The sequence below is a fragment of the Streptomyces galbus genome (assembly GCF_005280195.1).
Classification (GTDB): Bacteria; Actinomycetota; Actinomycetes; order Streptomycetales; family Streptomycetaceae; genus Streptomyces; species Streptomyces galbus.
Map to the genome: position 1 here is coordinate 378872 of NZ_SZPR01000011.1, position 57120 is coordinate 435991.

At 73.1% G+C, this 57120-nt stretch carries 52 protein-coding genes and 1 pseudogene (2 of these 53 only partly in view); 29 read left to right on the forward strand and 24 right to left on the reverse strand.

The annotated features are described in order from the left end of the window. From E4U92_RS12745 to E4U92_RS12755, 3 genes are all read left to right on the forward strand, one after another. Window positions 1–459 carry the end of a PAC2 family protein gene (locus E4U92_RS12745; RefSeq protein ID WP_137300445.1) on the forward strand. Its footprint begins 480 nt before the window's first position, so only the last 459 of its 939 coding nucleotides appear in the window; the start codon falls outside the window, past its left edge; its stop codon occupies window positions 457–459. 100 nt (window positions 460–559) lie between these two features. Then, window positions 560–1207, forward strand: a complete 648-nt coding sequence (coaE, locus tag E4U92_RS12750) for a dephospho-CoA kinase (RefSeq protein ID WP_137300446.1) — start codon at window positions 560–562, stop codon at window positions 1205–1207. Window positions 1208–1257: 50 nt separating this feature from the next. After that, entirely contained in the window at window positions 1258–1638 is a 381-nt protein-coding gene (locus tag E4U92_RS12755; RefSeq protein ID WP_137300447.1) for a tetratricopeptide repeat protein, read from the forward strand. 80 nt (window positions 1639–1718) lie between these two features. Here E4U92_RS12755 and E4U92_RS12760 read toward each other — a convergent pair whose 3' ends face one another. Next, window positions 1719–1985, reverse strand: a complete 267-nt coding sequence (locus tag E4U92_RS12760) for a DUF6343 family protein (protein ID WP_137300448.1) — start codon at window positions 1983–1985, stop codon at window positions 1719–1721. A 52-nt stretch (window positions 1986–2037) separates the two neighbouring features. On the opposite strand from E4U92_RS12760, the gene E4U92_RS12765 reads away from it, so the two are divergent. The 3 genes from E4U92_RS12765 (at window position 2038) to E4U92_RS12775 (ending at window position 4212) form a co-directional block, all read left to right on the forward strand. Next, entirely contained in the window at window positions 2038–2964 is a 927-nt protein-coding gene (locus tag E4U92_RS12765; protein ID WP_137300449.1) for an acyltransferase domain-containing protein, read from the forward strand. Between the two features lie 61 nt (window positions 2965–3025). Next, complete coding sequence (locus tag E4U92_RS12770; RefSeq protein ID WP_137300527.1) at window positions 3026–3736, forward strand: class I SAM-dependent methyltransferase; 711 nt, start codon at window positions 3026–3028, stop codon at window positions 3734–3736. A 32-nt stretch (window positions 3737–3768) separates the two neighbouring features. Further along, window positions 3769–4212, forward strand: coding sequence for a DoxX family protein (locus E4U92_RS12775; protein ID WP_137300450.1), 444 nt, complete (start codon window positions 3769–3771; stop codon window positions 4210–4212). Between the two features lie 201 nt (window positions 4213–4413). Here E4U92_RS12775 and E4U92_RS12780 read toward each other — a convergent pair whose 3' ends face one another. Beyond that, the gene (locus E4U92_RS12780; protein WP_137300451.1) at window positions 4414–4992 is read right to left on the reverse strand and encodes an RNA-binding S4 domain-containing protein; all 579 of its coding nucleotides are present in this window, start codon (window positions 4990–4992) and stop codon (window positions 4414–4416) included. A gap of 68 nt (window positions 4993–5060) precedes the next feature. On the opposite strand from E4U92_RS12780, the gene E4U92_RS12785 reads away from it, so the two are divergent. Next, on the forward strand, window positions 5061–5795 hold the full coding sequence (locus E4U92_RS12785) for a uracil-DNA glycosylase (protein ID WP_137300452.1): 735 nt from the start codon (window positions 5061–5063) through the stop codon (window positions 5793–5795). A 42-nt stretch (window positions 5796–5837) separates the two neighbouring features. On the opposite strand, the gene E4U92_RS12790 is transcribed toward E4U92_RS12785, so the two are convergent. Both E4U92_RS12790 and E4U92_RS12795 read right to left on the reverse strand, forming a co-directional pair. Then, a complete protein-coding gene (locus E4U92_RS12790) occupies window positions 5838–6356 on the reverse strand; it encodes a GNAT family N-acetyltransferase (protein WP_137300453.1) in 519 nt (172 codons plus the stop codon). Further along, window positions 6353–6775: a RidA family protein gene (locus E4U92_RS12795; RefSeq protein WP_137300454.1), complete on the reverse strand. Its 423-nt coding sequence runs from the start codon at window positions 6773–6775 to the stop codon at window positions 6353–6355. Before E4U92_RS12795 ends, E4U92_RS12790 begins: the two co-directional genes overlap by 4 nt. A gap of 300 nt (window positions 6776–7075) precedes the next feature. Here E4U92_RS12795 and E4U92_RS12800 point away from each other — a divergent pair, with 300 nt between their 5' ends. Then, complete coding sequence (locus tag E4U92_RS12800; RefSeq protein WP_137300455.1) at window positions 7076–9187, forward strand: FUSC family protein; 2112 nt, start codon at window positions 7076–7078, stop codon at window positions 9185–9187. Here the strand turns inward: E4U92_RS12800 and E4U92_RS12805 are convergent. Next, entirely contained in the window at window positions 9157–10110 is a 954-nt protein-coding gene (locus E4U92_RS12805; RefSeq protein WP_137300456.1) for an endonuclease/exonuclease/phosphatase family protein, read from the reverse strand. The two genes, E4U92_RS12800 and E4U92_RS12805, sit on opposite strands and share 31 nt — an antisense overlap. Window positions 10111–10287: 177 nt before the next feature. On the opposite strand from E4U92_RS12805, the gene E4U92_RS12810 reads away from it, so the two are divergent. Continuing rightward, the gene (locus E4U92_RS12810) at window positions 10288–10977 is read left to right on the forward strand and encodes a DUF899 domain-containing protein (RefSeq protein ID WP_137300457.1); all 690 of its coding nucleotides are present in this window, start codon (window positions 10288–10290) and stop codon (window positions 10975–10977) included. Between the two features lie 173 nt (window positions 10978–11150). Continuing rightward, window positions 11151–11309: a hypothetical protein gene (locus E4U92_RS35875; protein WP_168374213.1), complete on the forward strand. Its 159-nt coding sequence runs from the start codon at window positions 11151–11153 to the stop codon at window positions 11307–11309. Window positions 11310–11360: 51 nt separating this feature from the next. Here E4U92_RS35875 and E4U92_RS12815 read toward each other — a convergent pair whose 3' ends face one another. The 3 genes and pseudogenes from E4U92_RS12815 to E4U92_RS12825 all read right to left on the reverse strand — a co-directional run. Next, window positions 11361–13223, reverse strand: coding sequence for an ABC transporter ATP-binding protein (locus E4U92_RS12815; RefSeq protein ID WP_229862308.1), 1863 nt, complete (start codon window positions 13221–13223; stop codon window positions 11361–11363). A 393-nt stretch (window positions 13224–13616) separates the two neighbouring features. After that, a complete protein-coding gene (locus E4U92_RS12820; protein ID WP_137300459.1) occupies window positions 13617–14069 on the reverse strand; it encodes a hypothetical protein in 453 nt (150 codons plus the stop codon). Window positions 14070–14395: 326 nt separating this feature from the next. After that, window positions 14396–15100 (reverse strand): annotated as a pseudogene (locus E4U92_RS12825) (ATP-binding protein); the annotation flags it as partial. 247 nt (window positions 15101–15347) lie between these two features. On the opposite strand from E4U92_RS12825, the gene E4U92_RS12830 reads away from it, so the two are divergent. Together E4U92_RS12830 and E4U92_RS12835 are read left to right on the forward strand one after the other, a co-directional pair. Continuing rightward, window positions 15348–16208, forward strand: a complete 861-nt coding sequence (locus E4U92_RS12830) for a helix-turn-helix domain-containing protein (protein WP_137300460.1) — start codon at window positions 15348–15350, stop codon at window positions 16206–16208. Beyond that, window positions 16209–16481, forward strand: a complete 273-nt coding sequence (locus E4U92_RS12835; RefSeq protein ID WP_067232045.1) for a DUF397 domain-containing protein — start codon at window positions 16209–16211, stop codon at window positions 16479–16481. 225 nt (window positions 16482–16706) lie between these two features. Here E4U92_RS12835 and E4U92_RS12840 read toward each other — a convergent pair whose 3' ends face one another. Next, a complete protein-coding gene (locus E4U92_RS12840; RefSeq protein WP_137300461.1) occupies window positions 16707–18194 on the reverse strand; it encodes a glutamate synthase subunit beta in 1488 nt (495 codons plus the stop codon). A gap of 135 nt (window positions 18195–18329) precedes the next feature. Beyond that, window positions 18330–19091: a DUF2293 domain-containing protein gene (locus E4U92_RS12845; RefSeq protein ID WP_137300462.1), complete on the reverse strand. Its 762-nt coding sequence runs from the start codon at window positions 19089–19091 to the stop codon at window positions 18330–18332. 176 nt (window positions 19092–19267) lie between these two features. Between E4U92_RS12845 and E4U92_RS12850 the strand changes: the two genes are divergently transcribed. After that, window positions 19268–19918, forward strand: coding sequence for a nucleoside/nucleotide kinase family protein (locus E4U92_RS12850; protein ID WP_174863832.1), 651 nt, complete (start codon window positions 19268–19270; stop codon window positions 19916–19918). Between the two features lie 29 nt (window positions 19919–19947). Here E4U92_RS12850 and E4U92_RS12855 read toward each other — a convergent pair whose 3' ends face one another. Beyond that, window positions 19948–21075 carry a magnesium and cobalt transport protein CorA gene (locus tag E4U92_RS12855; RefSeq protein ID WP_137300464.1) on the reverse strand — a complete coding sequence of 376 codons (1128 nt, stop codon included), beginning with the start codon at window positions 21073–21075 and terminating at the stop codon, window positions 19948–19950. A gap of 292 nt (window positions 21076–21367) precedes the next feature. Between E4U92_RS12855 and E4U92_RS12860 the strand changes: the two genes are divergently transcribed. Continuing rightward, window positions 21368–22162 carry a methyltransferase domain-containing protein gene (locus E4U92_RS12860; protein ID WP_137300465.1) on the forward strand — a complete coding sequence of 265 codons (795 nt, stop codon included), beginning with the start codon at window positions 21368–21370 and terminating at the stop codon, window positions 22160–22162. 46 nt (window positions 22163–22208) lie between these two features. Here E4U92_RS12860 and E4U92_RS12865 read toward each other — a convergent pair whose 3' ends face one another. The 4 genes from E4U92_RS12865 to E4U92_RS12880 all read right to left on the reverse strand — a co-directional run bounded on the left by E4U92_RS12865 (window position 22209) and on the right by E4U92_RS12880 (window position 25643). Further along, on the reverse strand, window positions 22209–23138 hold the full coding sequence (locus E4U92_RS12865) for a carbohydrate kinase family protein (protein WP_137300466.1): 930 nt from the start codon (window positions 23136–23138) through the stop codon (window positions 22209–22211). Then, window positions 23135–24043 (reverse strand): pseudouridine-5'-phosphate glycosidase, encoded by a 909-nt coding sequence (locus E4U92_RS12870; protein ID WP_137300467.1) that lies wholly within the window; start codon window positions 24041–24043, stop codon window positions 23135–23137. Before E4U92_RS12870 ends, E4U92_RS12865 begins: the two co-directional genes overlap by 4 nt. A gap of 84 nt (window positions 24044–24127) precedes the next feature. Beyond that, on the reverse strand, window positions 24128–24682 hold the full coding sequence (locus E4U92_RS12875) for a methylated-DNA--[protein]-cysteine S-methyltransferase (protein ID WP_137300468.1): 555 nt from the start codon (window positions 24680–24682) through the stop codon (window positions 24128–24130). A gap of 70 nt (window positions 24683–24752) precedes the next feature. Continuing rightward, window positions 24753–25643 (reverse strand): glycerophosphodiester phosphodiesterase, encoded by an 891-nt coding sequence (locus E4U92_RS12880; RefSeq protein WP_137300469.1) that lies wholly within the window; start codon window positions 25641–25643, stop codon window positions 24753–24755. A 284-nt stretch (window positions 25644–25927) separates the two neighbouring features. On the opposite strand from E4U92_RS12880, the gene E4U92_RS12885 reads away from it, so the two are divergent. The 6 genes from E4U92_RS12885 to E4U92_RS12910 all read left to right on the forward strand — a co-directional run bounded on the left by E4U92_RS12885 (window position 25928) and on the right by E4U92_RS12910 (window position 34311). Then, entirely contained in the window at window positions 25928–26794 is an 867-nt protein-coding gene (locus E4U92_RS12885; protein ID WP_137300470.1) for an MHYT domain-containing protein, read from the forward strand. Between the two features lie 40 nt (window positions 26795–26834). Beyond that, window positions 26835–28991: an excinuclease ABC subunit UvrB gene (gene uvrB, locus E4U92_RS12890; protein ID WP_137300471.1), complete on the forward strand. Its 2157-nt coding sequence runs from the start codon at window positions 26835–26837 to the stop codon at window positions 28989–28991. A gap of 193 nt (window positions 28992–29184) precedes the next feature. Beyond that, complete coding sequence (locus E4U92_RS12895; RefSeq protein ID WP_137300472.1) at window positions 29185–29763, forward strand: TerD family protein; 579 nt, start codon at window positions 29185–29187, stop codon at window positions 29761–29763. 50 nt (window positions 29764–29813) lie between these two features. Then, the gene (locus E4U92_RS12900) at window positions 29814–31862 is read left to right on the forward strand and encodes a TerD family protein (RefSeq protein ID WP_137300473.1); all 2049 of its coding nucleotides are present in this window, start codon (window positions 29814–29816) and stop codon (window positions 31860–31862) included. 222 nt (window positions 31863–32084) lie between these two features. Continuing rightward, on the forward strand, window positions 32085–33062 hold the full coding sequence (locus tag E4U92_RS12905; protein ID WP_137300474.1) for a TerC family protein: 978 nt from the start codon (window positions 32085–32087) through the stop codon (window positions 33060–33062). A gap of 148 nt (window positions 33063–33210) precedes the next feature. Then, on the forward strand, window positions 33211–34311 hold the full coding sequence (locus E4U92_RS12910) for a calcium:cation antiporter (protein WP_137300475.1): 1101 nt from the start codon (window positions 33211–33213) through the stop codon (window positions 34309–34311). 33 nt (window positions 34312–34344) lie between these two features. Here E4U92_RS12910 and E4U92_RS12915 read toward each other — a convergent pair whose 3' ends face one another. Continuing rightward, on the reverse strand, window positions 34345–35391 hold the full coding sequence (locus E4U92_RS12915; protein WP_137300476.1) for a S66 family peptidase: 1047 nt from the start codon (window positions 35389–35391) through the stop codon (window positions 34345–34347). Between the two features lie 106 nt (window positions 35392–35497). Here E4U92_RS12915 and aroQ point away from each other — a divergent pair, with 106 nt between their 5' ends. After that, the gene (aroQ, locus tag E4U92_RS12920) at window positions 35498–35971 is read left to right on the forward strand and encodes a type II 3-dehydroquinate dehydratase (protein ID WP_137300477.1); all 474 of its coding nucleotides are present in this window, start codon (window positions 35498–35500) and stop codon (window positions 35969–35971) included. 86 nt (window positions 35972–36057) lie between these two features. Here aroQ and E4U92_RS12925 read toward each other — a convergent pair whose 3' ends face one another. The 5 genes from E4U92_RS12925 to E4U92_RS12945 form a co-directional block, all read right to left on the reverse strand. After that, window positions 36058–36786 carry an amino acid ABC transporter ATP-binding protein gene (locus tag E4U92_RS12925; RefSeq protein WP_137300528.1) on the reverse strand — a complete coding sequence of 243 codons (729 nt, stop codon included), beginning with the start codon at window positions 36784–36786 and terminating at the stop codon, window positions 36058–36060. Between the two features lie 20 nt (window positions 36787–36806). Continuing rightward, complete coding sequence (locus E4U92_RS12930; RefSeq protein WP_229862174.1) at window positions 36807–37688, reverse strand: amino acid ABC transporter permease; 882 nt, start codon at window positions 37686–37688, stop codon at window positions 36807–36809. Further along, complete coding sequence (locus E4U92_RS12935; protein WP_137300478.1) at window positions 37685–38572, reverse strand: ABC transporter substrate-binding protein; 888 nt, start codon at window positions 38570–38572, stop codon at window positions 37685–37687. Before E4U92_RS12935 ends, E4U92_RS12930 begins: the two co-directional genes overlap by 4 nt. A 358-nt stretch (window positions 38573–38930) precedes the next feature. Next, entirely contained in the window at window positions 38931–39587 is a 657-nt protein-coding gene (locus E4U92_RS12940) for an MBL fold metallo-hydrolase (RefSeq protein ID WP_137300479.1), read from the reverse strand. Between the two features lie 9 nt (window positions 39588–39596). Beyond that, entirely contained in the window at window positions 39597–40283 is a 687-nt protein-coding gene (locus E4U92_RS12945; protein ID WP_137300480.1) for a maleylpyruvate isomerase family mycothiol-dependent enzyme, read from the reverse strand. Window positions 40284–40517: 234 nt separating this feature from the next. Between E4U92_RS12945 and uvrA the strand changes: the two genes are divergently transcribed. Then, complete coding sequence (uvrA, locus tag E4U92_RS12950; protein WP_137300481.1) at window positions 40518–43553, forward strand: excinuclease ABC subunit UvrA; 3036 nt, start codon at window positions 40518–40520, stop codon at window positions 43551–43553. A gap of 181 nt (window positions 43554–43734) precedes the next feature. Here the strand turns inward: uvrA and E4U92_RS12955 are convergent, their stop codons facing one another. Next, window positions 43735–44646 (reverse strand): carbohydrate kinase family protein, encoded by a 912-nt coding sequence (locus E4U92_RS12955; protein WP_137300482.1) that lies wholly within the window; start codon window positions 44644–44646, stop codon window positions 43735–43737. Further along, window positions 44643–45704, reverse strand: a complete 1062-nt coding sequence (locus E4U92_RS12960; protein ID WP_137300483.1) for a LacI family DNA-binding transcriptional regulator — start codon at window positions 45702–45704, stop codon at window positions 44643–44645. Before E4U92_RS12960 ends, E4U92_RS12955 begins: the two co-directional genes overlap by 4 nt. A gap of 211 nt (window positions 45705–45915) precedes the next feature. Here E4U92_RS12960 and E4U92_RS12965 point away from each other — a divergent pair, with 211 nt between their 5' ends. Then, on the forward strand, window positions 45916–46341 hold the full coding sequence (locus tag E4U92_RS12965) for a Rieske (2Fe-2S) protein (RefSeq protein WP_137300484.1): 426 nt from the start codon (window positions 45916–45918) through the stop codon (window positions 46339–46341). Between the two features lie 127 nt (window positions 46342–46468). Here the strand turns inward: E4U92_RS12965 and E4U92_RS12970 are convergent, their stop codons facing one another. Next, a complete protein-coding gene (locus E4U92_RS12970) occupies window positions 46469–47428 on the reverse strand; it encodes a hypothetical protein (RefSeq protein ID WP_137300485.1) in 960 nt (319 codons plus the stop codon). Between the two features lie 264 nt (window positions 47429–47692). Here E4U92_RS12970 and uvrC point away from each other — a divergent pair, with 264 nt between their 5' ends. The 6 genes from uvrC to gap all read left to right on the forward strand — a co-directional run. Further along, entirely contained in the window at window positions 47693–49759 is a 2067-nt protein-coding gene (gene uvrC / locus E4U92_RS12975) for an excinuclease ABC subunit UvrC (protein WP_137300486.1), read from the forward strand. After that, complete coding sequence (gene rapZ / locus E4U92_RS12980) at window positions 49756–50760, forward strand: RNase adapter RapZ (RefSeq protein WP_137300487.1); 1005 nt, start codon at window positions 49756–49758, stop codon at window positions 50758–50760. The genes uvrC and rapZ overlap by 4 nt, the downstream gene beginning before the upstream one ends. Beyond that, complete coding sequence (locus E4U92_RS12985; protein ID WP_137300488.1) at window positions 50757–51824, forward strand: gluconeogenesis factor YvcK family protein; 1068 nt, start codon at window positions 50757–50759, stop codon at window positions 51822–51824. Before rapZ ends, E4U92_RS12985 begins: the two co-directional genes overlap by 4 nt. Further along, window positions 51815–52804 (forward strand): DNA-binding protein WhiA, encoded by a 990-nt coding sequence (gene whiA / locus E4U92_RS12990; RefSeq protein WP_137300489.1) that lies wholly within the window; start codon window positions 51815–51817, stop codon window positions 52802–52804. Before E4U92_RS12985 ends, whiA begins: the two co-directional genes overlap by 10 nt. A gap of 189 nt (window positions 52805–52993) precedes the next feature. Beyond that, window positions 52994–55951, forward strand: a complete 2958-nt coding sequence (locus E4U92_RS12995; RefSeq protein WP_137300490.1) for a M14 family metallopeptidase — start codon at window positions 52994–52996, stop codon at window positions 55949–55951. 227 nt (window positions 55952–56178) lie between these two features. Further along, on the forward strand, window positions 56179–57120 hold the 5' portion of the coding sequence (gene gap, locus E4U92_RS13000) for a type I glyceraldehyde-3-phosphate dehydrogenase (protein WP_137300491.1). Its footprint extends 66 nt past the window's final position; the window shows 942 of its 1008 coding nt (coding positions 1–942); its start codon is at window positions 56179–56181; the stop codon falls past the right edge of the window.

The window sequence follows — 57120 nt, forward strand, 5'->3', positions numbered from 1 at the left end:
AACCGCACCGACCTGATCCCCGGCCACCGCAGCCCCTTCGACGAGGCCCAGGTGCCCGGCAGCGCCGAGGCGCTCGTCGAGTACCGCCTCATGGAGTCCGGCCACGACGTCCTGGGCGTCGCCGCGCACGTGCCGCACTACATCGCGCGCTCCGCGTACCCGGACGCCGCCCTGACCGTCCTGGAGGCCATCACGGCCGCCACCGGACTGGTGCTGCCGGGCGTCGCCCACGCGCTGCGCACCGACGCGCACCGCACCCAGACCGAGATCGACCGCCAGATCCGCGAGGGCGACGAGGAGCTCACCGCCCTCGTCGAGGGCCTGGAGCACCAGTACGACGCCGTCGCGGGCGCCGAGACCCGGGGCAACATGCTCGCCGAGCCGGTGGACATCCCGTCGGCGGACGAGATCGGGCAGGAGTTCGAGCGCTTCCTGGCGGAGCGTGAAGGGGACGGGTGAACGGGCGGTCCGGACGAACGGGGGAGCGGGCCGGCCCGACGCGTGAGGCGCGGACGCCCTCCCGTACGGCACCTGCGGCCGAGCGTCTAGGCTTCCCCTCATGCTGAAGGTGGGCCTGACCGGCGGGATCGGCGCCGGCAAGAGCGAGGTGTCGCGGCTGCTGGTCGAGTGCGGTGCCGTGCTCGTCGACGCGGACCGCATCGCGCGCGAGGTCGTCGAGCCCGGCACGCCCGGCCTCGCGGCCGTCGTCGAGGCGTTCGGCGAGGACGTGCTGACCGCGGAGGGCCGCCTGGACCGCCCCAAGCTGGGCTCCCTCGTCTTCACCGACCCGCAGAAGCTGGCCCTGCTCAACTCGATCGTCCACCCCCTGGTCGGCGCCCGCTCCCGTGCGCTGGAGGAGGCCGCCCCCGAGGACGCCGTCGTCGTCCACGACGTCCCGCTCCTCACGGAGAACGGCCTGGCGCCCCTCTACGACGTCGTGGTCGTCGTCGACGCGCGCCCCGAGACGCAGCTCGACCGGCTGGTGCGGCTGCGCGGCATGAGCGAGCAGGACGCCCGCGCGCGGATGGCCGCGCAGGCGACCCGCGAGCAGCGCCGCGCGATCGCGGACATCGTGGTCGACAACGACGTACCGCTCCCGGAGCTGCACCGGCGCGTGCACGAGGTGTGGGCGGAGCTGACCCGCCGGGCCCGGGCCACGCGGGAGACGGCCGGGGACGCCGGGCAGGCCGGTCAGGCCGGGGAATAGGGGTACTCGGACCGGGCGTTGAACCCTCTCAGCGAGGGAAGGAATTCGCCGTGCCCGAAACCAGCGGTTCGACCGGACGCAGTCCGGAGACGCACGTCATCGACTTCCGCGCCGCCGAGCAACTGCTCGCCGCGCGGGACCCGCGGGGCGCGGTGAAGCTGCTCGACGGCGTCATCGCCGCCCACCCCGAGAACACCGCCGCCCGGTTGCTGCGCGCGCGTGCCTTCTTCGCCGCCGCGCAACTGCGACCCGCCGAGCTGGAGTTCACGGTCGTCCTGGAGCGCGAACCGGACAACGCCTACGCCCACTACGCCCTCGGCCGCACCTACGAGCGCCAGGGCCGCGACGACCAGGCCAAGCGCCACTTCCGGCTGGCCGCCGCGCTGGACCCCAACCCGCGCCACCTGAAGGCCGCCCGCTTCGACACGTGAGGCGAGGGCGGCGCCCGTACGGCGGTGGTTCCGCCCGGACGGCGACCCCGCAGGACCCGGGCGCCCCGCGGACCCAGCCGTCAGCGCCCGCGCTGCTCCGGCGGGCGGTACGGCGGGACGTCCGGGCCGGGCTGGTAGTGCGGGCCCTGCCGGATGTGCCGCAGGACGCTCGCCAGGTCCACCGTGACCACCAGCCACAGCACCCCGCACGCGGCCGCCCAGCCCGGACGCCCGGCGAGCGCGAACGCCGCCGTGCCGAAGACCGACCAGGCGAGCCCCCACAGACACAGCCAGAGCCGGGCCCGCAGCGCGCTGCGCGCCGTCCTCGGTTCACTGCCCGTACGCATCCGTGCTCCACTCCTCACTGAGACAGGTACCCACCGGTGAAAGGGGCCGCACGTGCTGCCGGAGCCCGACGAACTGGCCGGGGCGCTGCTCGACCTCGCGGTGCCGCACGAGGACATCGACACGGCGGCCCGCCTCAGCCGCCGCGTGGCGGACGACCCGGAGGCGCTGGCCTGCCTGGAGCGCTCCGTCGCGCTGCTCGTGGCGGACATGGGCACCGTCCGCGCACCGGTCGAGCTGCCGGCGTACGCCGGCAGGTGCGGGGCCACGGCGCGCTATTTCCCGCTGTACGTCTTCGCCGCGGCCCTGCCGTACGTGCGCGCGTACCACCGTGACCTGGGCGTCCCCGAGGAGATCAGTCGCCGTACCCTCGCCGACGTGGGCCGGGGCGTGGCCCTGCACCGCCGCCGGCACGGCACCGGCGGCCTGCTGAAACCGCGGTGGCTGTACCTGCACTTCCACGGCGAGCTCTACCACCTGGGCCGGCTCCAGTTCCAGCGCACCCGGATCGGGAGCTGGACCGGCGACGCCGCCGCGGCGGCGGGACTGCCGGTCGGCCTCGGCGACCCGGCGCTCGGCGTGCACGTACCGGACTTCCTGGGCCCGCTGACCCCCGCGGCCTGCGACCGGTCCGTCGCGCTGGCCCGCGCCTTCTTCGCGCGCCACTTCCCGCGCGAGCCGTACGCGGTGGCGACCTGCGGCTCCTGGCTGCTCGACCCGCAGCTCAAGCGGTACCTGCCTGCGGACTCGCACATCGTCCGTTTCCAGGACCGCTTCCGGCTGAGTCACCTGCCCGACGAACCGCAGGACCTCACCCCGGTGCGCTACGTCTTCGGCACCACGGACGTCCCCCTGGACCGGCTGCCACGCCGGACGCGGTTGGAACGGGCGGTGGTGGACCATCTGCGGGGCGGAGGGCACTGGTACGTGGGGCACGGCTGGTTCGGGTGGGAGGAGACTCGAACGGACTCGAACGGGTGAACCGGCGTGACGGAGGAACGGCCGGGCGGGGACCGGCCGTTGGACGGGCATGACGACGGAACTGCGAGACGGACACGACGGCACCGGACCCGGCGCGATCACCCCCGACGGCTGCGCGGTCGAGCTCTACTCACGGCTGCCCGTGGGGGACGAGCCGGACATCATCGCGGCCGCGGTGCCCGCGGGCGCGCACATCCTGGAACTGGGCAGCGGAGTGGGCCGGGTGACCCACGCCCTGCTGGAGCGCGGGTTCACGGTCACGGCGGTGGACGAGTCGCCGCAGATGCTGGAGCGCGTCCGGGGGGCGCGCACGATATGCAGCCCGATCGAGACCCTCGACCTGGGCGGTGAGACCTTCGACGTGGTGATGCTCGGGTCGTTCCTCGTCCACGCGGGCGACGAGACCGTCCGCCGGGGCCTGCTGCGCACCTGCGTCCGGCACGTCGCGCCGGGCGGCTGCGTCCTCATCCAGCGCGAGGGGGAGGACTACCACAGCGACCTGCCGCGTGAACGCGTCGATCCCAGCGGCTTCACGGTGCGGATCCTGTCGGCCGACCCGGTCGGCGACGGGGTGCACTCCGTGCACGCCGAGTACGTGTTCCCGGACGCGGTCTGGACCCAGACGTTCCTCTCCCGCCCCCTGACCCGGGAGCAGTTCGAGGACGCCTTGGCGGAGGCGGGGTTGCGGGTCGACCGCTATCTGACCGAGGACCGGATATGGGTGCGGGCGGTACCGATGAGTCAGGGGCGGGGGCGGGGTCTGTCCTGGTGACAGCACGATGACCGCTTCCCCGAGGAGACCCCATGTCCGAGACCACCGCTTCCGTCGCCGTCGCCGACCAGCCGGTCACCATGACCGCCGGGCGCCGCCGCGCCCGGACCGCCCTGCGCGGGCTCCAGGTGCTGCTCGCCCTGTTCTACGCGCTCGCGAGCGCGCTGCCGAAGCTGATCGCCTACCCGGCAGCCGTCGAGTCCTTCGACAGGCTCGGCTGGGGGACGGCGGGGATGTACGTCATCGGCGCACTCGAACTGGCCGGTGCGGTCGCGCTGTTGGTGCCGGTGCTGCAGTCGGTCGCGGCGATCGCCCTCAGCGCGCTGATGGCGGGCGCGTTCGTCGTCCAGCTCACGGCCTTCGACGGGGAGAACGCTGCCACGCCCCTCGTCCTGATCGTCCCCCTCGCGCTGATCGCCTGGGCCCGGCGCGACCGCAACAGCGAGCTGCTGCGGCTGGTCCGCGGCGGGAAGTGAGCGGCGAGGGGGCGGGGCCGGGGACGGGGGTCCGGGCGGTCGGGCTCGGGCCTCCGGGCGGCCGGACTGGGGCGACCTGGGGCCCCGGGCGGCCCGGCTCGGGCGACCTCGGGACTCCGGCCGGCCGGTCGGGTCAGCGGGGACCCGGGCCACCGGTGGGTCAGCGTGAGTCCGGGCGTGCGGGGCCGGGCCACCGGTGGGTCAGCGTGAGCCCGGGCGTGCGGGGCCGGGGCCGGAGCCCGGGATGCTCCCCGGGGTGCCGCTGAGGCCGCGCAGTGCCCGCAGTCGTTCCATCTCGCGGCGGTCGCGCTTGGTCGGGCGGCCCGCGCCGCGGTCGCGGATGCCGGCCGGGGCGATCGCCTCGCGGGGCGGGGGCGGCGGGCTGTTGTCGACGTAGCACTGGACGGCGACCGGCGCACCCACCCGCTTGCGGATGAGGCGGGTGACGATCACGACCCGCTCCCGGTACTCCTGGCGGACCCGCACCTCGTCGCCGACGCGGACGGAGTAGGCGGGCTTCACCCGCTCCCCGTTCACCCGGACATGTCCGCCCCGGCAGGCGGCGGCCCCCTGGGAACGGGTCTTGACCAGCCGGACCGACCAGATCCAACTGTCGATGCGCACGGACTCGCCCGCGGCCGGTCCGGCCGCCTCGGCGGCGGCCACCGCAGCAGCGATCTTCGGGTCCGGTGCCGGGCTCCCCGCAGCGGCGGGCGGCTGCTCGGCGGACGTCCCGCCGGCCGTGCCCGTCGTCTCCTGCTCCGCGCCTTCAGCAACCATGCACCCGACGATAACCGCTGGCCCCACGCGATCCCGAACGGTTTCCGCTGCGGGCCTACCGTGGGGGCATGAACACCCACGGCCCCGCCGGTCTCGCCGACCTCGACCACCGCATCGCCGGTTGCCGCGCGTGCCCCCGGCTGGTCGCGTGGCGGGAGGAGGTCGCCCGGGTCAAGCGGGCCGCCTTCGCGGACTGGACGTACTGGGGGCGCCCGGTGCCGGGCTTCGGACCGGACGACGCCCGGCTGCTGATCCTCGGGCTGGCCCCGGCCGCGCACGGCGGCAACCGCACGGGCCGCATGTTCACCGGCGACCGCTCGGGCGACGTGCTGTACCGGGCGCTGTACGAGGTGGGGCTCGCCTCCCAGCCGGAGGCGGTCGCCATGGACGACGGGCTGGAGCTGTACGGCGTGCGGATCACCTCACCGGTGCACTGCGCACCGCCCGAGAACAAGCCGACCCCCACCGAACGGGACACCTGCCGCGCCTGGCTGGTGCAGGAGCTGCGGCTGCTGCGGCCCAGCGTGCGGGCGGTCGTCGTGCTGGGGGCGTTCGGCTGGCAGGCCGCCCTGCCGGCGTTCGCCGAGGCCGGGTGGACCGTGCCGAGGCCCCGCCCGGCCTTCGCCCACGGCGTCCGCGTCACGCTGGCCCCGGCGGGGGCACCGGCCGACGCGCCCGCCCCGCTCGACCTCTTCGGCTGTTTCCACGTCAGCCAGCGCAACACGTTCACCGGCCGCCTCACCCCCGAGATGCTCCGCGAGGTCCTGCGGACGGCGGCGACCACGGCGGGGCTGCTGCCGTGACGCCGAGGGGCCGCAGGGTGGGGGTGCGGACGCGCCGTCCGCTCAGGGGCGCCACACGTACCGCACGTCCGGCTCCTGTTCCTCGTTGCCGCTGCCGTCCGTGAACTCGACGGCGGTGAAGCCGTGACGTTCGTAGAAGCGGTGCGCGGGCTTGTTGACCTGGAAGGTCCACAGGCTCAGCCCGTGCGGGCTGCGCTGCCGGGCGAGGGAGACGAAGCGGTCGCCGATGCCGCGCCCCCGCCACTCGGGGGCGAGGTAGAGCTGCGACAGCGACTCGCCGTCGAGCACCATGAGCCCCACGACCTCCCCGCTGCCGCTGCCGCTGCCGTCGTCGGCGTGGCCGCTGCCGCCCGTGCCGCCGCGGTCGCCGGTGTGCACGGCGACCCAGGTGTCACGGTGGGGGACGACGATGTCCCGTATGTAGGCGCGCACCTCGGCGTCGGTGCGGGGCCGCACGACGGTGGGCAGGGCGGCGCCGAAGGACCGCAGGTAGACGTCGGCGAGGGCGAGGGCGTCGGCCGCGGTGGCGCGGCGGATGACGACGGGGGAGTCGGTCCTCACGTGGCCGCACCGCCCTTTGCCGCCAGAACCACGGCGGTGGCCGTGATCTCGACGAGCTGCCCGGGATAGCCGAGGCAGGCCACGCCGAGGAGCGTCGACGCGTGCGGGCCGGCGCTCAGTCCGGAGTCCACGACCACCTCCCACACGGCGGACAGCACGGAGGTCTCGCTGCTCACCACGTACACCTCGGTGACGAGCACGTGCTCCAGGTCGCTGCCCACGGCCCGCAGTTGTTCGCGCAGGTTGGCGATGACCTGCTCGGCCTGCCGTACGGGATCCCCGGCGCCGACCAGGTTCCCGTCGGCGTCGAGCGGGACGGACCCGGCCAGGAAGGCCAGCGCGGTCCCGGCCTCGACGACGGAGGCGTGCGCGTAGCGGGGCGGTGGGAAGAGACCCGGGACGGTGACGCGCTGGATCAAGGGGGCTCACTCCTGTGTCGGGGTCGGGCCGGGCCGGGATCGGCGCGGAGGGCAGTGCCGGGCCCGGGCAAGGACGACTGGTCGGACGAACGGCCGTCACCTCACCGATCATTGGACCTCCCGGCCCTGGCCGCACCCGATTTTCGCCGCCGCCCGTCCGAGGCCCCTCCCGCTGCCCCCGTCACCTCCCTGAAACCCCGCCGTCCCACGGTTTCCAAGATCTCCCCGTACCGTGGAGGGAGCGCCCGGCCGCTGTTGTCCGACGGTGTTGTTCGCCCGCCCCGTTCGGACAGGAGCCCTGTGTCACGTTCCGTGTTGTCGTTGCCGCCCTGGATCACGCACGCGTTGCGGGCCCAGCGCGGGCCCGTGCCGTGGGCCGCGGTCGGGCGGGGGGCGTTGGCCGCCGGGCCCGTGCTGGTCGCGGGGATGGCGGTGGGGCGTACCGCGCTCGGGGTGCTCGCCGCCATCGGGGCCATGCTCGCCGGGATCAACGACCGGCCCGGCAGCCGACGGGCCTCCGTCAAGCGGCTCGGCGTGCCCGCGCTCGCGGGGGCGGTCGGGCTGGTCGTCGGGACGGCCGCGGGGGAGCGGGTCCCGCCCCTCGCGCTGACCCTGCTGTTCACCGGGCTCGGACTGGTAGCGGGGTGTGTCAGCGCCGTCGGGCCGGTCGCCTCCGCCGCCGGTACGCAGGTGCTCGTCGCCGCCGCCCTCGGCGCGGGGATGCCCGTGCCCGAGCCGGGCTGGGCGCGCGCCCTCGCCTTCCTGGCCGGCGCCGCCTGGCTGCTGGCGCTGCGGCTGGCCCTGCCCACGCCCGGCGCGCTCGCCGGTGACTTCCGGTTCGACGGGGAGCGGACGGCCGTCGCCGACGTGTACGACGCGATCGCCCGGCTCCTCGACGCCGCCGGCACCGCCGACGCCCGCGCCCGCCGCTTCGCCCTCACCGCGGCCCTCGACCACGCCCAGGACGCCCTCACCGGGCCCCGCCTCCGGCGCTGGGCCTCCTCAGCCGCCGAACGGCGCCTGCACGCGCAGTACGCCGCCGCCCTGCCGCTCGCCGAGGCCGCCACCGCCCTCGCTTGGGCCGGGGACCCCGTGCCCGCGCGGGCCGCTGAGGGACCCCGGCGCCTCGCGGCCGCCGTCCGCGCGCACACGCCCAGCGGACCGCTGCCCGCGCCCTCCCGTGACGCGCCCGGGCTGCGCGCCCTCGACGACGCCCTGCTGCACGCGGCCCAGACCTTCGACCGCGGCGGGGAGCGCCGGGACCTGCACACCCGCCGCCGTACCGTCCGCAGTCTGCTCCGCACCGCCTTCGGTGCCGGCGGGCGCGAGTACGGCCTGCGGGTCGCCCTGTCCTTCGGCGCCGGCGCCGGGACCGCCCAGGCGCTGCACCACTCCCACTGGTACGGGCAGCACGCGCACTGGTACTGGATGCCCGCCACCGCCGTCTTCCTCGTCAAGCCCGACCTCGGGCCGCTCGTCTCGCGCGTGCTGTGCCGGGCCGCCGGCACCGTGCTCGGCGCACTGCTGTTCGCCGCTTTCGCCGCCGTCCTGCCACGGCCCGGGGGGCTCGTCGCCCTCGTCGCCGTGTGCGGTGCCCTCGTGCCCGTCGCCACCCGGCACTTCGCCGCGCAGACCGCCGTGGTCACCGTGCTCGTGCTCGCCCTGGTGATGATCGGCGGCGAGCCCCAGGCCTCCGTCAGCCGCATCGCCGAGACGCTCCTGGCCTGCGGCATCGTCCTGGTGGCCGGTCACCTGCCGCTGCCGGGCCGGCGCGGCGGCCAGGTCCGGGCCCGGCTCACGGCCGCCGGGGACGCGGCGGGCGCCTACCTCCGCTATGTCCTCGACGGCGTGGACGACCTCGGCGGCTCCGCAGGTCGCGAGGGCTCGGCCGGTCGTGGAGGCGCCGCCGGTCGTGAGGGCTCCGCCGGCCGCGGAGACCTTGCCGGTCCCCACCGTCCTGACGACCACGACCACGATCCCGGCCGCGACCGCGAGCGCGACCGCGCCACCCGCTGGACCCTGCGCCGTGAGGCCTACCGGGCGCTCGCCGAGGCCCGTACCGCCATTGCCCTCGCCGCCGCCGAACTGCCCGCCCTCGCCCGGCACTCCGCGGGCACCGACGAGGTCGCCGCCCTCCTCGAACGGCTCGTCGACACCACCACCGCGTGCGCCGTCCACCTCGACGACACCGGCCGGCTCACCCCGCACCTCACCGGCCGGCTCGCCGAGGACCTCGACGAACTCGCCGCCCGTGGCGAGCGCCTGGGCGACCGGGTCCCGCGCACGCACCCCGCCCTCCCTCGCCCCCCGGCACCCCCCGGCGCACCGTCACCCTCACCGTCGACGCAGTCCCGCTCCACGCAGTCTCACCCCACGCCGTCTCACTCCACCCGGATCCACACCGGCGCGTGATCCGACCCGGGTTCGCCCCTGCGCGCCCCCGGGTCCGCGCCCACCGACGGCAGCCGCAGGGCGCCGTCGCCGGGCAGGCCGGTCCCCGCCGCCGTCACCCTCCGCACCAGCCGGTGGCTCACCAGGACGTGGTCGATCAGCTCCCGCCTGCCAGCGTTGATGCGGGAGTACCGCCGGTCCGCGGGGATCAGCGGGGCCACGTCCCACAGCCGGGCGGCGTCGCCCTTGTCGGGGTGGTCGTAGCCGGGGGTGCCGATCTCGGAGCCGGGCGGGCCGAGCACGATCTGCGTGGTCGCGGCCTGCACCTCGTCGTTGAGGTCGCCCACCACCGCCACGTCCCGCTCCCGGCCGTCCCCGGCCAGCAGTTCGTCGGCGAGCGCGCGCAGCGACGCCGCCTCGGCGGACCGGCGGCAGAGGGCGTAGGCGCCGTAGCGGGCGCGTTCGCCCTCGTCGTGCGGGAAGAAGCGGTCACCCGGATAGGTGAGGAGTTTCGACTTGAGGTGGGCGACCGCCAGCCACAGCACCTCCCGCTGCGGTCCCTCCGTCCGTACCGCGAGGAAACCCCGGCCCGGCTCCGCCGTCGTCGTGCCCGCGTCGTCCACCTGGACGGGGCGCACCGCGGGCGGGAAGGCGTGCGCGTCCGCCACCACCTCCAGCGGGGTCCGGCTGATCACACCCACGCGGATGCCCCGGCCGTCGGGGTGCGCCGACAGGGCGACGTGCCAGTCGCCGCCCACCGTGCGCAGCAGGTCGTCCAGCGCCTCCGGCTCCCCGACCTCCTGGACGCCGAGGACGTCCGGGGCCAGCTCGGTGAGGACGGCGGCCAGCGCGGCCAGCTTCGCCTCGTAGGCGGCCTCGTCCGGCGGGCCGAACTCCCCGCCGGGCCGGTACAGGTTCTCGAGGTTCCAGGTGCCGAGGAGCATGCGGGGTCCCTTCCCGAGTCCGGAGTCCCGCCCCACAGGCACGTCCGCTGTCCCGTCCCCGAGGGCGTCCTACGACCAGCGTGCCCGGGCGCCGCCCCGAAATCCCGCGCCGCTGCGATGAGTTCCGGCGCCGGCACCGGTCACCCCTGGGGAACGCACCGTCGCACAGGAGGAACCATGTCGCTCCCCGAGGTCGTCTCGCGCGCGCAGTGGCGCGCGGCGCGCGAGGAACTGCTGCTCAAGGAGAAGGCGGCCACCCGCGCGCGTGACGCGCTGAACGCGCAACGGCGGCGGCTGCCGATGGTGGAGGTCGACGAGGAGTACGTCTTCGAGGGCGGCGACGGCAAGGTCACGCTGCCCGACCTGTTCGAGGGGCACCGCCAGCTCGTCGTGTACCACTTCATGTTCGCCCCGGAGTGGGAGGCGGGCTGCCGCAGCTGCTCCGCCTTCCTCGACCAGATCGGCCACCTCGCCCACCTCAGGGCCCGCGGCACCGCCTTCGCGGCCGTCTCCCGGGCGCCGTACACGAGGCTCCTGCCTTTCAAGGCGCGGATGGGCTGGACGGTGCCCTGGTACTCGTCGTACGCCTCGGACTTCAACCGGCACTTCGAGGCGACCCTGGAGCGGGACGGGGAACTGGTGGAGCGGCCCGGGGTCAGTTGCTTCCTGCGGGACGGCGGCCGGGTCTTCCACACCTACTCGACGTACGAGCGGGGCCTGGACGGGCTCGGCTCGACCACGAGCTTCCTGGACCTGACCGCGCTCGGCCGGCAGGAGGAGTGGGAGCAGCCGCGGGGACGCGCGTCGGCGTTCGGGGCGCCCGCGGGCAGCGCGCGGATCCGCTATCACGACGAGTACGACTTCTGACGCGTTCGGTGACGGGCTCGTTCGTTTCGTGATCGAGTGCTCACGTTCCGTGGTGAACGGGTGTCAACTATGTCTCAGTAGCGTCACTGGCCGAGGCCAACGACCTCTTGAAGGCGTTAACTCTCACAAGCACAACGCTTTCTGGAGGTTGCGAGATGGTGAACGGGCGAACAGTGCTCGAACGCTTTCCCGCCGGCAGCCCGCGGGGCTCCTGGCCCGCGGAGGAGTTCGCGCAGGCGCGACGCCTGGAAGGACTGCCGGCCGAGGTCATCATGGACCTCGCCACGGACACGTTCCTCGTGATCGTCCGCAGGGCGGACGCCGTCGAGTGACGTCCCCCCGCCGCGGCGCGGCAGCCCCCTCAGGGGATGTCCGCCCCGTCCTCAGCCCGCCCCCGGAGCGGATACCCGCGCCGTGAACTGATCCGCCTGGAGCGCGTACAGCTCCGCGTACACCCCGCCCGAGGCCAGCAGCTCGTCCGGCGTGCCCGACTCCACCAGCCGACCCTGGTCCAGGACGTGCACCAGGTCGGCGTGGCGCACCGACGCGAGCCGGTGCGTGATCAGCACCACCGTCTGGCCGCTGTCGGCGAGCGCCCGGATCTTCTCGAAGACCTCCAGCTCGGCCCGCGCGTCCAGCGCCGCCGTCGGCTCGTCCACGATCAGGATGCGCCCCCGCCGGTAGGCCGCCCGCGCGATCCCGAGCCGCTGCCACTGGCCACCCGACAGCTCGTGGCCCCCGCTGAAGTGGCGGGCGAGCAGGGTGTCCAGGCCGCGCGGGAGGTCCTCCACCACGTCCCCGGCGCCCGCCTCGGCGACCGCCCCGGCCAGCCGCTCCTCGGTCAGCGGCGCGGCGGAACGGCCGATCGCCACATTGACCCGTGCCGTGAACGGCCAGCGCTTGAAGTCCTGGGCCACCATCGCGACCCGCTCGGCCAGCAGGTGCCGGTCGGCCTCGGCCGCGTCGACGCCGTCCCACAGGATGCGGCCCGCGTCGGGGCGGTAGAGCCCGGCCAGCAGTTTCACCAGCGTCGTCTTGCCGGAGCCGTTCTCGCCGACCAGCGCGACGATCCGGCCCAGCGGCAGGGTGAGCGTGACGTCGTCCAGGGCGGGACGGGTGGAGTCGCCCGGGTAGCGGAACGTGACGTTCTCGAACCGGATCTCCCGCGGGTCGTCCGGCAGGGCCAGCCCGCCGACCGGGATCGCCCGCTCGGCCGCCTCCACGTAGAGGCGCTCCAGGTCACCCACGAACAGGGCCTCCTCGTGGAGCGAGTTCACCTCCAGGACGAGCGTGTTCAGACTCGCCGAGCCGGTGCGGATCGCGATCACGGCCGTCCCGGCGACGGCCAGCGCCATCGCCCCGCCCAGCAGCAGCCCGCCGAGCGTGGCGTACGTCGCGACCGTCGCGAGCCCCGTCCAGGCGGCCGCGATCAGCCCGGTACGGGCCGCGAGCCGGGCCAGGCGGGCCTGCTCCGCCTCCGCGGTCTCCGACATCGCCCGGTAGTGCCGCAGCAGGAACGGCCCCACCCCGTGCACCCGGATCTCCGGCGCCGCCTCGGGCTCCGTGAGCAGCCCGGCGATCAGGTGTCCGGCGCGCGCGTGCTGCACCCAGGTGTGGAACGACTCGTACCGGCGCCGCGCGTTCGTCAGCGCGCTCCACGCGCTCGGCAGCGTCATCGTCACCAGCAATGGCAGCAGCAGCGGGTGCAGCACGGTGAGCACCCCGGCCGCGGCGACCAGCGAGATCATCGCGTTGATCACGCGCGTGCCGTACATGATCATGCGACGTGCGGAGGAGGCGCCGTACTGGGCCGTGTCCAGCAGCTTGTGGAATGCGTGGTCCTCGATCGCGGCCAGCTCCACCGCGGCCGCCCGCTCCAGGTACAGCTCGGTCGCCACCCGCTCGACCTTGGGCTCCAGGCGTCCGGCGCCGTACGTCGACACCGCCCGCAGCACCGCGCCCACCAGCAGCACGGCGGCCATGGCGGCCAGCGCGGGCACGGCACCGCGCAGCCGGTCCTCGATCGGGCCACCCCCGATGAGCCCTCCCAGCACGCTGTTGACCGCGAGCAGGCCCACCGCCTGGGCCACGCCCCGGCCCACCTCCGCGGCCAGCACCAGTCCGGTGGCGCGCGGATCGGCCCGCCGGGCCAGGCGCAGGCTCACGGCGAGCAGGGAGGGGAGCCGGGCGAGCAGGGCGCGGAAACCCAGCTCCAGGAAGGCTTCCCGGTGCTGGTTCCAGCCCATGTCGTAGCGGAGCGGGCCGCCGAAGAGGAGCCGCTCCGACTCCGACACGTCGCGTTCTCCCGGTTGTCGCTGCTCACGCCGCCTGCGCACCGTCCCCGCCTCCCCCGATCGGCTCCCGATGGCCGTACGGACCGGCTCCCGATGGCCGTACGGACGGCCACTATCGCCGGAGCGGGGGCGCGGAGGCAGGGCGCGGCGAGGGGGAGTGGGTGCGCGCGGGGCGTGCGCGGGGGACGGACGGGTGTACGGGTGTCCGTGCGCGGCGGTGAGTCCCCACACGCGTGGCCACGCGCGGGAGGTGACTCACCACGGGGAAGGCCGTGCGCCCACAGGTGACGGCCACGGCGGTGGGCCGCCGGGGGGGCGTCGGGCGTCCCCCGCCGGCGTCGGTCCTTACGCGCTCACCGGCCGCGACCACGTCGGCGTCGTGCCCGTGATGCGGCACAGGGCCAGGTAGAGCGGAATCGGCGGGGTGTACGGGAGCTCGCCCTGTGGCCGGTGGATGAGGCCGGGGGCGCGCGGGAGGTCGGGAAGGAGCGCGCCGGTCGTGTAGCGCGCCGGGGCGGGCCACTCCACCGCGTAGTCCGAGTCGGACGGCACCAGCCACCACCACCGCGTCTCGTCGGCGTACACGCAACCCACACGCGGCAGACGGGGCAGGATCAGCGGCCCGAACCGGGCCGGTACGGTCACGGCGTCGCAGCCCAGCGGAGCGGCCATGCCCTCGGGCAGGACCAGCCGGCGGGAGGCGTCGGCGGCCGGGATGCGCGGGGCGGTCAGCTCGCGCCGGACCCGCACCAGCGTGTCCAAGCTGAGCACCGGCCCACGGCCGGACGTTCCCGTCATCCTCGACCCCGCTCTCGGCCGTGCGCGAGGGGAGGGAAACCCAGGGAGCGTCCCACGGGGTGGGCGCGCCAGGCGGTGGCGTCGCCGTCGGCGGCGGGCCCGTGCGCCGTGCGGTGCGGCTGCCGGCCCACCCTCGGCAGGACGCCGGCCGTGCGGGGTTCGGTGGCGGGCGTCTCGGTGCGGTCGTGGCCGGTACCGTGCGCGAGGTCGTGCAGGTGCGCGGAGTCGTGCCGGTCGTTGCCGTACGGGGTGTCGTGCAGATCGCCGCCGTGCGTGCGCTCGTGCACATCGGCGCCGCGCGTCTCGTACGGGTCGCCACTGGTCGCCGGCAGCCGCTGCTCGGCCTCGCCGTCGGCGTCGTGCGTTCCGGGTGCGTCCTCGTCGCCGGAACCGCCCGATCCGCCGGGCTTGGGGCGGGCGCCCCAGCCGAGGTCGCAGCGGGGATCGGCCGGTGCTACGGGGGCCTCGGGCTCCCAGTCGACCGCGTTGCGCGGCTCGGACGGGTCGCGGGGCGTCTCCGCCTTGCGCGGCAGCTCCGCCCAGACCAGCAGGCCGGGGCCGTGCTCCTGGGCGCCCCAGGCGTGACAGAGCGCGTCGACGAGGAACAGTCCCCGGCCGTGCTCCTCCTCGCCCCGCTGCGGGGACGGCTGCGGCTGGCCGGGGGCACAGCCCTGGTCGCGCACGGCTATGCGCACCAGTTCCTCACCGTCGTGCAACTCGCACACGACGACGTCGGTCGCGGTGTGCACGATGGCGTTGGTGACCAGCTCGGAGACGATGAGAGCGGCCGAGTCGCAGGTGTCCTCGCACACCGACCAACCGGTCAGCCGGGCCCTGGTCAGGCGCCTGGCCTGCGCGGGCGAGCCCGGGTGCGCGGCCAGTTCGAAACGGAACCGGCGCTCGGCAGCGGCCTGGTCAGGGCCTGCTCCCACGGCACCGAGGGCCGGCGGGCGGCCTGCGGTGGCGTCTGCTCCTAAGGGCGGGGACGGAATCACGCTTGCCACTATCGCCCCGGCGTGGACACTTGGCAAGTGTCACTCTGAAAAATGCAGAGTGCTGTGTGACGCGGTGAAGGGCCGTGGCACACTGCTTCGCAACAGCACCTCGAACGGCGCCAATTGAGATCCCCGCGGATCCGTACGCACGCGTACCGATCTTCGAACAGGTCTTCGAATGGCGCCGTCAGGCTGTCAGGATTCTTTTGCCGTCCCCCGGCCCCCGGCGACCGGGGCGCCGTCTCAGGCCCTCGCGGGCCCGGGCTCTTCGTGGAGGTGGAGCGTGAGCGAACCGCGGTCCGCGCCGACCGTGGGCCAGGTGGTCCTCGGCCGGCGCCTGCTGGACCTGCGGGAACGCGCCGGGCTCAAGCGCGAGGAGGCTGCCCGCATCCTGCGCGTCGCGCCCGCCACCGTCCGCCGGATGGAGATGGCCGAGGTCGCCCTCAAGATCCCGTACCTCCAGCTCCTGCTGAAGGCCTACGGCGTCACCGAGGAGGAGGCCGAGGGCTTCGTCCAGCTCGCCGAGGACGCCAACCGGCCCGGCTGGTGGCAGCGCTTCCATGACGTCCTGCCCGGCTGGTTCTCGATGCACGTCAGCCTCGAGGGCGCCGCCGCGCTGATCCGCCAGTACGAGCCCCACTTCGTCCCCGGTCTGCTGCAGACCGAGGACTACGCCCGCGGGGTGCTGAGGTCCGGAGCCGTCGGCCAGACCCGGCCGGAGGACATCGAACGCCTCGTCGCCCTGCGCATGCAACGCCAGCCACTGCTCACGCGTGAGGACGCCCCGCGGCTGTGGGTCGTCATGGACGAGACGGCCCTGCGCCGCCCGGTGGGCGGCCCGGAGGTGATGCGCGCGCAGATCGACAGACTGCTCGAGGCGACGGAGCTGCCCAACGTGACCCTCCAGATCGCCCCGTTCGCCAACGGGCCGCATCCGGGCACCTACGGGCCCTTCGTGCTCTTCCGATTCGCCATGCCGGAGCTTCCGGACATGGTCTACAGCGAGTACCTGACCGGCGCGGTCTACCTCGACGCGCGCTCCGAGGTGGCCACCCACCTCGAGGTCATGGACCGCATGGCGGCACAGGCCGCTACGGCACATCGCACGAAGGAGATCCTCCGGGATCTCCGCAAGGAGCTGTGAATGGATCGCATCACGTCCCAGCCGAAGCGGGTCCGCACCGAGCGGATCTACAACGGCATGCCCGCGCGCGAGCTGGGCAGCGAGGGCTGGCACAAGCCGTGGAGCGGCGGCAACGGCGGCAACTGCCTGGAGGCCATGAAGCTCGCCGACGGCCGGATCGCGGTCCGGCAGTCCACCGACCCGGACGGGCCCGCCCTCATCTACACCTCCGCCGAGATGACGGCGTTCATCGAGGGTGCCAAGGCCGGAGAGGCGGACTTCCTGCTGTCCTGAACCTGCTGCTTCCTTGCTCAGCTCCCCCCTCACCCCTGGCTCGGCTCCCTTAAATGTGACCCCTTGGTCCTCCTGACTCCCTCGACCCCTCGGATCCCTCACCACCCTTTCGATCCCTTCCGCTCGATCCCTTTCGGTCCCAGTCGTCCCCGCACGTCTCCCCTCGGTTCCATCCCTCGCGGCCCCTCGGACCGCACCTGAGCGCCCACCGGCGCGAGCGGCCCGTCAGACGGTCATCGGCCGGTCGTACGGCGAGATCGGCGCCGGCAGCCGGGAGCTGCCCATGAGCCGGCGGTCGACGGCCGCGGCCACCGCCCGCCCCTCCGCGAGGGCCCACACGATCAGCGACTGCCCGCGTGCGGCGTCCCCGGCGGCGAACACCCCGGGGACGTTCGTCGCGAACTCCCGGTCCCGGACGATCGTCCCGCGCGGGTCCATCGCCAGCCCCAGCTGGTCGACGAGCCCGTCCCCCCGGTCCGGCCCGGTGAACCCGAGCGCCAGCAGGACCAGGTCGGCGGGCAGCGCCCGCGCGGTACCGGCCACCGGTGTGCGCCGTGCGTCCACCTCGACCAGGTGCAGCGACCGCACGCGCCCCTCGTCGTCCCCGGTGAAGCGCAGCGTCGACGCCGCGAACAGCCGTGCGTCGGCGTCCGCCACCGGTGCCATTTCCAGGTCGCGTGCCTCCTCGTGCGCGGCCGACAGCCGGTACAGCTTCGGGTACGTCGGCCAGGGCTCGGCGTCGTCGTCGCGCTCGGTGCCGGGCTGGGCGTAGATGTCGAGCTGGGTCACCGAGGCGGCCCCCTCGCGCACCGCCGTGCCCAGACAGTCCGCGCCGGTGTCGCCGCCGCCCACGATGACGACGTGCCGGCCCGCCGCGGACAGCGGCGAGACTTCCAGGTCGCCCTCGCAGACCCGGTTGGCCAGCGGCAGGTACTCCATCGCCTGGTGGATCCCGGCCAACTCCCGGCCCGGCACGGCCAGCTCCCGCCACGCCGTCGCCCCGGTCGCGATCACCACGGCGTCGTGACGCGCCCGCAGCTCGGCCGCCGAGACGTCCCGCCCGACCGCCGTCGACGTGCGGAACTTCGTGCCCTCGGCCCGCATCTGCTCGATCCGCCGCTCCAGATGGTGCTTCTCCATCTTGAACGCGGGGATGCCGTACCGCATGAGCCCGCCGAGCCGGTCGTCCTTCTCGTACACGACGACCGTGTGACCCGCGCGCGTCAGCTGTTGCGCGGCCGCCAGCCCCGTGGGCCCCGAACCGATCACCGCCACCGTCCGCCCCGACAGCCGGTCCGGTGGCCTGGGCGGCACGAACCCCTCCGCCCAGGCCCGGTCGGCGACGGCGCACTCGACGTTCTTGATGGTGACGGCCGGCTGGTTGACGGCCAGCACACACCCCGCCTCGCACGGCGCGGGACACAACCGCCCGGTGAACTCGGGGAAGTTGTTCGTCGCGTGCAGCCGGTCGCTCGCCGCCCGCCAGTCCTCGCGCGCGACCAGGTCGTTCCACTCCGGGATGAGGTTCCCGAGCGGACAGGCCTCGTGGCAGAACGGCACCCCGCAGTCCATGCAGCGGTCGGCCTGCTCGCTGATGACGGGGAGCAGCGCCCCGGGGACGTAGACCTCGTCCCAGTCCCGCACCCGCTCCTCGACCGGCCGACGGGGCCAGTCCTGGCGGGGCGTGGTCATGAATCCCTTGGGATCGGCCATGGGCGTCTTCCTCGCCTACGCGTGCGACAGGCCGAGCGTCATCGGGCGGCACTCTTCCGGCCACGATACGTGTCACCGGCCGCCCACGCAGAGGGGGACGACAGCGCTTTCCCGCGGCCGGGCCGCGCGCACGGCTCACCGGTCCACGGCGGCCTCAGCCACGCGCAGGCCCGGGTCGGGGTCCGGGGCGCGCTCGGCGACCGGGGTGGTGCCCGCCGTCGGGTCGCGCCACTGCCGCAGCACCGCATCCACGCCCGCCGCGATCCGCCGTCGCGCCTCCCGCCGCGGCACGCCCGTCATCAGCAGCCGGTCGTACACCGTGTCCACGTGGCGCACGGACGCCACGACCGCCGAGATCACCGCCCCTTCCGACAGCGCGCGGCCCGCCGCGCTGCGGCCCACCCGTCCGCTGCCGCGCATTGACGCGTGCGCCGCGATCTCCCGGGCCCGCTCCGCCGGGCACCCCGGGAAGAGACGGCGGATCTCGGCCGCGAACGCCGCCGCGAACCGTACGTCCCAGTCCGCCCGGCGCCGCGCGTCGCGCACCCTGCGCCGCCGCCGTGCCTCCGCGTCCGCGAGGCACCGCACCTCCGCCCGGGCGAGTGCCGCCTCGTCCACGAGGACGCCCTGCCGCTCGTACCGCGCCTTGCGGCGGTTGAACCGCACCACCACCGCCGACAGCGTGCTCTCCTCCCGGGACCTGCGCGTGAGCGCGGTGTCGCCGCGCGGCAGGAACACCAGGTGGTCCAGGTCGGCACAGCCGAGGCACCGCGGCGCCGCGTCCTCCAGGACGAGCATCGACAACGGGCCACGCCGGCACGCCACGCAGTACCGGCGCTTGAGCGGCTGGATGACCAACAGCCCCTTGCGCTCCTGGGGCGTTGCGGACGGTGCCATGCGACGTTCCTCCCCTCTGCCGGCGCCTACCGACGCGTGTGCGGTCCGTTCCGCTCCCTCGGCGCCTGCGCATGTCGCTGTCCTCCCTGACGTTCCCCGCACGGGCCTGTTGCTGCACGCTCCGTCCCTCCCTCCCGGCCCGGCCGCTTGCGGCCGCCGGTGCCGGTCGGCGCATCATGGGCCGTGTGCGATTCGAAGCGATCACCTGGGACCGGCTCGGCGACCTCCTGGCCGACCGGCTGCTCGACCTGAAGCCGGCCGACGGCAGCCCCTGGCCGCGCGTGGCGATCGACGGCGCACCGACCGCCCGCCCGGGCGACCTCGCCGACCGTGTGGCCGAGGCGCTGCGCATCCGGGGCCGGGCCTCCCGCGTGGTCGACGCCCACGGCTTCCTGCGCCCCGCGTCCGTCCGCCTGGAGTACGGCCACCACGACCTGGACGCCTACTACGACGGCTGGCTCGACACCGGCGCCCTCTGGCGCGAGGTGTTCGGCCCCCTCGAACCGGACGGCGACGGCCGCATCCTGCCCGACCTCTGGGACCCGGTGGCCGACCGCGCCACCCGCAGCCCCTACGTCCACCTACCGCCCGGCGGCGTCCTGTTGCTGCACGGCCCCCTCCTGATGCGCCACTGGTTCCCGTTCGACCTCACCGTCCACGTCCTCCTGTCCGCCTCCGCCCTGCGCCGCCGGACCCCCGAGGCCGACCGGTGGACGCTGCCCGCCTTCGAGCGCTACGAGCGGGAGACCGACCCCACGGGCACGGCGGACATCGTCGTCCGGGCCGACGATCCACGCCACCCCGCCTGGAATCAGGGGGCCGCTTAGTCCGGCCCGGCACTGCCGCAAGCCCCCGGTCAGAGCCAGCCGTTGCGCCGGAACCCCCGGTACAGCACCAGACAGGCCGCGGATATCACCCCGATGACCGACAGGTAGCCGAACCTCCAGTGCAGCTCCGGCATGTGGTCGAAATTCATGCCGTACACCCCGCACACCATCGTGGGCACCGCGATCACCGCGGCCCACGCGGTGATCTTCCGCATGTCCTCGTTCTGCGCGACCGTGACCTGCGCGAGGTGGGCCTGCAGGATGGAGTTCAGCAGTTCGTCGAAGGCGGCGATCTGCTCGGTGGCCCGCAGCAAATGGTCAGACACGTCGCGGAAGTACGCCTGTATCTCCGGCTCCACCACCCGCATCGGCCGGTCGGCCAGCTCCAGCAGCGGACGCCCCAGCGGCACCACCGCCCGCTTCAGCTCCAGCAGTTCCCGCTTGAGCTGGTAGATGCGGCCCGGGTCGGCCCGCGCGCCGTTCTCCGCGAAAACGTCCGTCTCGACCTGGTCGATGTCCGCCTGCATCAGGTCGGTGACGGTGAGAAAGTCGTCCACCACGTGGTCCGCGACCGCGTGCAGCACCGCCGAGGGCCCCTTGGCCAACTGCGCGGGATCGGCCTCCAGCTCCTCGCGCAGCGGGCCCAGCGAGCCGTGCCGGCCGTGCCGCACCGTGACCACGAAGTCCTGGCCGACGAACACCATGATCTCGCCCGTGTCGACGACCTCACTGGTGGCCGTCAACGTCTCGTGCTCCACGTAGCAGACCGTCTTGAACACCGCGAACAGCGTCTCGCCGTACCGCTCCACCTTGGGACGCTGGTGCGCCTCGACCGCGTCCTCGACGGCCAGCGGGTGCAGGTCGAACAGCTCCGCGATGTCCGCGAACTCCTCCGCCGTCGGCTCGTGCAGCCCGAGCCAGACGAAACCCTCCCCGTGCTTGCGCACGCGCCGGACCGTGTCGAGCAGGTCCTCGCCCACCGGTGCGCGCCGCCCGTCCTGATAGGTCACGCAGTTCACCACGGAGGAGCCCAGCGGCGACCGTGCGGGATGGCTCAGGTCGACGCGCGGGCGCCGACGGGCCAGCCGCGCCACCGTGCGGAGCCCACCGACCCTGCCGAGGCCGGTGACCTTCCGCAGATTGCCTGCCATGGTCATCTGGATCTCCCTGCTGCCTCTCCCGCGTCCGGTGCGCGGAGCGTCCCTTCGTCTTCCTGTCGGGTCGCGTTCCCGCGTCCTGGCTCGTCAGTGTGTCAGTCCCGCGCAGACGCCGAGCAAGCCTGTGGAAAAGGTCGGTTCCGCTGTGTTCCCGCCTGCGTTTCCCGCCTGTGGACAGGGCGACTTCGAGTGACGTGACGTGCGACGCGTCGGCCGTGCGGGGCCCTCGGTCGGCGGTACGCTCGCCGCCTCGACCCCTTCCGACCTCCGAAGCGACCGGGGTGATCACGGCATGGCGCGACCCGACGGGTACCTCCTCGACAACCGGCAGAGCGAGGCCGGCGAGCGCTTCGACGCCTTCGCCTCCCTCTTCGACCCCACGACGTTCCGCCATCTCGAAGGCCTCGGCGTCGGACCCGGCTGGCGCTGCTGGGAGGTGGGCGCCGGCGGCACCTCGGTGGTGTCGTGGCTGGCCAAGAAGGTCGGCCCCACGGGCCAGGTCGTGGCGACGGACATCGACACCTCACGGCTCGGGCCCGTGGCCCGCCCGCCGGTCGAGGTCCGCGTCCACGACGTGGGCGCCGAGGAGCCGCCGGGGGAGGACTTCGACCTCGTGCACGCCCGGCTGGTCCTCGTCCACGTACCCGACCGGGACCGGGCGCTGCGGTCGATGATCCGGTCCCTGCGCCCCGGCGGCCGTCTCCTCGTGGAAGACGCCGACCCGGCGCTGCAGCCCCTGGCCTGCCCCGACGAACACGGCCCCGAGCAGCAGCTCGCGAACCGGCTCCGCACCGGCTTCCGCAGGCTCCTGGCCGAACGCGGCGCCGACCTCTCCTACGGCCGGCGCCTTCCTCGCCTCCTGCGCGAGGCCGGCCTGCAACGCGTCGAGGCCGACGGCTTCTTCCCCCTCACGTCCCCCGCGGGCGCGGCCCTGGAATCCGCCACGATCCGTCAGGTCCGCGCCGAGCTGGTGCGGACGGGCCGTGCCACGGACGACGACATCGACCGCCACCTCGCCCACATCGAGGCCGGCGGCATGGACCTCGCCACGGCCCCGATGATCTCGGCGTGGGGGAGGAAGGGGTAAGGGCGCCGGGCGACACGGGTCTTCGCCCACCCGGTCGGCACCCGGGTCACCCCCGCTCCGGCGGCCTGCCCCCCACCCGCTCCACCGCCCGCGCGCCCGCCCGGCACCCCCGCGCCGCCGCGGCCTCCAGCCCCGTGCCCGCCAGCAGCGCCGCGAGGAACGCCCCCGTGAAGGCGTCCCCGGCGCCCGTGGTGTCCCGGGGCTCCGCCGGTGCGGCGGCGACGCGGGCGACGACGCCGCCGGCCCGGGCCACGACCGCACCCTTCGAGCCGCACTTGGCCACCACCAACGGCACATGGCGGCTCAGCTCGGCCGCCGCGCCCTCCGCGTCCGGCAGCCCCGTCAGCAGACAGGCCTCGTCCCGGCTCGGCAGCAGCACGTCCACCCCCTCGACCAGGTCGAGGAAGCGGCCGGCACCCAGCTCGCGGAGGAACCCCGCCGACGCCGGATCCAGACTCGTCGGCACACCCCGCGCGCGGGCCGACGCCGACGCCACGCGCACGAGCGCCCGCCCGGACGACGAGAACAGCAGGTAACCCGACAGGTGCAGCCGCGCGACCCCGTCGAGCAGGTCCTGCGACCAGTCCGCGGGCTCCAGCCGCAGTGACGCCCCGCTGTCGGTGAGGAACGTCCGCTCCGCCGCCGCACCCGAGTCCACCAGGCAGATCACCGTCCCGGTCGGTGCCTCGGGATCGACGACGAGCACCGGACGCACCCCGGCCGCGCGCAACGCCCGCTCGTGCCACGCCGCCGCGTCCGCGCCCACCCGCCCCAGCAGCCGCACGTCCGCGCACCCCGTGTACGCCGCCCAGCACGCCACGTTGGCGCCGGCGCCGCCCGGCAGGGTGCGGATCTCGGCGGCCGTGTCCGTCCCCGCGGCGAGCGGCCCCCGGTGCCGGGCCACGACATCGGTCACCACGTCCCCGACGACCAGCAGGGCCCCGCCACCGGGACCGCCCGTCGCCTCCCTCGTCACGCCCCGGCCCAGGCCGCGGCGATGCGGGCCGCCAGCCGCACGTTGCCGCGCACCGCCGCCAGGTTGGCCTCCAGGGAGGCGCCGTCGGTGTGGCGGACGAGGTGGTCCAGCAGGAAGGGAGTGACGGCCTGGCCGGTGACGCCCTCCGCCTCGCACGCGCGCAGGGCCTCGGCGAGCACCCGCGCGTGCAGCTCCGGGTCCAACTGCTCCCGCTCGGGGACGGGGTGGGCGACGATCAGCGCCGAATCCGGCCCTCCGACCGCGTCCTGAGCCCGCATCACCTCGGCCACCTGCTGCGGCGTCTCCAGCGTCCAGTCGACCGGGTGCCCCGAGTCGGACAGGTAGAAGCCGGGGAAGCGGTCCGTGCCGTAGCCGGCCACCGCAACGCCCAGCGTCTCCAGCCGCTGCAGCGTCGCCGGCACGTCCAGGATCGACTTCACCCCGGCGCACACCACCGTGATCCTGGTACGCGCCAGCAGCCCCAGGTCGGCCGACTCGTCCTGGGTCAGCGTCCATTCCCGATGCACCCCGCCGAGCCCGCCGGTCGCGAACACCCGTATCCCCGAGCGCGCCGCCAGCAGCGCCGTCGCCGACACCGTCGTCGCCCCGCTGGCGCCCGCGGCCACCGCGAGCGGCAGGTCGCGGTGGCCCAGCTTGCGGATCCCGTCCTCGTTCGCGACCCGCTCGACCTGCTTCTCGTCCAGACCGATGTGCGGCCGTCCGTTCAGCACGGCGATCGTCGCCGGTACGGCGCCCTCCGCGCGGACCGCCGCCTCCAGTTCGAGCGCCACCCGGAGGTTGCGCGGGCGTGGCAGCCCGTGGGCGATGATCGTGGACTCCAGCGCCACCACCGGGCGACGCGCGTCCACCGCTTCCCGTACCTCTTCCGACACCACCGACGTCACGCGCCTGCCTCCTGTCCCTCGCCCTCCCCTCATCCCTGGCGGGTGCCACCCCCCGTCAAACCCCCGCCCGGGCTCGGCATGGCCTCAGAACAGCGGCTCGGGCAGCACGCCCTCCAGCGCGAGCAGCTTGCGCTTGGTCTCCAGGCCGCCCCCGAACCCACCGATCCCGCCGCCGCTCTCCACGACCCGGTGGCAGGGCACCAAGACCGGCAGGGGATTGGCGCCCATCGCCGTGCCCACCGCCTGAGCGGCCCCCGGCTGCCCCACCCGCCGCGCCAGATCGCCGTACCCGACCACCGCGCCGAACGGCACGCCCTCGGCCAGCGCGCGCAGCACCTGGCGGTTGAAGCCGGAGATCAGCGACCAGTCCAGCGGCAGCGCGAAGCTGTGCAGCTCGCCCGCGAAGTAGGCGTCCACCTGGCGTATCGCCTCGGCCAGCAGCGGCGAGTCCGGCGCCTCGACGGGCGTCGTGCCGAGCCGCTCCGCGAGCCGGGCGAGCGCCTTCTCCCGGACCGGGTCCGTCGCGTGGAACACGACGTTGACCAGACCCTCGCGGGTCGCGGCCAGCAGCAGGGGGCCGATCGCGGTCCCCACGACGGCCCACACCACCTGCTGCTCGTTCTGCCCCTGGCTGTCCATGCCCCCACCGTACGGCCGCCCACTGACAACGCCCGGGGAGCGCGGGCCGGCCTCGACGCCGTCCGTCCGGTCAGTGCCCGGAGACCGCCCCCCGCACCACGTCCGGCTTGTTGCTGATCAGCCCGTCGGCGCCGTACCCGACGACGGTGCGCGCGGTGTCCGCGTCGTCCACCGTCCAGGCGAACAACCGCAACGGCACACCGTGCGGCCCCGTCTGCGCGTGCACCGCGGAGACGTAGGCGGCGGACAGCGACGTGTGCGAGGGGTTGACCAGGTCGACGAACCGCGCGTACGCGGGCAGGTCCGCCGTCTTCGGTGTACCGAGGAGGCCGGTGCGCACCGCCGGCTCGAGCGCGTGCACGGTGCGCAGGCTGTCGGCGCTGAAGCTCTGCACGATCAGCCGGCCGGCGAGGTGCCGCTGGTCCAGCCAGCTCTCGTTGCCGAGCTCCTTGAGGATCTGCTGCTCGATCCCCGGGTACAGCTCCGGGTTCTTGATCTCCAGGAGCAGGCTCTGGCGGTGGGAGTCGACCGTGCGCAGATACTGCTCCAGCGTCGGCACGCGCGTGCCCGCGTACGCGGGGGAGAACCAGCCGCCCGCGTCGAGCCGGGCGATCTCGGCGGCGGTGAAGTCCTTCACCTTCCACGGCGCGCGGTCCGGGAAGACCTGCTCCACGTCCGTGGTCCGGCCCAGTCCGTCGTCGTGGATCACCACGAGTGCGCCGTCCTTGGTGCGCTGGACGTCGTTCTCCACCCAGCGGGCGCCCCGGGCGGCGGCCTCGTCGACGGCGGCCAGGGTGTTCTCGGGTGCGTAGGCGGAGGCCCCCCGGTGCGCGACGACGGTCGGCGCCACGGCCCGCGCCGCACCGGTGCCGGTCAGTCCCGCCCGGGCGTCGGACGCGGGGAGCAGAAGGGCCACCAGGCCCAGGAGCGCGGTGGTCAGGGCGGCAACGCGCGGGTGCATGCGTACTCCTCGTGTCGAGCGGACTCCGGACCGTCACGTACGGCTCAACTGTGACAGCACGGAGTCAACGACGGTGGGGTACGGCACGGCCGTACGATGAACGCCTTTGCCCGGGGCCGTTCACTCCCGCCGCAGATGTGGCAAGGTCGTGTTTCTTTGCCGGAGAGTCGTTCGACCGTTCCGGCGCCCGTCATACTCTCTGCGTCGACCACGACCGCCCGCGCGGTCGTGGGAGGGGGGCGCTTTCGGGCACATCGAGCACCACGGCGGAAGGGCAGCCGCGCATGCAGGGCACGGTCGACGGATTCAGCTACGGACTCGTCACCCCGCTGGTGGCCTACCTGATGGCCTGCCTCGGCGGTGCGCTCGGCCTGCGCTGCACGACAAGAGCCATGCGCGTCGCGCAGTCCTGGCGCCCCGGCTGGCTCGCCCTCGGATCGGCGGCCATCGGCTCCGGCATATGGACCATGCACTTCGTCGCGATGATGGGCTTCACGGTCCACGGCGCGCCGATCCACTACGACAAGCCCCTCACGTACGCCAGCCTGGGCGTCGCGATCGTCATGGTGGGGGTCGGGATCTTCATCGTCGGCTACAAGGGCGCCTCCGGAACGGCGCTGTTCACCGGCGGCACCCTCACCGGCCTCGGCATCGCCTCCATGCACTACCTGGGCATGGCCAGTCTGGAGCTGAACGGGCAGCTGGAGTACAACACCCTGACCGTCGGCTTCTCCGTGGTCATCGCGATGGCCGCCGCCACCGCCGCCCTGTGGGCGGCCGGACAGGTGCGGGGACTCCTGTGGAGCGTCGGCGCCAGCCTCGTCATGGGACTCGCCGTCACGGGCATGCACTACACGGGCATGGCCGCGATGAGCGTCCACCTGCACGACACCGGTGCACCCGGCACGGGGGACTCGCCCGCCGCGCTCCTCGCGCCGATGCTGATCGGCCCGCTCGCCTTCCTCTGCCTCGCCGGGGTCGTCGTCCTGTTCGACCCGCTGATGGTGACGGGCAGGCCCGACTGGACGCCCACCGAGCACAAGCCCGGCGTACCGGCCCACGCGAGCGCCCCGCGGACCGGGCGGCGGCCCGCCGTGCGCCCCGGCCGCAGGAGCCTCCGGCTGGAGCACCGCGCACCCCAGAACCGCTGACCGGAGCCCGTTGTCAGTGGGGGGTCGTACGGTTGATGGCATGCGGCCCGTTTCACAGATCGAACGCACGGTGGCGCCCTTCGAGGTCGTCAGCCCCTACCAGCCCAGCGGCGACCAGCCGGCGGCCATCGCCGAGCTGGCCCGACGCATCCAGGCGGGTGAGAAGGACGTCGTCCTGCTGGGCGCGACCGGCACCGGCAAGTCCGCCACCACCGCGTGGATGATCGAGCAGCTCCAGCGGCCCACCCTGGTGATGGCGCCGAACAAGACGCTGGCCGCCCAGCTGGCCAACGAGTTCCGCGAGCTCCTGCCGAACAACGCGGTCGAGTACTTCGTCTCGTACTACGACTACTACCAGCCCGAGGCGTACGTCCCGCAGTCGGACACCTACATCGAGAAGGACTCCTCGATCAACGAGGAGGTCGAGCGCCTGCGCCACTCGGCGACGAACTCGCTGCTCACCCGCCGTGACGTGGTCGTGGTGGCCTCGGTGTCCTGCATCTACGGCCTGGGCACCCCGCAGGAGTACGTGGACCGCATGGTGCCGCTCAGGGTCGGCGACGAGATCGACCGTGACCTGCTGCTGCGCCGCTTCGTCGACATCCAGTACACGCGCAATGACATGGCGTTCACCCGCGGCACCTTCCGCGTGCGCGGCGACACCATCGAGATCTTCCCGGTGTACGAGGAGCTCGCCGTCCGCATCGAGATGTTCGGCGACGAGATCGAGGCGCTCACCACGCTGCACCCGCTCACCGGCGAGATCATCAGCGACGAGCAGCAGCTGTACGTCTTCCCCGCCTCCCACTACGTCGCCGGACCCGAGCGCATGGAGCGGGCCGTCAACGACATCGAGAAGGAGCTGGGGGACCGGCTGGCCGAGCTGGAGAAGCAGGGCAAGCTCCTGGAGGCGCAGCGCCTGCGCATGCGCACCACGTACGACATCGAGATGCTCCGTCAGATCGGCACCTGCTCCGGCGTGGAGAACTACTCGATGCACTTCGACGGCCGCCTGCCCGGTTCCCCGCCCAACACGCTGCTCGACTACTTCCCGGAGGACTTCCTCCTGGTCATCGACGAGTCGCACGTGACCGTGCCGCAGATCGGCGCCATGTACGAGGGCGACGCCTCCCGCAAGCGCACCCTCGTCGACCACGGCTTCCGGCTGCCCTCGGCCCTGGACAACCGCCCGCTGAAGTGGGAGGAGTTCCAGGAGCGCATCGGCCAGACCGTCTACCTGTCGGCGACCCCGGGCACCTACGAGCTGTCCCGCGGGGACGGCGTCGTCGAGCAGATCATCCGCCCCACCGGCCTCGTCGACCCGCAGGTCGTCGTCAAGCCCACCGAGGGCCAGATCGACGACCTCGTGCACGAGATCCGCAAGCGCACCGAGAAGGACGAGCGCGTCCTGGTCACCACCCTCACCAAGAAGATGGCCGAGGACCTCACGGACTACTTCCTGGAGCTGGGCATCCAGGTGCGTTACCTGCACAGCGACGTCGACACCCTGCGCCGGGTCGAGCTGCTGCGGGAGCTGCGCAGCGGCGAGTACGACGTCCTGGTCGGCATCAACCTGCTGCGCGAGGGCCTGGACCTGCCCGAGGTGTCCCTGGTGGCCATCCTGGACGCCGACAAGGAGGGCTTCCTGCGCTCCGGCACCTCGCTGATCCAGACCATCGGCCGTGCCGCGCGCAACGTCTCCGGCGAGGTCCACATGTACGCCGACAAGATCACCCCCGCGATGGAGCGGGCGATCGACGAGACCAACCGCCGCCGGGAGAAGCAGGTCGCCTACAACAAGGCGAACGGCATCGACCCCCAGCCGCTGCGCAAGAAGATCAACGACATCGTCGCCCAGATCGGGCGCGAGGAGATCGACACCGAGCAGCTGCTCGGCACCGGCTACCGCGCGAAGAAGGACGGCCGGCCCACCAAGGCCCCGGTGCCCTCGCTCGGCGACAAGTCGCTCAAGGGCGCCAAGGGCTCCAAGACCGTCAAGCCCGCCCACGGCAAGGCCCGCGAGACCGTTCCGACCGACAGCCCCGCGGCCGACCTCGCCGCGCAGATCGAGGAGATGACCGAGCGCATGCGGGCCGCCGCCGCGGACCTGCAGTTCGAGATCGCGGCCCGGCTGCGCGACGAGGTCTCGGAGATGAAGAAGGAACTGCGCCAGATGAAGGAGGCCGGACTGGCCTGACGGACGGCCGGTCCGACCCGGACCCGGCCGTTGCGGGAGCCCCCCGCCGACGTGCCGTACCCGGGCACGCCCTGTGTTGCAAGACCGACACAAAGTGCGCTCCTGGGTACGGCACTGTCAGTGGCCTTGCGTAGGGTTCAGGTCAACCGCGCAGACCGCGGCAACAGGGGACGTTCGAGAGGGGAATCAGCGCGTGACCGTCAACATGACCAAGGGTCAGGCCATCAGTCTGCAGAAGAACGACGGGGGCAGCCTGACCGCGGTGCGCATGGGTCTCGGCTGGCAGGCGGCCCCCCGGCGTGGCCTGTTCGGCTCCCGCACGCGGGAGATCGACCTCGACGCCTCGGCCGTCCTCTTCGCCGACAAGCAGCCCGTCGACGTCGTCTTCTTCCGCCACCTGGTGAGCGACGACGGCTCCGTGCGCCACACCGGTGACAACCTCGTCGGCGGTGTCGGCCAGGGCGGCGACGACGAGGCCATCCTGGTGGACCTCGCGCGCGTGCCCGTCCACATCGACCAGATCGTCTTCACCGTGAACTCCTTCACGGGCCAGACGTTCCAGGAGGTGCAGAACGCCTTCTGCCGCCTGGTCGACGAGACCAACGGCCAGGAGCTGGCCCGCTACACCCTCGCGGGCGGCGGTGCCTACACGGCGCAGGTCATGGCGAAGGTCCACCGCGCGGGCCCGGGCTGGACGATGACCGCCCTGGGCACCCCGGCCAACGGCCGCACCTTCCAGGACCTGATGCCGGCCATCCTGCCGCTGCTGTAGTACGGCGGCGACCGCACCCACAACACAAGACGCGACACAGGGGGAAGGCGATGACGGCCGAGCTGGTGCGGGGGCAGAACCACCCGCTCTCCCAGGCCCACCTCGAGATCAGGGTCTCGGCCGGCACGCCCGTCGTGGCCGCCGCGACGCTCGGCGACGAGGGCGGCACCGTGCGGGGCGTCGAGTGGGTGGCCCACCCCGGCACGCCCACCCTGCCCGGCCTGGAGGTCTCCCGGCAGGCGGCCGCCGATCACCGTCTGGCGGTCGACCTGGACGCGATGCCGGAGGCCGTGCACCGGGTGCACGTCCTGCTCTCCCTTCCGCAGGCGGGCGGCGGTCCGGTCCGCTTCGGCGCCGTCGCCGCCCCCTTCGTCGCCGTCACCGGCCTCGACGGCAGCGGGGTCGCCAGCTACACCATCACCGGCCTGGACAGCGAGTCGGCCGTCGTCGCCCTGGAGCTGTACCGGCGCCAGGGCGCCTGGAAGGTGCGGGCGGTCGGCCAGGGGTACGCGGGCGGACTCGCCGAGCTCCTGACCGACCAGGGCCTGCCGCAGGCCCGGCAGCTCGCCTCCGGCATCCACGAGGCCGTGGCCCAGGGGCTCGCCCGCTCGGTCCAGGCCCCGCCGCCGCGCACGGCCGACGGCGACCGGTCCCGGCAGACGGCCGCGTCCGCCCCCGGCCCGGATACGAGCGCCCCCACGCCGCACGGCACCCAGGGCCACCACAACGCCGTCGGGCCGTACACCACGCACGGCGCCCCCGGCTCCCCGTCCGTCCCGCCGGTCGCGGGCCCCGGGGCGGGCGACCCGTCCGGCCCGGCACCGACGGACCCGTCCACCTCCGGTCCCACCCCGCCGTCCGCCGGTCCCGCCACCGGCGGCCCGATCGACTACAGCCATCCGCGGCGCGGGACCTCGGCTCCGCCTCCGCCCCCGCCGACCGCGCCCCCGGCCGCTCCCGGGCAGCCCGCCCAGCCCGTCGCGGGCGACGCGACCGGCTGGTCCATGGAGGAGCGCCTCTACAACCAGATCTGGGGCATGTTCGAGGACCTGGCCCGCACGACGGCCGCCTACCGCAGCGCCGTCGACTTCGCCGAGTCGCGCCTGGAGAAGGAGATCGACCAGGTCCTGTCCGATCCGCGCAGCCGGATCGGCGGCCAGGGCGACGCGGCCCGCGAGGCGGCCCTCGCCCGCCAGACGCAGCTCGTCGACCAGGCCCGTCAGGCGCTCGACCGCGACCTGGCCCAGCTCGTCGCCGAGTCGGACGTCGTCGAGCCCGCGCTGCCGCCGGCCTTCGCCGGCTGGGACAACCCCGTGTGGCACTCCTACCGGGTGCCGATGGAGATCCCCATGGCCCTGCGCCTCGGCGACCTCGGACTGCCCGAGAGCGACCGGCTGCGCATCCCGCTGCTGGTCCGGCTGCCGTTGGAGCGCGGCCTGTGGATCGACAGCGGGCGCACGGCGATGGCCGACGACGCCTTCGTCGACACCCACGAGCGGCGCCGCCTGGCCGTGGAGTCGGCGGTGGCGCACACGGCGCGGCTGCTCGCGGTGTACCCCGCGGACGAGTTCACCGTCCACGTCATCGACCCGGCGGGCTCGGGTGCCCAGGCGCTCGGACCGCTGGTGCACACCGGGGTGCTCGCGGGTCCTCCGGCGCGCGGCGCGGCCGGGGTCGCGGACGTCCTGGGCCGGCTGACGCAGCGCGTCGACCTGGTGCAGATGGCATTGCGCGGGGGCGTGGCGGACTCCCTGCCGCCCGACTTCGACACCGCCCAGCAGTTGCTCGTCGTCAACGACTTCCCGCACGGCTTCGACGACCGTGCCGTGACCCAGCTGCGCTACCTCGCGGACGAGGGCCCGGCCGTCGGTGTGCACCTGATGATGGTGGCCGACCGGGAGGACGCCGCCGGTTACGGTCCGTTGCTGGATCCGCTGTGGCGTTCGCTGCTGCGCCTGACTCCCGTGCCCGACGACCATCTGGCCGATCCCTGGGTCGGCCACGCCTGGACGTACGAGCCGGCGCTCGTACCGCCCGGCAGCGCTGTGCTCGAGACGGTCCTGCGGCAGGTCGCAGCCGCCCGCACCAAGCGATCGTAAAGGGTTACTGAGCTGGGGTTTTGATCTTTCTTTTGCCAAGCACTTTACTCTTTCTTGGTCATTGGGGTACTGTTGTCCGCACGGAGGGGAGTACTCCCTGACTGCGGCGCTCTCGTCAGTACGGATCACTGGGATCCCGGGACGCCGGCCCTAGCGGGTGGAAGAGACCTCCGGCAGCGCAACGACGCTGACTACCTGCCGTTACGTCCTGCCGGAGGCGCAGTGGATGTTTCCATGACCCTGTGGGTCCTGACGATCGTGGGCCTCGCCGCCCTGATCGCGGTCGACTTCTTCATCGGCCGCAAACCGCACGACGTGTCCCTCAAAGAGGCGGGCATCTGGACGGGCGTCTGGATCGCCCTCGCCGGACTCTTCGGAGTCGGCCTGCTGCTCTTCGGCGGCGGCCAGCCCGCCGGCGAGTTCTTCGCGGGCTTCATCACCGAGAAGTCGCTGAGCGTCGACAACCTCTTCGTGTTCGTCCTGATCATGGCGAAGTTCGCCGTGCCCTCGCAGTACCAGCAGCGCGTCCTGCTCATCGGCGTGCTCATAGCGCTGGTCCTGCGGGCCGTGTTCATCGCCGCGGGCGCCGCCATCCTCGCCAGCTTCTCGTGGGTGTTCTACCTGTTCGGCGCGTTCCTCATCTGGACCGCCTGGAAGCTCATCCAGGAGGCGCGGGCCGACCAGGAGGACGAGGAGTTCGAGGAGAACAAGCTCCTGAAGGCCGTCGAGCGCAAGTTCGGCGTCGCCGACCGCTACCACGGCACCAAGCTGTGGATCCAGCAGAACGGCAAGCGGGTCATGACCCCGATGCTCGTCGTGATGCTCGCGATCGGCACCACGGACGTGCTGTTCGCGCTGGACTCGATCCCCGCGATCTTCGGTCTCACGCAGGACCCGTACATCGTGTTCACGGCCAACGCCTTCGCGCTGATGGGCCTCAGGCAGCTGTACTTCCTCATCGGCGGCCTGCTGAAGAAGCTGGTCCACCTCAGCTACGGCCTGTCGGTGATCCTCGGCTTCATCGGGGTGAAGCTCGTCCTGCACGCCCTGCACGAGTCCGGCGTCCACGTCCCCGAGATCAGCATCCCCGTCTCCCTCGGCGTGATCTGCTCCGTCCTGATCATCACCACGATCACCAGCCTGCGGGCCACGAAGAAGCAGGCGGCCGAGACCGCGCCCAAGGACCGCATCGACGTCTGAGGAGTTCATGGCCCAGCAGCAGGAACGCCAGGAGCGGCGCTCGGCGCCGGCCGATCGCCGCTCCGCGAGCACCGGCCACCCCTCGTCCACCGAACCCGCCACGAGCAGCCGGAGTGCGACCTCCGGGCCCCTCTGGGACGATCGCAGCATGATCGCTCGGCTCAGGTCGCTCACACAGCGGTGGACGTTCCTCGTGCCGGTGCTCGCGGTGGTCCTGCTGGTCCTCACCTGGGGACGCGACCTGCCCGGTGCGGTCGTCGCCGTCGTGACGCTCGTCCTGGCCGGGGCGGTCCTGGCCGCCGTCCACCACGCCGAGGTGGTCGCCCACCGCGTGGGTGAGCCCTTCGGCTCCCTGGTGCTCGCCATCGCCGTCACGATCATCGAGGTCGCACTGATCGTGACCCTGATGGCGGACGGCGGGGACAAGAGCTCCACCCTCGCCCGGGACACCGTCTTCGCCGCCGTGATGATCACCTGCAACGGTGTCGTCGGGCTCTCCCTCATCGCCGCGTCGCTGCGCCACGGCACGGCGGTCTTCAACCCCGAGGGCACCGGCGCGGCCCTCGCCACGGTCGCCACCCTGGCCACGCTCAGCCTGGTGCTCCCGACGTTCACCACCAGCAAGCCGGGGCCGGAGTTCTCCACCGTCCAGCTCACCTTCGCGGCCCTGTCGTCGCTGATTCTCTACGGCCTGTTCGTGGCGACCCAGACCGTCCGGCACCGGGACTACTTCCTGCCCGTCACCCGGCAGGGCGAGGTCATCACGGGCGACGACCACGCCGGCGCGCCGTCCTCCCGGACCGCCCTGATCAGCCTCGTCCTGCTGGGGCTGGCGCTGATCGGCGTGGTGGGCCTCGCCAAGGGCGTCTCGCCCACCATCGAGTCGGGCGTGGAGGCGGCGGGACTGCACCAAGCGGTCGTCGGTGTGATCATCGCGCTGCTCGTGCTGCTGCCCGAGACCATCGCCGCCCTGCGCTCGGCCCGCCGCGACCGCGTGCAGACCAGCCTCAACCTCGCCCTCGGCTCCGCCATGGCCAGCATCGGCCTGACCATCCCGGCGGTCGCCCTGGCCTCCGTGTGGCTGTCCGGCCCGCTCGTGCTCGGCCTGGGCCCCACCCACATGGTGCTGCTCGCCCTGACGGTGGTGGTCAGCTCCCTGACCGTGGTCCCCGGCCGCGCCACACCCCTGCAGGGGGGCGTCCACCTCGTGCTGTTCGCGGCCTACCTGGAGCTGGCGATCAACCCGTAGCCGAGCCACGGCGGGCCTGCGGCCCGGCTGACCTCAGTAGGTGACGGTGATCCGCCGGGACGGACCGTCGACGCGGATCGTGCCGCCGTAGGGGAGGACGAGCTGCGGGTCGGTGTGGCCGAAGTCCACGTCGAAGACGACCATCGTGTCCGGGGCGTACGCCCGCAGCGCGCGCAGGACCGCCTCGCGCTGGGCGGCGGCGTACCGGGCCCCCTCGTCGGGGCCGAGGGGCCGCTGGAAGGACCAGGTCTTGGGCCGGCCGACCAACAGGGCCGGGAAGCGCTGGAGCAGGCCGCGCTCACCCATGTTGCGCAGGGTGCGGAACACCTCCGTGTCGCTCGGCATCTCCTCCGAGGTCTCCAGCAGGAGCACGCCGCCGTCGTACACGGACAGGTCGTGGGACACCTCGCGGTCGGCCATCAGCAGCATCGCCAGGATCTCCAGGCAACCGCCCCAGCTGCGGCCCTCCACCACCCGGTCGGCGTTCACCCAGCCCCAGCCGGTGCCGGGCCGCGTCTCCGGCTCGGCCGCGAAGGTCGCCGGGTCGGCCCAGTCGCCGTCCACATCACGCCAGCGGTCGGCGGGCCGCAGCTCGAAGACGCCCGGGGTGAACAGCGCGGCCCGCAGCGATTCCTCGGTCTGCGGATGCAGGGCACCGGGGCGTCCCAGGGCCGCCATCACGGTGGCGCCGTGGAAGCCGACGATGCCCGTGGCGTACAGGTAGGCCAGCAGGTTGGTGTTGTCGCTCATCCCGAAGAACGGCTTAGGACGGCTCCGGATCAGCTCCCGGTCCAGATACGGCAGCACCGTGATCTGGTCGTCGCCGCCGATCGACGCCATCACCGCCGTCACGTCCGGGTCGGCGAAAGCGGCGTGGATGTCCTCGGCGCGCTCGCGGGGCGTCGCCCCCATCGTGCGGGTGGCGGGGTATTCGACCGGCTCCAGCCCGTACACCGTGCGCAGCCGCTCCAGGCCCAGCTCGTAGGGGCGCGGGAAGAGCCCCGGCAGCCCGGCGGAGGGGGAGATGACGGCGATGCGGTCGCCGGGAGCGGGCTTGGGCGGGTGCTGGGGCGTCGTCATGCCGGGAGGCTACGGGCCCGCGCCCCCGCGGCGCACCGTGATAAACCGGGGTCCGAGCAGCGGTCCGGTACGGCCGACCGCACCCATCCGACGGACCGGAGGAACCGTGCCCCGCACCCTGGCCAGCGCCCCGATCATGATCCTCAACGGCCCCAACCTGAACCTGCTCGGGCAGCGCCAGCCGGAGATCTACGGCAAGGAGACGCTCGTGGACGTCGAGGCGCTGTGCGCCAGGACGGCGACCGCGCACGGCGGCACCGTGGACTTCCGCCAGTCCAACCACGAGGGCGAACTGGTCGACTGGATCCACGAGGCACGCCTGAACCACTGCGGCATCGTCATCAACCCGGGCGCCTACTCGCACACCTCGGTGGCGATCCTGGACGCGCTCAACGCCTGCGACGGCCTGCCGGTGATCGAGGTCCACATCTCCAACATCCACCGGCGCGAGTCGTTCCGGCACCACTCCTACGTCTCCCTGCGCGCCGACGGGGTCATCGCGGGGTGCGGGGTGCAGGGGTACGCGTTCGGCGTGGAGCGGGTGGCCGCGCTGGCGGGACCGGCGCTGGCCGAGGCGTGAGCAGCTCCGCGGGCGCTCACCGCCTCCCGGGCGACGGGTGAGCACCTGAGCAGCCACCCCCCGGGCCCCCGCGACCCGACCGCCCCTTACAGCCGGCCGGCCTCCATGATCCGCCGCAGGAAGCGTCGCGTGCGCTCCTGCTGCGGGTCGCCGAACACCTGCTCGGCCGACCCGCGCTCCAGCACCACCCCGCCGTCCAGGAAGCACACCTGGTCGGCGACCTCCCGCGCGAAGCCCATCTCGTGCGTGGCCAGCACCATCGTCATGCCGTCGGCCTTGAGGTCGCGGACGACGCCCAGCACCTCGCCGACCAGCTCGGGATCGAGGGCCGCGGTGATCTCGTCGAGCAGCAGCAGCCGCGGCCGGACCGCGAGGGCCCGCACGATCGCCACCCGCTGCTGCTGGCCGCCGCTCAGCCGGTCCGGGTACTCGTCCGCCTTCCCGGCGAGCCCCAGCCGCTCCAGCAGCTCACGCGCGTGTGCCTCGGCCTTCGCGCGCGGGACGCCGTGCACGCGGCGCGGGGCGAGCGTGATGTTCTCCAGCACGGTCATGTGCGGGAAGAGGTTGTACGCCTGGAACACCACGCCGATGCGGCGCCGTACCGCGTCCTGGTCGACGCGCGGGTCGGTGATCTCCTCGCCGTCCAGCCAGATCGCGCCGTCGTCGATGTCCTCCAGCAGGTTGGCGCAGCGCAGCAGCGTGGACTTGCCGGAGCCGGAGGCGCCGATCAGGGCCGTCACCGTGTGCGGCGCGACCTCCAGGTCGACGTCCCGCAGGACGACCGAGCCGCCGAAGGTCTTGCGGACCGACTCCATCCGCAGCACGGGCGCGTCGCTCACAGTGCTCCTCCCTGGGCCTGCCGGCGGTCCATCCGGGCCGTCACCCAGTCCGTGAACCGCGTCATCGGGATGGTCAGCGCCACGAAGACCAGGCCCGCGACGATGTACGGCGTGTAGTTCAGGCTGCGGCCCACGATGATGTCCGCGGCCCGTACGGCGTCGATCGCGCCGCCGATGGACACGAGACCGGTGTCCTTCTGCAGGGACACCAGGTCGTTCAGCAGGGGCGGCACCTGGCGGCGCACCGCCTGCGGCAGCACGACGTGCCGCAGCGCCTGCCGGTTGGTCAGGCCCAGCGAGCGGGCCGCGGCGCGCTGCGAGGGGTGGACCGACTCGATGCCGGCGCGGAACACCTCGGCGACGTACGCCGAGTACGTCAGCGTCAGCGCCGTACCGCCGAGCAGCACCGGGTCGACGGTCACGCCCTGGAGGCGCAGCGCCGGGACCCCGAGGACGACGATCATCAGGTTGATGATGAGCGGCAGTCCGCGGAAGAAGTCCGTGTAGGCCGCGGCGAGGGCGCGCAGCGGGAAGAACACCGGGCCGCGCAGGGTGCGCGCGATGGCGATGAGCATGCCGAGGACCAGCACGGCGGCGCCGCACACCAGCAGCAGCCGGACGTTCAGCCAGAGGCCCTCCAGGACCTTCGGGAACGCCTCGCGCGCGTAGTGGGCGTCGAAGAACGTCTCCCGGGTGCGCGGCCAGCCGGGCGCGTTGACGACGACCAGGTACAACACGACGCCGGTGACGAGCGTCGACACGGCGGCGACGGCCGTGGCGCGGCGCGCACGCGTGCGACGGTACCGTTCGCGTTCCAGCCGCCGCGGCGACGGGACGTACGCGTCCCGTGCGCCGGACTGCTCGTCCGTCACGGTCACTTGAGCACCGGCGCGTCGACCGCGTCGGAGAGCCACTGCTGTTCCAGTCGGGCCAGCGTGCCGTCCTTGCGCAGGGCGTCGACGGCGGCCGTCACGCAGGAGGTCAGCGCGCTGCCCTTGTCGAGCACCAGGCCGAACTGCTCCGGCGTACCGGCCTTGTTCTCGAACTGGCCGACGATGGTGCCGTCGGTCACCTCGGCGGCGGTGATGTAGAAGGCGGTCGGCAGGTCGGTGACGATGGCGTCGACCTGGCCGTTCTTCAGCGCGGACTTGGCCTGGTCGTTCTTGGCGTAGACCGCCGCCTGCCGGGTGGGCCGCACGACGTCGTCGATGTAGTCCAGGCTCGTGGTGCCGACCTGGGCGCCCAGCTTGAGGCCCTTGAGGTCCGCGATGCTCTTCGCCCGCGCGGCCTTCGTGCCCTTCAGCGCGATGACCGCCTGGCGCACGTCGTAGTAGCCGGAGGAGAAGTCGACGGCCTTCTTGCGCTCGTCGCTGATGGACACCTGGTTGATGTCGAAGTCGAAGGTCTTCTCGCCGGGCGCGAACGCCTTGTTGAACGGCACGCTCTGCCAGACGACGGCGCTCTTGCCGTACCCGAGCCGCTGGGCCACGGCGTAGGCCACGGCCGACTCGTAGCCCTGGCCGTTGGCGGGCTTGTCGTCCTTGAACCACGGCTCGTACGCCGGTTCGTCGGTGGCGACGGTCAGCTTGCCGGAGGTCCGGGTGGCCAGCTTGCCCGGGGCGCAGGCGGTGCTCGCGGTCGTTCCGGAGGGCGAGGCGCTCGTCGACTCCTCGGGCTGCGGGGCGCAGCCGGCAGCGGTGGCGAGCAGGGCGACGGTGACGGCGACGACGGCACGGCGCGGTGCGCGTGGAGCAGGGTGCATGGCGGGAGATTGACACCCGGGGTCCCGTTTGTCGAGGTCATGCGATCATCTGTCCGCATGGTGGGAACGGGTGTTGCGGCCGTGTGAACGCCGGCCGCCCGGGCCGCCGGCCGAGGGCGGGGGATGAGGTGGACCGGCGGCCCTGCCGAGCGGGAGCCGTCATCCCGCGCGGGGCTCCCCCCAGTCGACCGCGTGACGGCCCGCGAGGGGAGCGCGCGTGGACCACCGGCGCGTGCGCGCGCTTCACACGGGGCGCGCGTACGGCGGTTGACCACCCCCGCGCGCCGGCGTCACCGGCCGCGCGCACCCCGCCGCCGACGGGCGCCTTTGCACGACCAGTCACACGGCGCCCGGTGCGTCACCACCCCCGCGCGTGCCACTCCGGCAGGTGCGGGCGCTCCGCGCCGAGCGTCGTGTCGTTGCCGTGCCCCGGGTAGACCCACGTCTCGTCCGGGAGCACGTCGAAGATCTTCGTCTCGACGTCGCGGATCAGCCGGGCGAACGCCTCCGGGTCCTTGCGGGTGTTGCCCACCCCGCCCGGGAACAGGCAGTCCCCGGTGAAGACGTGGGGGTGCCCGTGCGGGTCGTCGTAGACCAGGGCGATCGAGCCCGGCGTGTGGCCGACCAGGTGGCGCGCCACCAGCTCCACCCGGCCGACCCGGATCACGTCGCCGTCGTCGACGCGTACGTCGGTCGGCACCGGGATGCCGTCGGCGTCGTCGCGCCCCGCGTACGTGCGCGCGCCCGTGGCCGCCACCACCTCGGCGAGCGCCTGCCAGTGGTCGCCGTGCTGGTGGGTGGTGACGACGGACGCGATGCCGTCGTCACCGATCGTGCCGAGCAGCGTGTGCGCGTCGTTCGCCGCGTCGATCAGGAGCTGCTCGTCGGTGGCCCGGCAGCGCAGCAGGTAGGCGTTGTTGTCCATCGGGCCGACCGCGATCTTGGTGATCATCAGGTCCTTGAGCTCGTGCACGTCCGCCGGGCCGCCGACCCGCACCTCTCCGCTGTACGTCATGGCGGCAGCCTATAGCGGGGGCAGCGTGGGCAGGGGCCCGCCGGTGACGGTCAGCGCGGAGCCGTCGCGGCGGCCGGCGAGCCAGCCCAGGAGGTCGGCGGCCGGGCCCGTGACGGTCACCTCGGGGGCGTCCGCGGCCCGCCCGGTGGTCCACGCGTGTGTGCCGTCCGTCACCCGGGTCGGCGGCACGTCCGGGTTCCCGGCGAACCGCCGGGCGAGGAAGTCGATCTCGCGTTCGGTGAACTCGGCCGGGAGGTCCTCCAGCTCGTACCCGATCCCGAGGTCCACGTGGTGCAGCTCGACCTCGATCCAGCGCCGGAACGGCACGCGCGCGGCGGAGTCGGTGACACCGTTGCGCAGCTCCACCGTGCGGGACCAGTCCGCGGGGGCCGCGCCGGCCTCCTGGAAGCGGGCGCCGCTCGCCCGCAGGTCGGCGAGCTGGGCGGCCCGCGGGCGGGGCGCGTCCCGCTCGATGTCCGCGTCCCGGGCGTCCCCGGACGCGTACATCGGACGGCCCTCGAGCACGTTCACCAGGGCGTCGGCGTTGCGGGCGAGGTGGGCGAGCACGTGGCCGCGGCTCCAGCCGGGCAGCCGTGACGGCTCGGCGAGGGCGGCGTCGTCCAGAGCGGCGACCGCGGTCAGCAGCCGGTCGGTCGCTTCGCGTACAGACGCCAGGTCATGAGCGTGATCAATCATGGTGCTGACCCTAGCCGCGCCACTCCTTCGGGTGAAGGTGGTGAAGCCGGGCCGTAAATCGAATGCGCGTGCTATAAGGTCGGGCGTGGCGTCGGGCATGCTGGAGGGCTGGGGATTGTTTGCATCCAGTGAACCAACCCGGGAATCCGACCGGCGTTGTCAGTGGCTCCCCCTAGTCTGAAAGAGACGGGGGCCCCGCCCCTGTCTCTTCTCTCAAGAAAGGTGCGGACCGGCGTGGCCGACCGTCTCATCGTCCGTGGCGCGCGCGAGCACAACCTGAAGAACGTCTCGCTCGAGCTGCCCCGTGACTCGCTCATCGTCTTCACGGGCCTGTCCGGGTCGGGCAAGTCCTCCCTGGCCTTCGACACGATCTTCGCCGAGGGCCAGCGGCGCTACGTGGAGTCGCTCTCGTCGTACGCCCGCCAGTTCCTCGGCCAGATGGACAAGCCGGACGTCGACTTCATCGAAGGCCTGTCGCCCGCGGTCTCGATCGATCAGAAGTCGACCTCGCGCAACCCGCGCTCGACGGTCGGCACCATCACCGAGGTCTACGACTACCTGCGTCTGCTCTTCGCGCGCATCGGCAAGCCACACTGCCCCCAGTGCGGCCGCCCGATCACGCGCCAGTCGCCGCAGGCCATCGTCGACAAGGTCCTGGAGCTGCCGGAGGGCAGCCGCTTCCAGGTGCTCTCCCCGCTGGTCCGCGAGCGCAAGGGCGAGTTCGTCGACCTCTTCGCCGACCTGCAGACCAAGGGCTACTCCCGCGCACGCGTGGACGGCGAGACGGTCCAGCTCTCCAGCCCGCCCACGCTGAAGAAGCAGGAGAAGCACACCATCGAGGTGGTCGTCGACCGCCTCACGGTGAAGGACACCGCCAAGCGGCGCCTGACCGACTCGGTCGAGACGGCCCTCGGCCTGTCCGGCGGCATGGTCGTGCTCGACTTCGTCGACCTCCCCGAGGACGACCCCGAGCGCGAGCGCATGTACTCCGAGCACCTGTACTGCCCGTACGACGACCTGTCCTTCGAGGAGCTGGAGCCGCGCTCCTTCTCCTTCAACTCGCCCTTCGGCGCCTGCCCCGAGTGCACCGGCATCGGCACGCGCATGGAGGTCGACCCGGAGCTGATCGTCCCCGACGAGGACAAGTCCCTCGACGAGGGCGCCATCCACCCGTGGTCGCACGGCCACACCAAGGACTACTTCGCCCGCCTGATCAACGCCCTCGCGGACGCCCTGGGCTTCCGCACCGACATCCCCTTCGCCGGTCTGCCCCAGCGCGCCAAGAAGGCCCTGCTGCACGGCCACAAGACCCAGATCGAGGTCCGCTACCGCAACCGGTACGGGCGCGAGCGCCTCTACACCACGCCGTTCGAGGGCGCCGTGCCCTTCGTCAAGCGCCGGCACAGCGAGGCCGAGAGCGACGCCAGCCGCGAGCGCTTCGAGGGCTACATGCGCGAGGTGCCCTGTCCCAGCTGTCAGGGCACGCGCCTGAAGCCGATCGTCCTCGCGGTGACGATCATGGGGAAGTCCATCGCCGAGGTCTCCGCCATGTCGATCAGCGACTGCGCGGACTTCCTGGGCGAGCTGAAGCTCAACGCGCGCGACAAGAAGATCGCCGAGCGGGTGCTGAAGGAGGTCAACGAGCGGCTGCGGTTCCTGGTCGACGTCGGCCTGGACTACCTCTCGCTCAACCGCGCGGCCGGCACCCTCTCCGGCGGCGAGGCCCAGCGCATCCGCCTGGCCACCCAGATCGGCTCCGGCCTCGTCGGCGTGCTGTACGTCCTCGACGAGCCGTCCATCGGCCTGCACCAGCGCGACAATCACCGGCTGATCGAGACCCTCGTCCGGCTGCGCGACATGGGCAACACGCTGATCGTCGTCGAGCACGACGAGGACACGATCAAGGTCGCCGACTGGATCGTGGACATCGGCCCCGGCGCCGGTGAGCACGGCGGCAAGGTCGTCCACAGCGGCGCCCTCAAGGAGCTCCTCGCCAACGAGGAGTCGCAGACCGGGCAGTACCTGTCGGGCCGCAAGGCCATCCCGGTGCCCGACCTGCGGCGCCCGCTGGACCCCTCGCGCCGGCTCACGGTGCGCGGCGCCCGCGAGAACAACCTGCGGGACATCGACGTGTCCTTCCCGCTCGGTGTGTTCACCGCGGTCACCGGTGTCTCCGGCTCCGGCAAGTCGACCCTGGTCAACGACATCCTGTACACGCACCTGGCGCGCGAGCTGAACGGCGCCCGCAACGTCCCGGGGCGGCACACGCGCGTGGACGGGGACGACCTCGTCGACAAGGTCGTGCACGTCGACCAGTCGCCCATCGGCCGCACCCCGCGCTCCAACCCGGCGACGTACACGGGTGTCTTCGACCACATCCGCAGGCTGTTCGCCGAGACCACCGAGGCGAAGGTCCGCGGCTACCAGCCCGGGCGCTTCTCCTTCAACGTCAAGGGCGGCCGCTGCGAGAACTGTTCGGGCGACGGCACCATCAAGATCGAGATGAACTTCCTCCCGGACGTCTACGTCCCGTGCGAGGTCTGCCACGGCGCCCGGTACAACCGGGAGACCCTGGAGGTCCACTACAAGGGCAAGTCCATCGCCGAGGTGCTCAACATGCCGATCGAGGAGGCGACCGGGTTCTTCGAGGCGGTCCCCGCGATCGCCCGCCACCTCAACACCCTCAAGGACGTCGGCCTGGGCTACGTGCGGCTGGGCCAGTCCGCGACCACGCTGTCCGGCGGCGAGGCCCAGCGCGTCAAGCTGGCCAGCGAGCTGCAGAAGCGCTCCACCGGCCGCACGGTCTACGTGCTGGACGAGCCGACCACCGGTCTGCACTTCGAGGACATCAGCAAACTGCTGAAGGTCCTGTCCGGCCTGGTCGACAAGGGCAACTCGGTCATCGTCATCGAGCACAACCTCGACGTGATCAAGACCGCCGACTGGGTCATCGACATGGGTCCCGAGGGCGGCGCGGGCGGCGGCGTGGTGGTCGCCGAGGGCACGCCGGAGGAGGTCGCCGGGGTGCCGACCAGCCACACCGGCAAGTTCCTGCGCGAGATCCTCGGCGCCGACCGGATCAGTGACGCCGAGCCGGTCAAGGCCCCGCGCAGGACGGCGGCGAAGAAGACGGTCGCCGCCAAGGCGACGGCCAAGAAGACCGCCACCGCCCGGACCGCCGCCACCGCCGACGGCGCGACGGCCAAGAAGGCGGCCGGCGCCAAGAAGGCGAGCCCGGCGAAGAAGACGACCCGGGCCCGCAAGGCCTGAGGTCCGCAAGTCCTGAGGTCCGCGAGGTCTCAGGCCCGTGCGGCCCGAGGCCCGCAAGGCCGGGCGGCCGACGCGACCAGCGGCACCGCACCCACGACGGCGCCCCGCGGGAACTCCCCGCGGGGCGCCGCCCGTTGTTTCCGGTGCCGCACCCGGCGACCGCACCCGGTCACCGCTCGCCTCAGAAGTCGCCCACCTCCCGGGCGTACGGCGGTTCCGCACCCGCCCGGGAGCAGGTGACCGCCGCCGCTCGTGCCGCGAACCGCAGCAGCCGTTCCCAGCCCGCGGGGTCGAGCGCGGCCGGCGCCCCGGGGGACAGCGCGTCCAGCCGGGCGAGCCCGTGCAGCAGGGCCGCGTTCACCGTGTCGCCCGCGCCGATCGTGTCCACCACGTCCACCCGCTCACCCGGCACCGCGTGGGTCCCGCCGTCCCGGGTGTAGGCGGTCAGACCGTCACCGCCCCGGGTGACCACGACGGCCGACGGCCCCGCCGTCAGCCACTCTGCCGGGGTACCGCCCAGCCACTCGGCGTCCTCCTCGGACAGCTTCAGCAGGCTCACCGAGGGCAGCCAGTTCCTGAACCGCTTCCGGTAGGCGTCCGCGTCCGGGATCAGACCCGGGCGGATGTTCGGATCGAGTGCGGTGAACACCCCCCTCGCGGCCGTGTCGCGCATCAGCTCCTCGTAGGCGCTCGCCCCGGGCTCCAGGACCAGCGAGCAGGTGCCGAAGGAGACCGCGCGCGTCCCCGCGGGCAGCTCGGCCGGGACGGTGAACAGGCGGTCGGCGGTGCCGTCCACGTAGAACGAGTACGAGGCCGAGCCGTGCGCGTCGAGCGTGGCCACCGCGAGCGTGGTCGGCTCGGGGCCGCGCTGCACCGCGGAGACGTCCACGCCCGCGCCCCGCAGCCCGTCGAGCAGGGCCTCACCGAAAGCGTCGTAGGAGGTCCGCGAGCAGAACGCGGTGGGGGAGCCTAGGCGGCCGAGGGCCACGGCCGTGTTGTACGGGCCGCCGCCGAGCGCCGGCCGCAGGGGCGCCAGGGCGCCCTGGCCTTGCGGTACCAGGTCGATCAGGGCCTCACCTGCGACGACGATCACGGGCGGTCTCCTTCCTCGGGCCGCTCCTCGGGGCAGCCGCAGGACGTGCGATGGACGAAGGTGCAGGGCAGCCGGACGGTTCGGGCCGGCCGCCGCGGGGCGGCGAGGCGTTCGAGCAGCACCCGGACGGCCTCGGCGCCCATCTCCCGGCTGGGCTGGGCGATCGCCGTGAGCCGGGGCGAGAACAGGTCGGCCCAGGCGAAGTCGTCGAAACAGCACAGGGCGAGGTCGCCGGGCACCGACAGGCCACGGTCGCGCAGGGCGCGCAGCGCACCGATGGTCATGGCGTTGTTGCCGGTGACCAGGGCCGTCGGCGGGACGGCGAGCGACAGCAGCCCGGCCGTGGCCCGCTCGGCGCCCTCCGCCGCGGAGTCGCCGTGCGCCAGCAGCCGCTCGTCGTACGGCAGTCCGGCCGAGGCGAGGCCGAGCCGGTAGCCGGCGATGCGCTCGGCGGTGGTGCTGAGGCCGGGCAGGCCGGCGACCAGGGCGATCCGGCGGTGCCCGCGCTCCGCGAGGTGGGTGACCAGCCGGGACATCGGCTCCGCGTTCTCGGCGCACACCTGGTCGAAGCGGGGCGCGTCGCCGACCTCCGCCGGGGCTCCTCCCGGCATGTCCACGGTCCGGTCGAGGAGGACGGCCGGGACGCGGTGGCGGGACAGGTAGGCCAGCAGAGCGCCCGGCTCGGCGGACGGGGCGACGATCATGCCGTCCACGCGCCGCTCGTGCAGCAGCTGCACCACGGTGCGTTCGTGCTCCGGGTCGTCGTGCGGGTCGGCGATCAGCAGGCCGTAGCCGTGCTCCAGCGCGCTCGCCTCGACGCCCTGGAGGATCTCCGTGAAGTAGGGGTTGCTGATCGCAGACACCGCGAGGCCGATGGACCGGGTGCGGGCGGTGACCAGGGACCGGGCGAGGGTGTTGGGGGTGTACCCCAGCACCTCGATGGCGTCGAGGACGGCCTGCCGGGTGTGGGGGAGGACCGGGCGGGTGTCGTTGAGCACGTGGGACACCGTGGCCACGGACACCCCGGCGTGCCGGGCGACGTCGGCCATGGTCGGCACGGTGCTCCCTCCCTCTCCGCTCCAGCGCTCCGCTCCGGCTCTCTCCGGTCCCGCCGCGGGACGGTATCGCATCCCGCACGGCACGTAAACGCTTACGCGAGCGTTTACGCCCCCGCGGCCGTCGCCGCTATCGTGCGGGTACCGACCCGCCGCCGGCCCTGATTTCTTCGTGATCCCTGATCCCTGATCCCCCGTGACCCCTGGAGCCCGCATGTCTGCCCGCCCCTCCGCGACCCGCCGGACCGTCCTGCGGGGAGCAGCCGTCGCCCCCGTCGCCGGCCTCGGCGCCGCCGCCTGCTCACCGACCGGCGGGACGGCGGCGCGGGCCACACCGACGGCGCCGGTCGAGCTGGGTGCGGAGAGCGAGGTCGCGAAGGGCGGGGCCCGGCTCTACCGGGACCACGACGTCGTCATCAGCCGGTCGGACGACGGCACGCTGAAGGCGTACAGCTCGATCTGCACGCACGCGGGGTGCGCGATCAACAAGCTGGAGGGGACCACCTTGATCTGCCCCTGCCACGGCAGTGAGTTCGACGCCACGACCGGCGAGGTGCTGCGCGACCCGGCCACCGAGCCCCTGCACGAGCTGCCCGTGAAGGCGGAGCGGGGCAGGATCGTGGCGGGCCCGGGAGCCTGAGACGGCACCGCCGGAGGAGCGTGGGGCCGGCACCGCCGGAGCAGCCAGGGACCGGCTCCGAAGAACACCCGGCGGCCACACCCCCGCAGCACTCGCCCATCACTCCCGCCTCCGAGGCACCCGCCCGTCACTCCCAGTCCCAGGCGATCCCCGGCATCCCCGACCGCACCCGCGGCTCGACCAGGTGGACCGAGAGGTGGCGTCGGCTCAGGGGCAGGTCCTGGCGGCCCCCGCGGGGCGCGGCCGGCGAGTGCTGGACGAAGCGGTGGCAGCGCACCGGCAGGGCGCGCGCGTCGAAGCGGACCTGGAGGGCGTACTGCCCGCCCGCCGGGCCGAAACCGCGCACGTACTCGCGGCAGACGCCCGCCGTGCCGTCCTCGACGGCGTACCGGAAGAGGAACGTGTCACCCGCGCGCAGCCGGGTGTCGAACAGCAGCTCGGCGACGAGGACGCCGGTGGCGGGGTGCAGGCGCACGCGCCCGGTGCGGCAGTTCTCCAGGGCGTGCACGGCCATCCGTTCCGGTGCGCAGCCGGAGTCGCCGTGGTGCACGGCGACGAACCGGTCGACGCCGTCGCGGTGCGCGCGCACGATGTGGTGGGCCTCCCGGCCGAGCAGTTCGCGGCGGGCCCCGATGCGGACCCGTTCGTGGTGGCCGAGGGTGTGCAGGCCGCCGTCGAGCGGGGCACCGAGGTCGCCGAGCAGGCGGTGCAGGACCTCCGACGCCTCCTGGACGGAGCGGTAGGAGCGCGCCGCGGGCCGGCCGGACCCGTTGGCCGGGCCGGTGTCGGCGAGCAGCCGGATCAGTGACTCCTCCGGGAGCTGGAGGATCTCCTCCAGCGCCCGCACCGCGCGCAGCGACTCGGGGCGCTGCGGGCGCCTGGCGCCCTGCTGCCAGTAGCTCAGACTGGTGACGCCGACCCGCACCCCGTGCCGCGACAGGTGGTGCTGGACACGCTGCAGGGGCAGCCCGCGGGCGGCGATGGCGGCGCGCAGCGCGACGTGGAAGGGGCCGCCGCGCAGGGCCGTGTCCAGTTCCGCGGCGGCGGCACCGGCCGGGGCGTCCGCGTGCTGTGTGGCGTGCGGCATGCAGGGGCCTCTTCTCTGTGGAAGCTCGCAACGGCTGGTCAGACCGCTGCGCGTCAGTGCTCGGGACCTCCCCGTGGGCGCCGGGCCTCGTCGTGCTCCCTGCGGCGTCGTGCACGGCCCCGAGTTCCCCCGCATTGAAGCGTGTTGACCAACCCCCGACAACACCCGCGACGGGGGTTCGGGGCGCGGATGGCCGACTCGGGACCCCGGACCGTTGTCCACAGGCCCACCGGAGTGTCACCCCACGCCAGTAGGGTGTGAGACATGGCCGACCCCTCCAGCTACCGCCCCAGGCCGGGTGAGATCCCGGACTCCCCGGGGGTGTACCGGTTCCGCGACGAGCACCGCCGGGTGATCTACGTCGGAAAGGCGAAGAGCCTGCGCCAACGCCTGGCGAACTACTTCCAGGACCTGGCCGGACTGCACCCGCGCACGCGTTCGATGGTGACCACCGCCGCGTCCGTGGAGTGGACGGTGGTGTCCACGGAGGTCGAGGCGCTGCAGCTGGAGTACTCCTGGATCAAGGAGTTCGACCCCCGGTTCAACGTCAAGTACCGCGACGACAAGAGCTACCCCTACCTCGCGGTGACGATGAACGAGCAGTTCCCGCGCGTGCAGGTCATGCGCGGCCACAAGAAGAAGGGCGTGCGCTACTTCGGGCCCTACGCGCACGCGTGGGCGATCCGCGACACCGTCGACCTGCTGCTGCGCGTCTTCCCCGTGCGCACCTGCTCCGCGGGCGTGTTCAAGAACGCCGCCCGCACCGGCCGGCCCTGTCTGCTCGGCTACATCGGCAAGTGCTCCGCGCCCTGCGTCGGGCGCGTGGACGCCGAGGAGCACCGGGAGCTGGCCGAGGAGTTCTGCGACTTCATGGCCGGCCGCACGGGCACCTACCTGCGCCGTCTGGAGAAGCAGATGGCGCAGGCCGCCGAGGACATGGAGTACGAGCGGGCCGCGCGGCTGCGCGACGACATCGGGGCCCTGCGCAAGGCCATGGAGAAGAACGCGGTCGTCCTCGCGGACGCGACCGACGCCGACCTGATCGCGGTCGCCGAGGACGAGCTGGAGGCGGCCGTCCAGATCTTCCACGTGCGCGGCGGACGCGTGCGCGGCCAGCGCGGCTGGGTGACCGACAAGGTCGAGGAGATCACCACCGGCGCCCTCGTCGAGCACGCGCTGCAGCAGCTCTACGGCGAGGAGACCGGCGACGCCGTCCCCAAGGAGGTCCTGGTCCCCGCGCTGCCCGACCCGCTGGAGCCGGTGCAGGAGTGGCTGACCGGCCGCCGGGGCTCGGCGGTGTCCCTGCGCGTGCCGCAGCGCGGCGACAAGCGGGCCCTGATGGAGACCGTCGAGCGCAACGCCCAGCAGTCCCTCGTCCTGCACAAGACCAAGCGCGCCTCCGACCTCACCACGCGCTCGCGCGCGCTGGAGGAGATCGCCGACGCCCTGGAGCTGGACAGCGCCCCGCTGCGCATCGAGTGCTATGACATCTCGCACCTCCAGGGTGACGACGTCGTCGCGTCCATGGTCGTCTTCGAGGACGGCCTGGCCCGCAAGAGCGAGTACCGCCGCTTCCAGATCAAGGGCTTCGAGGGCCAGGACGACGTCCGTTCGATGCACGAGGTGATCACCCGCCGCTTCCGGCGCTACCTGGCCGAGAAGGAGCGCACGGGGGAGTGGTCGGACGACGAGCACACCCTCGCCGACGGCGACGCGCCGACGGGGGCCCTCAAGGACGAGGACGGCCGCCCGCGCAAGTTCGCCTACCCGCCGCAGCTCGTCGTCGTCGACGGCGGGCAGCCGCAGGTCGCGGCGGCCCGGCGGGCCCTGGACGAGCTGGGCATCGACGACATCGCCGTGTGCGGCCTCGCCAAGCGCCTGGAAGAGGTCTGGGTGCCGGGTGACGACGACCCGCTGGTGCTGCCCCGCACCAGCGAGGGCCTGTACCTGCTGCAGCGCGTGCGCGACGAGGCGCACCGCTTCGCGATCACCTACCAGCGCAGCAAGCGCGCCAAGCGGTTCCGGGCCGGCCCGCTGGACGCCGTACCGGGTCTCGGCGAGACCCGGAAGCAGGCGCTGATCAGGCACTTCGGTTCGGTGAAGAAGCTGCGGGCCGCGACGATCGAGCAGATCTGCGAGGTCCGGGGCATAGGCCGCAAGACGGCCGAGACGATCGCCGCGGCCCTCGCCGGGGCGGTCCCGGCCGGCCCCGCCGTGAACACGGCGACCGGAGAGATCATCGAGGACGAGGAACCCGGGACGACGGCGGGTTCCGCAGGGGAGCCGGTGCGCACCGGCGCCCCGGACGAACGACGGGGGCAGGAGCCATGACCGAGCACGAGCAGCAGCCCACAGCACATCGAGATCCCGCACCCGGCGACGCGGGCGGGCACTCCGTCCCGCAGGGCGGGCGTCACGACAACGGAGCACAGGTGAACCAGGACAGCACAGGACCGGGGATCCCCGAAGCGGCCATCCCCGAGCTGGTGATCATCTCCGGCATGTCCGGGGCCGGGCGGTCGACCGCCGCCAAGTGCCTGGAGGACCTCGGCTGGTTCGTCGTCGACAACCTGCCGCCCGCGCTGATCCCCACCATGGTGGAGCTCGGCGCCCGCTCCCAGGGCAACGTGGCCCGGATCGCGGTCGTCGTCGACGTCCGCGGCCGGCGCTTCTTCGACAACCTCCGCGAGTCCCTCGCCGACCTGGAGGCCAAGCAGGTCACCCGGCGGATCGTCTTCCTGGAGTCCTCCGACGAGGCGCTGGTGCGCCGCTTCGAGTCGGTGCGCCGCCCGCACCCCCTGCAGGGCGACGGCCGCATCGTGGACGGCATCGCCGCCGAGCGCGAGCTGCTGCGCGAGCTGCGCGGCGACGCCGACCTGGTGATCGACACCTCCAGCCTCAACGTGCACGAGCTGCGCGCCAAGATGGACGCCCAGTTCGCCGGCGAGGAGGAGCCCGAGCTGCGGGCCACCGTCATGTCGTTCGGCTACAAGTACGGCCTGCCGGTCGACGCCGACCTCGTCGTCGACTGCCGCTTCCTGCCCAACCCGCACTGGGTCCCGGAGCTGCGCCCCTTCACCGGCCTCAACGAGGAGGTCGCGGGCTACGTCTTCAACCAGCCCGGCGCGAAGGAGTTCCTCGACCGGTACGCCGAGCTCCTCCAGCTGATCGCCACGGGCTACCGTCGGGAGGGCAAGCGTTACGTGACCATCGCCGTCGGATGTACGGGCGGCAAACACCGGTCCGTGGCGATGTCGGAGAAGCTCGCCGCGCGCCTCGCGGCCGAGGGCGTGGAGACGGTGGTAGTGCACCGGGACATGGGACGGGAATGACAGGACGTACACCGCGGCTGGGCCGGCTGCGCAGGGCGGTGCCCGAGACACGCGCAGGCCGCCCGGTCGAGGCCCGCGGCGGCAGACCGCGCCGCCGCGGCACACAGCCCAAGGTCGTCGCGCTCGGCGGCGGCATGGGACTGTCCGCCTCGCTCGCCGCGCTGCGCCGGATCACCGGCGACCTCACGGCCGTCGTCACGGTGGCCGACGACGGCGGCTCCAGCGGCCGCCTGCGCGACGAGCTGGGCGTGCTGCCCCCCGGCGACCTGCGCAAGGCGCTGGCCGCGCTGTGCGGCGACGACGACTGGGGCCAGACCTGGGCCCGGGTCATCCAGCACCGCTTCCAGTCGCAGGGCGAGATCAACGGCCACGCGGTGGGCAACCTGCTGATCGTCGCCCTGTGGGAGCAGCTCGGCGACCACGTCCAGGCCCTGGACCTGGTCGGCAAGCTGCTCGGCGCGCAGGGGCGCGTGCTGCCGATGTCCGCCGTGCCGCTGGAGCTGCAGGCCCTGGTCAAGGGCCACGACCCGGCGCGCCCGGAGGACGTCGACACGGTCCGGGGACAGGCCACGGTCGCGCTCACCCCGGGCGAGGTGCAGTCCGTCCACCTGGTGCCGCACGACCCGCCCGCCGTCCCGGAGGCCGTGGCCGCGGTCCTGGACGCCGACTGGGTGGTTCTCGGACCGGGTTCCTGGTTCTCCTCCGTCATGCCGCACCTGCTGGTGCCGCAACTGCTGGACGCCCTGATGGAGACCAAGGCGCGCCGGGTGCTCGTGCTGAACCTCGCACCACAGCCGGGAGAAACCGAAGGGTTCTCCCCGCAGCGTCATTTGGAGGTTTTGGGGCGACACGCCCCTAAACTCGCCCTGGACGTGGTGCTGGCCGACGAGGCCGCCGTGCCCGACCGCGACTCCCTGGCCGACGCCGCCCAACGGTTCGGAGCCGCGATCGAGCTGGCGCCGGTGGCCCGGCCCGACGGGACTCCGCGGCATGATCCGGAGCTGTTGGCCGCCGCGTACGACCGTATTTTTCGGATGCATGGAAGGATCGGCCCATGGCGATGACGGCAGCGGTGAAGGACGAGATCTCCCGGCTCCCCGTCACCCGGACCTGCTGCAGGAAGGCGGAGGTCTCCGCCATTCTGCGGTTCGCCGGCGGCCTCCACCTGGTGAGCGGCCGCATCGTGATCGAGGCGGAGCTGGACACGGCGATGGCGGCCCGCCGCCTCAAGCGGGACATCCTGGAGATCTTCGGGCACAGCTCGGAACTGATCGTGATGGCCGCCGGCGGGCTGCGGCGCGGTTCGCGCTACGTCGTGCGCGTGGTCGCCGGCGGCGACCAGCTCGCACGCCAGACCGGTCTGGTGGACGGCCGGGGGCGCCCGATCCGGGGCCTGCCCCCGCAGGTGGTCTCGGGGGCCACCTGCGACGCGGAGGCCGCCTGGCGCGGTGCCTTCCTGGCGCACGGCTCGCTGACCGAGCCGGGCCGCTCCTCGTCCCTGGAGGTGACCTGCCCCGGCCCCGAGGCCGCGCTCGCCCTGGTCGGCGCCGCCCGCCGGCTGTCGATCGCCGCCAAGGCCCGTGAGGTGCGCGGGGTGGACCGGGTCGTGGTCCGCGACGGCGACGCCATCGGCGCCCTGCTGACCCGGCTCGGCGCCCACGAGTCGGTGCTGGCCTGGGAGGAGCGCCGGATGCGCCGCGAGGTGCGCGCCACGGCCAACCGCCTCGCCAACTTCGACGACGCCAACCTGCGCCGCTCCGCGCGGGCCGCCGTCGCCGCGGGCGCCCGGGTCCAGCGCGCCTTGGAGATCCTCGGCGACGAGGTGCCCGAGCACCTCGCGGCCGCGGGCCGGCTGCGCATGGACCACAAGCAGGCCTCGCTGGAGGAGCTGGGCGCGCTCGCCGACCCGCCGCTCACCAAGGACGCGGTGGCCGGCCGGATCCGCCGGCTGCTGGCGATGGCCGACAAGCGCGCGGCCGACCTCGGCATCCCGGGCACGGAGGCCAACATCAGCGAGGAACTCGCCGGCGACCTCGTCGGCTGACGCCCGCTCAGCGAAAGGGCCGGTCAGGACACGGACCGGCCCGACGCGGCGTCAGACGCCGGTGCTCGTGGCCCGATCGGGCGGGAGCACCGGCGTTTTGTCGTTCTTGAGGCACCCTTGACTCGATCATGCGCTGTCATGAGCCTGGCATGTGTTCGCTGCTGCGGCGGACCCACACAAGGGGGGTTCATGAGACACAGAGCGAGATCGATCCTCGCTGTCGGCGCGCTCCTGATCGGCGGAGCGAGCATCGCACCCATCGCCCAGGCCCAGAACGGCGGTCCGGCGCGGACCGCCGACGACGACGAGGTCAAGGTCTACCGCGCCGAGGTCACCAAGCAGCAGGTGCCCCTCCTCCTGGCCGCCGGCCAGGACGGCCACGAGCTCGGCGAGAGCGTGCCCGCGAAGGGCACCGCCGCCGTCGAGATCTACCTCACCGGCGAGCAGGCGAAGAAGCTCCGCAAACAGGGCGTCGACCTCGCCGAGCACACCCTCACCGCCAAGGCCGAGCAGCGCGTCGAGGCCGCCGCCGACGGCGTGTTCCGGCCGTACAGCGGGAGCGGCGGGCTGAAGGAGGAGATCCTCCGCACCGCCCGGCAGAACCCCGGCCTGACCAAAGTCGTCTCCATCGGCAGGACGCTGAAGGGCCAGGACATCCTGGCGCTCAAGGTCACCAAGGGCGCCAGGAAGTCGAAGGACGGCGCCAAGCCGTCCGTGCTCTACGTGTCCAACCAGCACGCGCGCGAGTGGATCACGCCGGAGATGACCCGTCGGCTGATGCACTACTACCTGGACGGCTACCGGACCGACAAGCGGATCGCACGACTCGTCGACTCCACCGAACTGTGGTTCGTGCTCTCGGCCAACCCCGACGGCTACGACTACACCTTCCAGGACCCGGCGAACCGCCTGTGGCGCAAGAACCTCCGGGACGTCAACGGCGACGGCGTGATCTCCACCGGCGACGGCGTCGACCTCAACCGCAACTTCCCCTACAAGTGGGGCTACGACGACGAGGGCTCGTCGCCCAACCCCACCAGCCAGACCTACCGCGGCGCCGCCCCGGGCTCCGAGCCGGAGACGCGGGCGCTGGACGCGTTCGAGAAGCGCGTCGGCTTCCGGTACGGCATCAACTACCACTCCGCCGCCGAACTCCTCCTCTACGGCGTCGGCTGGCAGGTCGCCACCGACACCCCGGACGACGTCCTCTACAAGGCGCTCGCGGGCACCCCGGACCACTCCGCGATCCCCGGGTACCACCCGCAGGTCTCCTCGGAGCTGTACACGACCAACGGCGAGGCGGACGGCCACGCGGCCAACGTCAACGGCATGGCGATGTTCACCCCCGAGATGTCCACCTGCCAGACCGCGTCCGCGCTCGACCCGAACGACCAGTGGAACGCGGCCGACTGCCAGTCGGTGTTCAACTTCCCGGACGACGAGAAGCTGATCCAGCAGGAGTTCGCCAAGAACGTCCCGTTCGCGCTGTCGGTCGCCGAGACCGCCGCCCACCCCGACACGCCGGCGTCGTCGCTCGGCCTGACCGCGGCCGACTTCACCCCGGCCCCGTTCACCACGTCGTACGCGCGCGGCGCCGACCAGGAGGTCTCCGTCGTCGTCCGCAAGGCCGTGCGGAACAAGGAACTGGTGTACCGCGTCAACGGCGGCCGCACCCACACCGCGCCCCTGCGGGCCTGGCGGGGCGGCGAGACCTACGGCGGCGACGACAACCTCTACTTCGACGAGTACCGGGCCAAGGTGCGCGGCGCCGACCCGGGCGACACCGTGGAGGTCTGGTTCACCGGCCGCAGCCGGGGCGGCAAGAAGGCCGCCAGCACGCACTTCACCTACACCGTGGCCGTACGGCCCCGCGCCGACGTCCTGGTCGTAGCCGAAGAGGGCGCCGCCGCCACCCAGACCCAGGTCTACGTCGACGCGCTGCGGGCGAACGGGCGCCGGGCGGCCGTCTGGGACGTCGCCACCCAGGGCGTGCCCGACGCGCTCGGCGTGCTGAAGCACTTCGGGACCGTCGTCCACTACACGGGCGCCAAGGTGCCCGGCAACCCGACCCAGCTCGAACTGCGCGCCTACCTCAATGAGGGCGGCAAGCTGATCGAGGCGGGCGAACAGGCCGGCGGCAACGTCGACCTCGGCGACGGCACCCCGTCCAACGACTTCAGCCAGTACTACCTCGGCGCGTACTCCCGTACGTCCACGCCCGGGGCCACCGGCTTCACCGGCTCCGGCAGGCTCGCGGGCGCCGGCGGACCCCTCGGCGACGCGCCGGGCAACCCGCTGGACCGGGCCGGCACCTACGGCGTCACCTCGGACGAACTGCCCGTCTCGTCCTATCCGCAGTTCGCCAGCGCCGGCGCCGGGCAGTTCGCCGGCACCGTCAACCCCTACGGGCCGTACGCGGGGTCGGGCATGGCGGCCGCCGTGCACACCGACGACGCCTACAAGCGCCTCATCCGCACCGTCGACCTCACCGGTGTCCCCGCGGCCCAGCGGCCCACCCTGCGCACCCGGCTGCTGTGGGACACCGAACCGGGCTACGACAACGCCATCGTCGAGGTCCACACCGTGGGCGCCGGCGACTGGACCACGCTCCCGGAGGCCGGCGGCGCGACCGGCACGGCCGTACCGGCGGAGTGCGGGGGCGGGTTCTACGTGGGGGAGCACCCCTGGCTGACCCACTACCTCACCCTGACCGGCAACGACTGCACCGCGACCGGCACGACCGGCACCTGGAACGCCCTCACCGGCGCCTCCAGCGGCTGGCAGCAGGTGAACTTCGACCTGAGCGCCTACGCCGGCAAGCAGATCGAGGTGTCGATCAGCTACGTCACCGACCCCGGCAGCGGCGGCCACGGCGTCCTCGTGGACGACGCCTCGCTCGTCGTCGGCGGCACCGCGACCGAGACGGAGGGCTTCGAGACCTCCCTGGGCGCCTGGCGCGCCGCCGGACCGCCCCCGGGCAGCCCGGCCGTGCTGAAGGACTGGACCCGCACCGGGGCCCTGTTCCAGACGTACGGCGCGGTCACCACCGACGACACCGTGCTGCTGGGCTTCGGCCTGGAGCACGTGCGGGCGGCGGCCGACCGGACCGCGCTGCTCAAGCGAGCACTGGGCGCGCTCGGACGATGACGAGAGGTGTCGGAGTGAGCCGAACGGATACCCGCAAAAGGAGTGAATGACCCCGTCGGCGTGGGCGGTCCGTACCCTACTTGCGGGTACGGACCGTCCTGCCGTGTATGGGGCAGCTCGATGTCACCCCGGGGGCCCCGGAGAGGTAGGGTCGGGGGTGGTCGGGGACATCCCAAACAGAGCTCGCCGGCACCGCATGGCCGGCGTACCAACGAGGAGATCGGTTCGTGACGATCCGCGTAGGCATCAACGGCTTCGGCCGCATCGGGCGCAACTACTTCCGCGCACTGCTGGAGCAGGGAGCGGACATCGAGGTCGTGGCCGTCAACGACTTGGGTGACACCGCGACCACCGCTCACCTGCTGAAGTACGACACGATCCTGGGCCGCCTGAAGCAGGAGGTCTCCCACACCGCCGACACGATCACCGTCGACGGCCACACCATCAAGGTGCTCTCGGAGCGCAACCCGGCCGACATCCCCTGGGGCGAGCTGGGCGTCGACATCGTCATCGAGTCGACCGGCATCTTCACCAAGAGGGACGACGCCGCGAAGCACATCGCCGGCGGCGCCAAGAAGGTCCTCATCTCGGCCCCGGCCAAGGACGAGGACATCACCATCGTGATGGGCGTCAACCAGGACAAGTACGACGCGGCCAACCACCACGTCATCTCCAACGCCTCCTGCACCACCAACTGTGTGGCGCCGATGGCGAAGGTCCTCGACGAGAACTTCGGCATCGTCAAGGGTCTGATGACCACGGTGCACGCGTACACGAACGACCAGCGCATCCTGGACTTCCCGCACAAGGACCTGCGCCGCGCCCGTGCCGCCGCCGAGAACATCATCCCGACCACCACCGGTGCCGCCAAGGCCACCGCGCTGGTCCTGCCGCAGCTCAAGGGCAAGCTGGACGGCATCGCCATGCGCGTCCCGGTCCCGACCGGCTCGGCCACCGACCTCGTCGTGGAGCTGTCCCGCGAGGTCACCAAGGACGAGGTCAACGCCGCATTCAAGAAGGCCTCCGAGGGCGAGCTGCAGGGCTACCTGACCTACACCGAGGACGAGATCGTCTCCTCGGACATCGTCAGCGACCCGTCGTCCTGCACCTTCGACTCCTCCCTGACCATGGTCCAGGAGGGCACGACGGTGAAGATCCTCGGCTGGTAC

Coding starts and splice junctions, on each gene's coding strand:
- E4U92_RS12885 (WP_137300470.1), top strand. CDS start 25,928: ATGCAGGGCACGGTCGACGGATTCAGCTACGGACTCGTCACCCCGCTG.
- E4U92_RS12945 (WP_137300480.1), bottom strand. CDS start 40,283: ATGATTGATCACGCTCATGACCTGGCGTCTGTACGCGAAGCGACCGAC.
- coaE (WP_137300446.1), top strand. CDS start 560: ATGCTGAAGGTGGGCCTGACCGGCGGGATCGGCGCCGGCAAGAGCGAG.
- E4U92_RS12985 (WP_137300488.1), top strand. CDS start 50,757: ATGACAGGACGTACACCGCGGCTGGGCCGGCTGCGCAGGGCGGTGCCC.
- E4U92_RS12940 (WP_137300479.1), bottom strand. CDS start 39,587: ATGACGTACAGCGGAGAGGTGCGGGTCGGCGGCCCGGCGGACGTGCAC.
- E4U92_RS12850 (WP_174863832.1), top strand. CDS start 19,268: ATGGGCCGTGTGCGATTCGAAGCGATCACCTGGGACCGGCTCGGCGAC.
- E4U92_RS12815 (WP_229862308.1), bottom strand. CDS start 13,223: ATGGGCTGGAACCAGCACCGGGAAGCCTTCCTGGAGCTGGGTTTCCGC.
- E4U92_RS12900 (WP_137300473.1), top strand. CDS start 29,814: ATGACGGCCGAGCTGGTGCGGGGGCAGAACCACCCGCTCTCCCAGGCC.
- rapZ (WP_137300487.1), top strand. CDS start 49,756: ATGACCGAGCACGAGCAGCAGCCCACAGCACATCGAGATCCCGCACCC.
- E4U92_RS12845 (WP_137300462.1), bottom strand. CDS start 19,091: ATGGCACCGTCCGCAACGCCCCAGGAGCGCAAGGGGCTGTTGGTCATC.
- E4U92_RS12760 (WP_137300448.1), bottom strand. CDS start 1,985: ATGCGTACGGGCAGTGAACCGAGGACGGCGCGCAGCGCGCTGCGGGCC.
- E4U92_RS12880 (WP_137300469.1), bottom strand. CDS start 25,643: ATGCACCCGCGCGTTGCCGCCCTGACCACCGCGCTCCTGGGCCTGGTG.
- E4U92_RS12775 (WP_137300450.1), top strand. CDS start 3,769: ATGTCCGAGACCACCGCTTCCGTCGCCGTCGCCGACCAGCCGGTCACC.
- E4U92_RS12995 (WP_137300490.1), top strand. CDS start 52,994: ATGAGACACAGAGCGAGATCGATCCTCGCTGTCGGCGCGCTCCTGATC.
- uvrC (WP_137300486.1), top strand. CDS start 47,693: ATGGCCGACCCCTCCAGCTACCGCCCCAGGCCGGGTGAGATCCCGGAC.
- E4U92_RS12780 (WP_137300451.1), bottom strand. CDS start 4,992: ATGGTTGCTGAAGGCGCGGAGCAGGAGACGACGGGCACGGCCGGCGGG.
- E4U92_RS12860 (WP_137300465.1), top strand. CDS start 21,368: ATGGCGCGACCCGACGGGTACCTCCTCGACAACCGGCAGAGCGAGGCC.
- E4U92_RS12840 (WP_137300461.1), bottom strand. CDS start 18,194: ATGGCCGATCCCAAGGGATTCATGACCACGCCCCGCCAGGACTGGCCC.
- uvrB (WP_137300471.1), top strand. CDS start 26,835: ATGCGGCCCGTTTCACAGATCGAACGCACGGTGGCGCCCTTCGAGGTC.
- E4U92_RS12970 (WP_137300485.1), bottom strand. CDS start 47,428: ATGCCGCACGCCACACAGCACGCGGACGCCCCGGCCGGTGCCGCCGCC.
- E4U92_RS12965 (WP_137300484.1), top strand. CDS start 45,916: ATGTCTGCCCGCCCCTCCGCGACCCGCCGGACCGTCCTGCGGGGAGCA.
- E4U92_RS12925 (WP_137300528.1), bottom strand. CDS start 36,786: ATGGAGTCGGTCCGCAAGACCTTCGGCGGCTCGGTCGTCCTGCGGGAC.
- E4U92_RS12855 (WP_137300464.1), bottom strand. CDS start 21,075: ATGACCATGGCAGGCAATCTGCGGAAGGTCACCGGCCTCGGCAGGGTC.
- E4U92_RS12875 (WP_137300468.1), bottom strand. CDS start 24,682: ATGGACAGCCAGGGGCAGAACGAGCAGCAGGTGGTGTGGGCCGTCGTG.
- E4U92_RS12835 (WP_067232045.1), top strand. CDS start 16,209: ATGGATCGCATCACGTCCCAGCCGAAGCGGGTCCGCACCGAGCGGATC.
- E4U92_RS12910 (WP_137300475.1), top strand. CDS start 33,211: ATGATCGCTCGGCTCAGGTCGCTCACACAGCGGTGGACGTTCCTCGTG.
- E4U92_RS12915 (WP_137300476.1), bottom strand. CDS start 35,391: ATGACGACGCCCCAGCACCCGCCCAAGCCCGCTCCCGGCGACCGCATC.
- E4U92_RS12810 (WP_137300457.1), top strand. CDS start 10,288: ATGTCGCTCCCCGAGGTCGTCTCGCGCGCGCAGTGGCGCGCGGCGCGC.
- E4U92_RS12805 (WP_137300456.1), bottom strand. CDS start 10,110: ATGCTCCTCGGCACCTGGAACCTCGAGAACCTGTACCGGCCCGGCGGG.
- E4U92_RS12785 (WP_137300452.1), top strand. CDS start 5,061: ATGAACACCCACGGCCCCGCCGGTCTCGCCGACCTCGACCACCGCATC.
- E4U92_RS12935 (WP_137300478.1), bottom strand. CDS start 38,572: ATGCACCCTGCTCCACGCGCACCGCGCCGTGCCGTCGTCGCCGTCACC.
- whiA (WP_137300489.1), top strand. CDS start 51,815: ATGGCGATGACGGCAGCGGTGAAGGACGAGATCTCCCGGCTCCCCGTC.
- E4U92_RS12820 (WP_137300459.1), bottom strand. CDS start 14,069: ATGACGGGAACGTCCGGCCGTGGGCCGGTGCTCAGCTTGGACACGCTG.